This window comes from Micromonospora sp. NPDC049662, from assembly GCF_040675055.1.
In the GTDB taxonomy this organism is placed as follows: domain Bacteria; phylum Actinomycetota; class Actinomycetes; order Mycobacteriales; family Micromonosporaceae; genus Micromonospora.
Genome location: NZ_JBFAOC010000001.1, coordinates 189,744 through 247,414 on the forward strand (window position 1 = coordinate 189,744; position 57,671 = coordinate 247,414).

The window sequence follows — 57,671 nt, forward strand, 5'->3', positions numbered from 1 at the left end:
GTGGCCACCACCTGGGTTTCGCTGCGCTGACCCACCGTCCACCTGGGACGGCGGCGCGCACCCGGGACGCCCAGAGCGTCCTGGCGAGCGCGCGGCGACGGGGGTCGCGGGCTGCCCAGGCCCACGACCCCCGCTGGTGGCCGGGGCTACTGCTTCCCGACGCTCATCAGGTACTCCACACCACCGAGGTCGGTCCGCTCCGCACCGCTCGTGTCCGGACCGAACTGGGTCACATCGAGCGCGAACTCCTTGTCCGAGGCGACCGCGGCCGCGAAGGTGAGGGAGAACTCGACCCGCTCACCCGGTTCCAGCAGCAGGTTGCCGAGGCGGGCCTTCGCCGGTTCGACGACCTCCAGCTGGTTCCTGCCGACCTCGCGTATGCCGGTGCCGACCTTGCCGCCGGCCTGCCACCGCTCGAACAGGGTCGGCCCGAGGTCGACGACGACCCGGCCGCCCACGGCCTGAATCGGCTCCCCCGGCTGCGTGAAGACCAGGTCGTTCTTGGTCGCCACCCGGAGCGAGTTGCCGATGGCGAACGGCCGCACGACCGGCGTCCCGCCCGCGACGAGCCGCACCGAGTCGACGTTGCGCCAGGCGATGTTGTTGTTGTTGCGGGTGTTGGTGCTGATGTCCGGACCCTCGAAGGTCATCGGATCGGTGGACGACACCCACCTGGCCAGCAGGCAGAAGTGGCCCGGTCCGGGCACCCCGGTCCACGGGATCGTCACGGTCGTGGTGCCGGCGAAGACGGTCACGTTCATCGCGCCGATCTGGGTCCAGTGCGTCGGCCAGACGGCACCGCCACCCGGCGTCGTCCGGTAAATCCGCAGCACGCCGCTGCCGGTGCCGGAACCGTACGGGCCGGGGTTACGCAGCTTGATGAAGATGTAGTTGGTGACGCCGACGATCGGGTTCTGGCTGACGGCACACTCGACGGCGGTCGGGCAGACCTTGATGTCGGGGCTGGCCCACAGCGGGTTGAGCGAGTGGGGTTGGACGCCGACGTCGGCGGTGACGTCCCGGATGTAGACGTCGGTGCGGGCCGCCGCGGCCTTGTCCTGCCGCGCGTCGACCGGCGCGGCGGCGGCCGTGGTGACCGCCAGCAGCGCGGCCAGCGCCGTGCCGGTAAGCACGGCCAGCGCCGAGCGGCGGACGTATCTTCCTACGTTGCCCATGACAGGCTTCTCCCATCGTCGAGGGACCGCCGACCCGCGTTGTCTCCTACCGGGCCGACGCGATGACGTTGTTCAGGAGCGCGGCGCGGCGCGGTTGATACGCCCGGCGGGACCCGTCACCGTCAGATGGAGCGAGGAACGACCAATTAGACGAGTATCGATATTTTCCCCGGCCGGCCCGATGCTGTCGGAGGGTGTCGGTACGCTTCGCCGGCACGTCGATGTGGATCGCCTCGACCACAGTGGTGCCGATAGCGCACATCGGGTCGAGCACCAAGTCCGCTGGTTGCGTGTAGGCGGTGACGGCGTGCGCGGCGATCGCCGGGAGCATCCGCGCCGGGCGCCGCACGGACTCGCGGACGTACCGGCCGCGGCGCTGGACCGGGCCGGTGGACTGGGCGGTCGCCCACACCGACAGGCCTTGGGGGCCGGGAGCAGCCCGACGACGTCCGATCGTGGGGGCAGTCGTCGTGCTCTGCTCGTCGGGGTTGCCGACACTGTCTGCGCGGTGCTTAGCCACGGCGACCACCGCCCTCGCGCCCGCCCTGCTGGGCTTGGCTCAACACCATGGGCTGGTGCTGCGGCGTGTGCTCACTAAAGTGGTGTCGGCTCCGCGCCGCGCCGTGGTGCGCTGACACCCTCAACCGGTGTTTGTGAGACCCCCAGGCAACCAACACGGATCGGTGACTTGCTGTTTCAACTGCGCTGAGCTGTCGGATGGGTCCCACGGTGTCCATGCTCGTCCGTCGGCGTCTAACCCGATCGTCACCCGTTAGTCACTCACGCCTCGCGCCTGCGGCTCTGCTCCCTCACCTCTGCCGCGCAACTGAGCAACGACCTAGCCAGCGACTCGGCCCGGTCCGCCGACAACCACAGCGAGCCGTGCGGCACGTCGTCATCGGGACCGGCCAACCCTTCGGTCAGAGTCTCCGCTGGCACTTCGACGTCTAACCGAACGAAATGATGCCCCCTGCTGTAGTCGACGAAGGCATCCAGGTACCGGTCATCATCGAAGGTCACCGCCGCATGCTGCCACGACAGCGATCCCCACTTCACCTTCTACCGCTTCGTCCCGAAGGAACCATTAGCCGTTGGTGATCTGCGCCAACAGCAGACGGGAGCAGTCGAGCAGTACGTAGGAGTCCACAGACGTCCGTGCCTTGCTCGCGCTCGTCGTCACTCAGTTGGTCACCCAGGTACGACAAAGGGGCCGTCTCGATCTTCCGAGATGGCCCCTTACCTGCGTCGGGACGGCCGGATTCGAACCGACGACCCCTTGACCCCCAGTTTACAACGATTCTGTCACGGGATGCCAGAACCGATTGATACATCCGCAGATACGAGCAAATGGGCATCCCTTTTTGACGCCCTCTGCCGCCTCATGCCGGCCGCTCCTCGGGTGCCAGTCCCGAGCCGTTACCGAGCTCGTTACGGCAACCGGTCAAGAACCCGCCCTGACATCGGGTCCAGGTAGCTCTGGTGCCCGCCCTTCATACCTGGCCCGCGCACGCGCCTCGTCAGCAGCCGATCGCTCGCCAGTTGCTCGAGCGCCGACAGGTGGGGATCTGTCTTCAGGCACCGTAGCTGGCGGGCACCGCTACACGGAGGTACCACAACCAGAAATCGCGACGAAGAGCAGAGTTACTGGGCGTCTCCCAGATGGCTCCGCCAGCTAAGGCGATGGAGGCGAAGTAGGAAGGTTCCCAATCCTCAGAGTCGACCTCCGCCTCATCGGCGCCTGCGGGCAGCACTAGCCCGCCCCATAGCACGTCCCGGTTGGTAGCCCAGCACGCCAAACCCGCGGCGACCGCAGGAAACGTCTCGGGACCGGTACGCATCCGATTGTCGAGGAACGTCGCAAGACGGTTGAGCTGGACCGAGTTGTAGACCAAGCCCAGTTGAGGCTGTTCGGGCGTGGCGCCTGGTGTGGGACCGCAAAAGGGAAGCGGTTCGACGAAGCGTTCCTGCCAGACTGGCCATGCCTTCACCGCACACGATGCTGATAGCCGCAGGTACGAACGCCAACTGCCGCCGCCCGTAACCTGCTCGAGCGCATGGTGCAGCTCCATCCGAAGCGGCCACTTCAGCTCACCCTCTGACGAAACACGGTCGATGTACCCGTCGGCTAGGCGGACAACGGTCTCTTCGGTCACTCCGCGACTACTCCTGTTCCCGAGTGCCGCTCGGGCGGAACACGGTTACAGCAGCCGGATCGGTGACCCACTGTGCGAAGATAAATACTGGTTATTGACGCTGTGGTCACCGAATCGTCCTCAGACGATCGACTCCCTATTCATATCCATCAGATCAGGATCACGCTGGAGCAATATCTGCTCAAACCGCTCCCATCCATGATCCGCAACGAATTGCGCTTCACCAGAAGTGACGGGGATTAGCCACACGATAGCAACCGCATCACCATTCTCAAGGATGACCGACTTAAAATCGGGGTCGTAGTAAACGGGCAGCGCCGCATAAAGCGAGGCGAAACCGGAATCACCGACGATGTCTTTGGGTAGAGGTATGACATTGCCTCGAAGGACCGCTTCACGGGCATCAAGGCACCTCGACACGACAAATTCCAACGCCCGAGGGAACATACTGTGTGTCACATCCGCAGGGCCATGCTCGGCGGCGATGAACTCCAGGAAGAGGTGCGCGTCGTGACCTGGACGGTGCAGCGGCACACGACTGAGCCCCACGGTGGCGTAGCCGGTGGTAGCCGCGAAGATGCCACCGGTAAGGTACGCCACGTTGACCGTTGGAAGTCCGTTGCGCGCAGTACCCTTCCAGCCACCGGTCAGCTGCCCCAGGCGGCGCTCGAGATGATCGATCAGTATAGGCACCTCGACACCCTACCCGTCCTGGCGGTTACCGGCACCTCGGTTACATGGAATGCATTCTATTCGCACATCTTTCTGATATTCATCTAAGAAATCCGCGCGACTCATGCTCTCTGGATATAGACGATTCGTATGTGCCGTGGGGTAGTGACCCATGTCGCCGGAGGGCTGGCCGGCCGCCGGATTACGGAAGACTTCGCCCGCGCAATTCGGACCCTGGCGTGGACAGATCACGCCCCCGCTGGGTCCCGGGGTACCGTTCGCCCAGGCGTCATTCGTCGTATCTGCCCGCCAACCGCCCCGGCTCGTCGTGTAACCGGGCGCGTTCGTACCGCGCACCATACCGTTGGCGTCCACCGCACCTGGGACGGGCGTATTGGGATTTGCCAGGAACCGCCCATCGGCCCCGATCGGTCGGCCGCCAGTGGCGCATTGACACGCCGCATTGTGGCCGTCTTCGCCTCCGCCGCAATTATGGACTAGTACCGGGTCGTCGCCGGCCATCACATAGTAGGTGTGGATGTCGGCGACGGTGAGGTCGCGCATCTCGGCGTCGCCGTCGAGGTTCTCAACCTCGACCACGGTCACCTGCACTCCAGGTCCCCCACCACCCATGCCAGCGCCGGTGCCGTCACCCTCCAGCCGCTTGTCGTCGTGCACGAGCAAGCGGTGGCCGACCTTCAGCTCAGCCGCGTCCACCCACTTGCGGTCGGTCGCGTCCCAGAACGGATGGTGTTGCGTGGTCTTCAGCACCGTCGACTTACCCGAGTTGGCATCACGCACTGTGACGTTGGTGAGGTCTCGGTCCTGGTTGACGTGCAGGGCGGTCACGCTCTTGGCCGCAGTCTTCTCAGCCTCGGGGTCGGTCGCCGCCACCTTGTCGCCCAGTGCAATGTCTTTGATCGCCTTGGTGCTGCCGTCGGCCATCAGAACGCGGGTGGCCGGATCGAAGCTGTGCCGCGGGGTGTTGCAACCCGAGACGCCCTGTCGTCCCTCGCCGCGCTGCGGCCGGCTCGGCGTCGCGCTTCTGCCACTCTTGCCGCCGAGCGCCCGACTGGCTCCACCACCAGCGAGCTTCGTCGCACCTCCGGTCAGCCTGCTCACGCCGGCCGATAGACCGCCGTCCAGGCCGCCCTCAATCATCGTGCTGGCTAGGTTGCCCAATGAGAACTTCTCGTCACCCCGAGCCACGTCGACCATGTATCCGGCACCAGCGGACATCGCTCCGGCGGCGGCGCCGGCCAGGATCAGGCACCCGACGCCGGTGGCGCAGAGAGCGCCCACTGCGACTGTCGCCGCGATACCCACGGCCACCGTCGCCGCGAACTTCCACGGATCCTTCTTGATCGCCTCCACTGTCGATTTGAGGTTAGTGACAGCGGATTTTGCCGCCTTCTTCGCAGTCTCTTTCACGCATTTCCTGACGCCGCCAGAGGCACACTTTTTGGCGTCGTGATACGCGTCCTTAACTTTTTGGATCTTTTTCTTCGCCCAACGGACCGTGGTGTCCTTGACGGCATGGGCGGCCTTCTTCAGGTTGTTCTTGACGTTGCGCGCTGTCTTCTTGACGTCCTGCCACGCCTTACCGGATCGGACGTAGTTGAACGCCTGGTAGGAGCTCTTTGCCAGGGTCGTCGTCGCCCGATAGGTGCTCTGGATCGCCGCCACAGGGTTGGTGACCACAGACACGGTGCTACGGAAGGCCGACTTGAGGCTCGAAAGGCCCCAGTGTCCAGTCGGGTCCGTCGTCGTCAACGGGTTCGCGTCGCCGTACTGGAAGCGGTTGGCGTTGACCGAGTCGGGCACCGGATTGTTGGACGCAGTGTCTCGGGTGTCGAACTGACCGGTATCCGGGTTGTACCAGCGGGCGAGCATGTTGACCCGCCCTGTCAGGTTGTCAGTCCACTCGGACTGGTAGCCCAAGCTGCCGACTAGACCGGACGAAGCGACGACGGTGCCAACGGGGTCATAGGTGGTCGACCCGGAAAGAGTGGTGCCGGTGGCGGTGAATTGGCCCACGACATCGTCATGCTGGTCTGTCCAGACGTACCGAGAACCCGTGCCGGTGCCGGTGCCGGCCGCGAGCAGCGAACCGTCAGGGCCACGGGTGTAGGTCGCCCCGCTGTCCTGGGCTAGATCATTGTCGAGACCTGTGTATCGAAATCCCGGTACGACGGCGCGACCAAGCCCGTCGTAGGAGTAGGTGCGGGTGCCTCCGGCCGACTGTTGGGAAACCACCTGGCCGAAGGCGTCGGTGGTGGTGGTGAACGCTCCTGCCGCTGAGCTGGTCTGGCGCAAGGTCCCGCGTGCGGTGTACGCGTACGAGATCCCACCGCTCTGCGTCGAGAGCTGGTTCCGCGCGTCGTAGGTGAAGATCTTCCCGCCGGCTTGGGTCCTGTTGCCTGCTCCATCGTATGTGTAGCCGATGGTGGTACTGCCGTTGTTCCATGTCGACAGCCGGTCGGCGAGGTCGTACGTATAGGTGTTGGCGCTGGACCCGGCGAAGCCGGTGGTGACCTTCGAGGTTTCGTTGTTGTTGTTGTCGTAGCCGTAGGTGATCGAGCCGAGGGTGGTGGTGCCGGCGGCGTTTTTCAGAGTGTCGGACTTGAGGCGGTGCATCGCGTCATATCCAAAGCTCCGCACGTTGCCGGAGTTGTAACTGATCGACGACATCTGCGACATGTTGTTGTAGCCGACCACGAGGTTGACGCCGGTGGCGGTGTTGGTCGCCGTCCGGAACCGGCCAGCGGTGTCGTAGGTGTAGCTGCTGCTCCCGGCGGCGTCGGTGCGCGAGGCCGTCTTTCCGTCCTTGTTGTAGGTGAACGAGGACGAGTCGCCGGGACCGGTGATGGACAACGGTAGGCCGCGGTCGTCGTACGAGACGTCTGCCGTGCCGGCCGGGACCGCGAATCCGGTGAGCCGGCCGGCGTCGTCGTAGTCGAAGGTCCGGTCGGCCGTGGTGGCCTCAGCACCAGTGCCGGACTGTCGGGTCAGTCGGCCAGCGTCGTCGTAGCTGTTGCTGGTTCTTACCCCGCCGGGAGCGATTTGGTCGACGACCCGAGCGGCCTTGTCATAGGTCGTGGTGAAGGTGCGGTCGGCCAGGTTTGGGTAGGCAGGGGTCGATGGTTCGATTCGCGATTCGGGCAGGCCCCAGGTGTTGTAGGTGGTCCAGAACTGGTTGCCCCGGCCGTCGGTAAAGCGAGTCTGGTTACCTGCGGCGTCGTATCCGAAGCTGGTCGTGATCGCGGTGGTGGCGGTGACCGGCTGGCTCTCGCTCGTCAGTCGGTTCATCGCGTCGTATTCGAAGGTGGTGGTGGTCGTGCGCCCGTCCGTCGACGACGTCAGGTTGCCGTTGTCGTCGTAACCCTTTGATCGGGTGACGAGTACGGTTCCTGCGGCATCCAGGTCCTGCTGCTGCCTGAGTCGGCCGAGGGGGTCGTAGCTGGCGGTCTGCGCGGTGCCATCCGGCATGGTGATCCTGGTGGCGCGGCCAAGTCCGTCATACTCGTACTTGGTCTGATTGTTCGCACCGTCGGTGGTGGTCAGTGGCGCGCCGGTGAAGTCGTAGGTGCTCGATGTCTTCACGCCTGCGGCGGTGGTCACCGACTGGGGCCACGGGCCCTGACCGAGCGCGCCGGTGCCGTAGTCATAGTTGGTGGTGTTGGTCTCGCCGGTCTGGCGGACCACCTGGCTCGTGGTGAGCGGGCGGTCCATCAGGTCGTACGTCGACGACTGCTTGGCACCGGTCGGGTCGATCGAGTCCAGAACGCGGCCGAGCTTGTCGTAGCTCGCTCGGGACACCTTGCCCCGCGGATCGGTGACTGCGACCCGATTGCCGAGGGCGTCGTATTCATAGCTCGTCGTCTTACCGTCGGCGTTGGTCACCGAGCGCACCCGATCGAGCTTGTCGTAGTTGGTGATCACCGAGGCCCCCACGATTGGCGTACCGCCGGGCGGTGTGTAGTCCGGTGCGATCACCTCGGTGGGCCGGCCGAGAGGGTCGACTCGGGTACGGGTGACATTCGAGAGTGGGTCCTGTGTCTCGACTATCTCGCCGAAGGTGTTGTAGCCGATACGGGAGACCGGGACGACGGTTACACCTGCCGTGCCGAACACCTCGGCAGTCACGGACGGCTCCACCGTCTTTACCAACTGGCCGGCCTCGTCGTACTCGTAGCTGGTGGTCTTGCCTTTCGGGTCGGTGGTGGCGGTCGTGTTGCCCAGCTTGTCGATCGTGTAGTTGGTCGTCAGGCCGGTGGTCGACGCGAGTGCCTCACCGGTGCGGCCGTTGCCTCCGGCGTAGAGCGTGTTGATCTCGGCGGCGGACAGGGCTCGTTGGTAAAGCTGCACGTTGTCGATGGAGCCGCTGTAGCTGGCGTAGGCACCCATGCCGAGGTAGCCGCCGCCGATGGTCGGCGACTGCGATGCGAACGGGGTCGGGTTGGTGGCCCCGGTACCGGCGACGTTGTTGACGTAGAGGCTGAGCGCCTTACTGGTGGCGTTGTAGACACCAACCAGATGAACCCAACTGTTTGCGACCAACGCGTTGCTGGAGGTGGCCGAGTAGATGGCCGACGGCGTGGCCGAGTCTGACGACGGCACGCGGAAGGCCCACTTGTTCAGGGTCTTGTTGTACTCAAGGTAGTACGCGGTCCCGTAGAAGCCGAGCTGAGTCAGCGCGGTCTGGTCCTTGAGGAAGTCCTTTGGCTTCACCCAGGCAGAGATCGAATACGATCTGGCAGTGTCGATGGCATGATCGCCGATTCGGAGACCTCGGCCACCACTGAACGTGGCGACGCCCCCGGACATGGTCACGTCGGCTCCGCCGGTCGCCTTGCTGGCCGATGCTGTCGAGTCGTAGGCGACGTTGTATCCGTCGCTGAAGCTGGTTTCGTCAAGCTTGAACCAGGCGTTAGGCGAGACTGAGGGGTCGGTGGCGATCCGTTCCGACTTCATTCGGCCGAGTGGATCGTAAGTACGGTTGGTCGTCTGCAGAACTGACGCGCCGCCGCGGTCGCTTGTTCGAGTGGCCAGCACATGGTCATCGGCGTCGAAGCTGAAGCTGGTGACACGTTCAGTGTTGTTGTAGACGTCCGCCGGCGCCGTCGCGCTGATCTGCACAACCCGGTTGGCAGGGTCGCGGGTGTATGAGGTGATGGTCGCGCCGTTGTTGGTCTCCTGGCTCTCCAATTCCCCGTCTGGCCGGTGGATGTTCTCCTCGAGCACGTACGTTCGGGTGCCGTCGGTGCGGGTGACCCGGCGCAGCGTGCCGTTGCCGTTATAGGTGTAGTTCGTCGTGTAATTCATGGCGTCCGTGTCGGAGGCGAGATTGCCGTCCGGGAAGTACGCCTTGAAGCTGACCTGGGTGGTGGTGCCGTCGGCGCCGGTGATCGTGGTGGTGAGGTCGTTGCCCTCGCCGTCGAAGGTCTTCCGTACCGCGTGCAGCACGTCCCCGGAGGGGCAGGGATCGCCAGGTGATGGTGAACTGTCGCAGGTGACCTCGGCCGTGGTGTTGCCGTAGACGTCGTATTCGAGCAGGGTGACCACCCCCGCAGGATTGACCGTTTTGATCATCCTGCCGTGGTCGTCGTAGAAACTCTGGACCGCACGTTCCGCGTCGCCGCCGGTCAGGTCTTGCACCCGGCGTCCCGTGACGTTGCCGTCGGGGTCGTAGTCGGTCGACGTTCGGCCGGTGTGCACGGCACCGGTGACCTGGTTCAGCACGGGGGGCTCGGTCTGTTCGACGACCTGGCCCTCCGCGTCGTACCTCATGGAGGTGGTCAGGTCCCCCAGGGTCTCGGTCTTGACGGTCTTGGCGGTGATCCGACCCAGGCCGTCGTAAGCGAATTCGGTCACCAGTCCCGCTCCGTCAGTGATCCGTGCCAAATCACCCGCGGAGTTGTACTCGTTGGTCTGGGTGGCGCCGCCAGCGGACCTGGTCGTCACCGGCAGTCCGGGCGGCGTCGTTCCGCCTCCAACCGCTGCGGTGGTCGCGCTGGTGTAGGTGACGGTAGTGGTCTTGCCATCGGGAAAGCCCGCGACGGGCGGCGTCGTGGTGCTCGTTCGGTTGCCGGCGGTGTCGTATCCGAACCGGGTGAGGAACATCGGATCGGTCGGGCTGTACGAGTTGGCCGTGCGGTATTCAATCAGTTGATCGTTACGTGGATCCGGTGCAAGGTTAATGCTTGTCGCATCCGGATAGTAGTTGTAATAGGCCGATTTACATGTTGTCGACGTGAGGCACGCGCTCGTACGGACCGTGTTTCCCCGTACGTCGCGGCCGGTCTCGGTCTTGTTCCGCAGCGGATCGTAGGTCACGGAACCGAAGCCGCCGATGTCGTACCCGTAAGTGGTGGTGTTGCCCAATACGTCGGTGGACGCGATCAGCCGGTTACCGTTGACCAGGTCGAAGACCTGCGTAGAGGTCTTGCCCTTCGGGTCGGTGACCGTCGTCGTGGTAATCGAGGTCAGCGTCGACCCGGTGGTGCCGGAGCCAGGCTGTGTGGTGCTCTTCGACGCCTTCCAGTGCCGGTCGACCTCCGCGGCACTCAGCGGCGTTTTGTAGAAGGCCACCTCGGCGATGTTCCCGGTGAAGTAGGAGACATCCTGCGTGGATCCGGGCCAGCCCTTGGTGATGCCCGTACCGAGGTATGCGGCCACCCTGGCCAGGTCTTGAACAGTGCCGGCATGGCCTCCGACCATGTCTCCATCAAGGTAGAGCAACTGCTGGCTCGGAGTCTGGGTGACGGCGATGTGGTGCCACTTACCGTCATTGACCTTCGACGGGGACTGGACGACGGGTGATGACGGGGCCCAGAACTCGCCGCGCAGATAGCCGTCCCCACCGACATAGAGAGCTGGCGTCCAGGTGGTCGCCCCCGTCGTCGACGGCGGCAAGTCCATCTGGCCGTTGGTGTAGCCCAGCAGCACGCCGCTCTTGGCGCTGCCTGCCGGGGTCTTGAACCACATCTCGACCGACTTGGTGGCGTCGTACGGACCGCCGCCGAGGTCCGCCATGGTGTTCAGCTCGACATAAGCGTTGGTGCCGTTGAACACTGCCCCGTACGAATCGGCGAACGGGCTCGTCGTGTTGGGTTGGGTCGTGTTGAACGTGACGTTTCGATACCGCGCCTCGTCGAACTCGCCGCGCACCTCGTTCACCGGCTGGGTGGGTGCCTGAATGTCGGCAAGCCGGAAATAGTGCTCCGGTTGCGACCCGAGCACCGACGACACGTACACCAGGCTGGACCCACCGACGGTCGGTGTTCCGATCTTCCACGTTCCGCCGATTTCGTCGGTGACCTGCTTGACCCGGCCCGTCACCGCGTCGTACTCGACGACGGCCTGGACCCGACCACCGGGCGTCGTGATCCGCGTCAGCAAGGGGTCAGCCGCAACACCACTGCTGTGCAGGGAGGTCGCCGTGGGCGTTGTGATGGCCCGATTGTGGAAGACCACATCGGCGATCGACCCGTTGAAGAACGTGGCGGTGGCCGCGGTGTTCGGTTGCGCAGGCCAAGCGCCGCCGAGGAAGCCGGCACCCACATAGCCGTTCGTCATGCCAAGGTCAAGATTGATCGTGGCGGTCAGCGTGGCGACGCGGGCACCGTCGACGTAGAGGGCCTGGTTGCCGCCATTGCCGGCCAAGGCAACGTGGTGCCACTGACCGTCGACTACCGTGTTGGGCGAGGCCATGGTGTTCGCGGTGCTGCCCGTCCAGAACTGTCCGTGCAACTTACCGTCCGACCCCACGTAGAGAGTCGGGGTGTAGGTCTTGGTCGTCGTGGCACCCGCACTGACCGGGTCGACCTGATGGCTGAAAAGCACGCCGGTGGGGCTGCTCGTGCGGAACCACATGCTGATCGATTGGTACGACGCCTCGGTCACCAGCTTCGCCGGCAGTTTCACCGACGACGACGTGCCGTTGAAGCTTGCTGCCGTGGAGGTCGAACTAGCCACCGGGCCGGAACTCCCGAGGGTGACGTTGGCGTAGGTGGCGTTGTCCACGCCGTCGTTGCTCAGCACCGCGCTCTGTGCGACCGTCGCACCAGGGCTCTCGTTGAGCCGCCAGAACGAATACGGGTCGGTGTTGAGCACAGTGGTGGCGTGCTGCGGCGTCAGCGTGTACTGGTAGCTGGAACAGTTCGCGGCCCCAGAAGGCGGACAAACGTTCGTCAGCAGGTCGCCGTCGTAGTTGTAGGTCCACGTCACCGCGCTGGCCGCGTCGCCCTTGACGACCGGGTCCGTGGTAATTGCCGAGACGTGTGGATACGTCGAGTTCGGTGGACGCGACCACGATATGCGGAGTGCGCGACTTGAGGCCACGGATCGCACCTCGTCGACCAACCCAGCAGCGTCGTAGTGCACGGTCAGCGAACGGCCCGCAGCGTCGGTGATCCGGGTCAGGCCGTAGACTCCACCGGTCGCCGCCTGGGTGAACTCGTACGTAGTGGTGTCCTTGTCGGTCAATGTGTAACCGCCGGTGACCGCCTTGAAGACGGAGTATCGCCCCAAGGGCGGTGTCCAACTGCCGTCGGGGTTGCGACCGAACGAGATATCCTCACCGCTCGGGTAGCGCACCGCCACCGTTTGCAGGGCACCACTCGCGTCGGCCGACTCACGGGCCTGCATGTCGAGCAGCGACGACCAGCCTCGACCAAACGCCCCAAATACGCGGGTGTCGAGGCTGTTGTAGTCCCTCGTGATGCTGAGCGCCGGACCGACCGTCGTCACCTCCACATCCGTGTCGGAGGTGGTGTAATTACCCGTACTCGGCTCGTAACCCTTTCCGCCGTTCTGCGCCAGGTCGGAGGTCACCATCTGCTGTGGCACCTGGGTGGTGAACGCATACTTCACCGGGGCGACGGCCGAGGTGGACGAGTAGTCATTGACTTGCACCGCGTACTGGTAGGTCTTGCCCCAGACGAGGACGCCAGCAGGCACCTTCCAAACGCCGGCGGTCACCCAACCGGAGGTGCTGAGCTGCGCACCTGCCTCGTCATAGACGAAGTAGTTGTACCGCAAGCCCTTGTTGGGCCAGCTGTCCGGGTCGCTCCCGGCGGCGGCGAGCTCCGGGGTCAGCGTATTGACGGCGTAGTTGTTGGCCGGGTAGCGGACGTCGAGCTGTGGCGGGACATTGTCCGTGTAGGTGACGTCGAGGAAGGCATCACACTTGATCGAGCCGTAGGTCGCATGGGCACAGCGCATCGTTGAGTTATCGAGGCCGGCATCGACTGAGGTGAACCGCTTCCACGCCTTGACGTTGGTCTCGCTCTCGGCTTTCAGCGCGAGGCCGTAGTTGGCACCGCCGGTGACCCAGTTATTGACCTCCGACACGTTGAGCGTGACCGGCACCCAGATGCCTACGTTCCGGATTTTCGCCTGGTTACCACAGGCCGCAGTGCTGGTGGGTGATGCGTTACCGATGGAACTCGACAATGTCGGGAAATTCGTGGATCGAACGCCGGTTGAAGACCAGTCCGACTTGACGGCGAAGACGTCGAAACGGTGGACCTCGCAGCCGGTGTTGAGGCCCTGGTAGCTCATGAAGAGGTTGAGCTTGGCCGTGCTGATCTTCTTGCCCGCGTAGGCAGTGGAGAAGCTCGGGAACGGTAGCAGTCCCTGCGCCTTGGCCACACCGTTGTTGAATGTGCCGATCCCGATACTGTCCTCGGTCGACCGGTCAGACTCGGTGCTGCCAGATTGGACGTAGGTATCGCCTTGTGTGGTGGCGATGGTCGGGTCGAGCACAACCGGGAACGCCCGCTTCGGGTCATGTAGCCAGGCGCCGTCGACCGTCATCTTCAGCGCAGGGCCGTCAGCGGTGTCGACAAGGGAGTAGCGGATGTCGCGGGACATCGCACCGGCGCCAGAAGCGTCACCGGCGGCGTCCTAGTTGAACGCTGCGGGCATCCGGGCGACCTCCTGACCCCCCGCCGCTCGGAACACCACCGACCCGTCGCCATCGACTGCGGCTGTAAGCCCGATCAGTGCGAGGGGATAGGTGTACTCCGTGGGAACGTCCGCTGAGTGGAAGACCAGACTTTCTTTGACCTCGCGTCCTGCGGTAGCAAGTCTCAGGTCGACGTTCGGGAAGACCTGGCGGTACGTCGCCAGTTCGCCGCTCACCTCGGGGAGGCCAATGTCTGCGCCCGCGATCCGGTAAGCAAGGCTTCGACCTGCGTCGAAGGTCATGCTGACCAATGGCGTCGTGCCTGTCGTGCGCGCTGCGGGATCACCGCCCGAGGCGTCGAACTCGATCTTCTGCCCGTTGGCCCGCGGCCGGAGCCGACCGTCGGCACCCCGCACCAGCTTGCCGTCGATTGGCTGCCACGACCCGTCCGCCGCCCGGAAGTTGACCGGCTGCTGGTAGACCCTCCGGGTGTACGAGCCGTCCGCGTTACGGAACATCTCGGTCTGCTCGGTGGCGCCTGCCGCTTGCCGCTTGCTGGTCTTGAGCTCGAATCCGCGCGACGGCTCGCCGGCTTTGCGCACCGTGCTTTCGGGCCGGTGGGGCTCAGAGCGCGCCAGCTCGCCCTTCGCCCGCACGGGCTTGCTGCGATCCTCGGTGAGCGGAGCCTCTGCATAGTGACTGCGCGGCGGGTTCTTTCCCACCTGCTGCTTCGGGGTGGGCGGATTGCTTGAAGCCCAGGACGGTCGGGCCTCCAGCAGTGACCAGAACCAACTGAGCGGGAAGCCAGAGCCCGCCACGATGGGCAGCGGCTCTCGTGGAGCACCAACACCGAGAACCAGGACGATCACCAGAACGGTTGCGACCCGTCGATACACAGGCCTCCGCGAGATACGGGCACGCCGCCGTGCCAACGCCCCGCGAACAGCATCATGCCGACCGCCCATGGCAGCCCTCCCCGTAGCTTGATCATGCAACGGGAAGCTTCCTGGACGTTCGCTGAGAAAACAATGGCCATCAGTGGCCTAGTTTTTACATGTTAGGTCGTAGCGGGCAAGGTGCGGACGGCCGCGGCAACACCATTGACGATCTCATCTGGAGAGCCGGCCTCCACTATGGTCACGCCCACGTTCGGCGCGCCATCCACGACCACATACCGAATAGCCGGAAAGCGGTCCTTACCGGCGATTAACGCATCCACCGGAGCAGCCCCGACCGCGATGACCATCTCGCACCCCTGAGCAGCCAACGTGTTGAAGTAGGCAGCCACATTGGACTCATCTTGGACGCCGTCCGCGGCTAGGTACTGCACCTGCACCAGCGACTCGACCGAAGCGCGTTGCATCCCAGTCCAGGCGGCTCTCGCGTCTCGGCTGGCCAGCCCCCTGTTGTCGGTCAGCAAGCAGGCGGTGACATCGCGGTATTGTCGCTCCCGAGGCGCAGTGGTCGGGTTGGGCCATACGATCCACGCCACCACGATCGCGACGGCCAGAGCGACGAGCCCGACCAACACCCATCGCCGCCGTAAATACCTGTACACCTGCCGACCTCCTCGCGACGGCGGTGGGTCCCCCGCACCGGCTGAGGATACGGGCGAGCAGAAGCCTCGTCGATCATGCCTTGATCGTGGAGCCATACCGTGCGCGCCTCCGTGATCCTGCGGGGAGGACAAGGGCCGTCCTGGACCAGCCCGGTAGTCGCGGAGCGCACTCGGATATCAAAGCGGGGCCGGCCGGCGTCCTCGTAGTCCAGCGTTCCGAGAAGCCACGCCTCGTCGGCGTCGTGCGGTGGAAGATCGGCTCGATCCGGCTCGGATCGTCGTGAGCTGGAGCCACCGACGATCCTCTGTACATCGGTGTCGCAGCATCGGAGGTAGCGACAGCTAGCAACATCTGCAGCACTTGACGCGCAATAAAGAGCAGACCTGCCGCTCCGTCCAGGACGCAGACGAAGCGGCAGGTCAGAGCGTTGTGCAACAGGCACGTCAACGGCAAACCATCCACGCCGTTACCGCCAACAAAGATCATCCGTTACCGGATGTTACCGCCGTTACCTGGGATGATCTTCATCTCCCCAGGTCAACCGGTCGGGACGGCCGGATTCGAACCGACGACCCCTTGACCCCCAGTAGTCCGGTGGTCCAGCGGCATGCTCAGGCATGTTTGCCCAGGTCGGTGAAAGCATATACCGGCCGAGTAAAGGAGTCCTCGCACCACTCCGGACCGGATGCAACGGCTGTTGAATGCCGCCAACTGGCTCACCGAGGCTGTCCACGACGCCCTGCGTGGCTATCCGACGATGCACAAAGGTCAACCAGCCACCTCGGCCGTCGTCGCGTCGAAGCCAACCCGCCAGTAGATCTCGGCAGCCGAAACCGGGTTCTCGTCCGTCCCGGGCACCGCGCGAATCGCGAGTCGAGTCGATCGGCGCGCGTCCACCGAGCTTAGAACCAATCCGTGGCCGTTCCGCCATCCGGCTCCAGCCCAAACCGGCGAATTCGCTGCCAGCGGGGGTCGTCGGGGTACGCATCGGCCACAATCATCAGGCAATTTCTGGCGCCGGCATCCGTCGCGCGCCGCGCCAATCTTTCCGCCTCTTGATCCTGACCGCTGTTGCCACGAACCACGACGAGGTTCCCAAAAGCGGACGCGTCTCCGGCGCACGCTGCACGCTCAGCAAAAGCCTCTGCCTCGTAGTGGCTGCCCTTGTCCTCGCACACTTCGGCCAACAACACGAGGTCATGCGGGTCGGCTCCGTGCCACGCAGATTCTGCTTCGGACACAGCCCGCCGAAGACTCTGCTCCAGTTTGTCCGCACCACCACTTCGCTGTTGGATGTCCCACAACGGCCGACGAGTGAAAACCTGGACACCCTTCGTAGCACGCGCACAAAGCTCTGCTGCCTCACGCGCGTCACCGGCTTCGGAGCGAAGGCGCGCTAGCTGCCTGAGCGGTCGCGCCCCCTCGAAACCGGCCGTTTCGACCGCTTCTCGTAGCCACTGCTCCGCACGGCCATTGTCTCCTTGCGATTCAGCAAGCTGGGCCAGCAATTGCTGAGCCTTAGCGTCGTTCTTACCTGCCGCCACCATCAGCCATCGTTCGGCTTCATCGACCTCTCCCCGAGCGCCGAGAAGACGGGCAAGCTCAATCTGCGCGTCCGTACCGCCACCGGCCGCCGCTCGCCGGTAGTGCAGTTCGGCTTGTTCGAGGTTTCGGGATCGAGCGTGCATGTCACCAAGCAGAACGAGTGCCCGGACGTTGCCGAGCTCCGCAGCCCGCTCGAACAACATGGCTGCGTGCCGGAGGCGCCACCTGGCCGCCGCCGCGGACCCAAGCGACACGAGGACTCCGGCGTCGGCGAAGTGATCACAGGCCGCCTGCCAGAACTCCACCGGCGGGACCTGGAAACACCTGCTAATTCTGCCCCACTGCGCCAGGTAGTCACTCACGGTGAAACCCGCTTCGCCCTGCTCCCTCTGCCCCGGCTTCTGCCTCCGCCGCGTCACTAGTCCGGATGCACCACGGCACCTGGCGCCTGCGAAAGCCAGTGCCTGGTCCAACCAGTCGTCGCTGGTTGACTGCCATTCGGAGTCCGACAGATACCCGGGAGCAGCGTGCTCCAAAAAGGATCGGGGCGAGTCCAGGTCAGCGACGAGCCGGCGAAGGTCGATCGTGGCATCGATAACCGCTCGAGCCGTGGAGGGAGCAGTCTCATACCGCTCGACTATGGCCGGCCCAGCCGCTAGGTATTGCGTGATCTCGCCAGACCTGGAGAAGGCAAGGGCTTGCCGCAAGCGCGGGTCGTCGCCTCCCGCGGCGCCGACGGCGGCCAACTCCTCTGGGCTGAACCGCCCGGGAATCGGCAACTCGTTACCGGTAACGAGGATACGAGCCTGCGCGTACAGATCCGCCTCGTCCGCAGGAGGGAGCTTTTTGATCCTGTTGAGGTAGTCCGGCCAGATCGTTCCCACGATGAGCACCGGTGCACGCTCGTGATCACGAAGGAGTTCGCGCAAGTTTGCGGCCACCACCTCGCTCACACTGGGATCGGGTGAAACCAGGTAATGCTGGAGTTCGTTCAACCAGACAACCGTGAACGGCGGTATCCGCGCCAACCCATCAAGCACGGCCTGCGACGGCGACGGCGAGATAGGGTGCCACACCGTCCACCGCGCGGGCAATTGCTGAATCGCCTCCCAGCACGCCCGTGTCTTGCCCGACGAAGACCCACCCACGAGAACGATGAACTCGCTCGTACCGTCGCAAGCATGCTGCACGCTCTGACGGAGCGTTTCGTCGTGCGGTCGTAAGAAGTATCGAGGGAGCTCGGGAAGCGCTGCTCCGGCTTCGCCTGGAGGGCTGATAGCTCGGTGAACCTCGAGATCGAAAGGGTCGAGTTCGGTGACCGGCACCAACCGCAGCTCAAGCGTCTCTGACGCAGGCGGAAAGGAATCAACGACAACGGTGTGGTGATAGCTCACCGGACCGGAGTGTCCAATGCTGAGTCCGCCCGTCCCAGTGGCCACTCCGCCATTAATGACGGTCGTGGGCTCGTCAGCTGGGGCGTCGCCTCTCTCCGGCAAGGACTGTCCCACGTCCTCGCCGGGCCGGCGCGGGTACTGTGTGGCTTTTCCCGTCGCGACCTGGCCGCCTGTCACAACACCGACAGTCTGCCCCGACCCATGACCGTGAACACCCTTGTTGATGGTGATCCTTGGCTGCGGTGACGCGCTGGTGGACGCCGATTCACGCCGCCCGGCCCGCACCTGGAGCACGAGCGCAGCGACCACGAGGGGGAACGAGAGGATCGCCACCACCCAGCTCAAGCCCTCAATAACAGGCCGTAATGGATCACTCTCACTCGGCAGCCACAACAGAAGGCCGTATCGGAGCAGCGCCCACATCCCCGCTGCCGCAACAACTATCACCAGAGCCGCGACGAGACCTCGACGCCACTGCCTCAAAGTCAACTCCTTCCGCCCTCCCCCGGGCTGGCGGGTTATGGAGCGCAGCCTAACGCAACCTGCGAGTTGAACTCCGTTCGAGGCAAAGCCGACCTACCCGTCGGCTATTCACTGTCTGCGCCGGCTGCTCTGCCCGCGGCAATAGCTCGCCCGCACGTTGGGTTGAGCCTCAAGGTTTCCGGACCGCTCGGCTGGCGATGCCCGGCCGTTCGAATGACCAGAGTCGCCTGATCGGCATCCCTGGCTGTGGAACAGTTTCCGCCGCGGGTGTTCGAGTTCAAGTCGGTCCACCCAAGCCGTAGAATGCGCCGATGCAGATTCGGCGGGTCATCGCTCGCAACTTCCGCGGCATTCGGCACGCCGACTGGTCACTGCCTCGCCAGCGATTTGTGTGCCTGGTCGGTCCCGGCGACAGCACTAAGACGACCCTGCTCGACGCCATTGCGCTCGTCCTGAGCCCGCGATGGACGGTCCAGTTCACCGACGCTGACTTCCACCGGTGTGACGTCTCCCAGCCTATCGTGCTCCAACTCCTGATCGGCGATCTCGACGACACGATGCTGGCCGACAGCGCTTTCGGCCTCGACCTCTGCGGACTTGCCGAGAGTGGGCAGCTGCTGCACGACCCGGTTGACGGCGCGGAAGAGTGCGTCCTGCTGCAGCTGCGCGTGGATGAAGACCTTGAAGCTGAGTGGACTGTCATGCGGCCCGGTTCGACCGAGACCAACCAGCCTCTCACCGCTTCCAAGCGCAAGGCGCTTGGCCTGTTCCGCATCGACGAGCGAGTCGACACCCACCTGCGCTGGGGCCGTGGCTCCGCGCTCACTCGGCTCACGGAGACCTCTGGTGCGAGCCAAGCCGTCACCCTGGCGGGGCGGGCTGCGCGCAACGCCGTCTTCGACGCGTCTCATACCTCCCTGCAGGCAGCGGCCGACACGGTCGCTTTGGCCGCTAGCAGTATCGGCGGTGCCGCTTACACGGGCTTGCGGCCGGGGTGGGACCCGCTGGCGGTCGCGTCGACGGGCGCCCTGCTGCTGCATGAAGGATCCGTGCCTCTCACGCACGCAGGCCTGGGCACTCGCCGACTGACCAGCATCGCCGTTCAGGAAGGCGCTGCACTCAATGGGCACATCATGCTGGTCGACGAGATCGAGCAGGGCCTTGAGCCGCATCGGCTGCTGCACGTATTGCACCGGGTGAAGCAGCGTGCGACTGGCAGCCGTGGACAGGTCATCGTCACCACCCACTCACCCTCCGCTGTACAGGCCCTCGAAACGGCCGACATCTGCGTAGTGCGGAGCACCGCAGGCGAGACCATCGTGCGCCAGGTCCCCGACGTCGTCCATGACGCCCAGTCGTCCCTGCGAGCCTGCCCCAGCGCGATACTGGCCCGCAAAGTCATCGTGGGCGAAGGTAAGACCGAGGTCGGCATAGTCCGCCACCTCATGCGGACCTGGGACACCGAACAGATCGACGCCGACCAGCCGACACACGCTGCGCTCGGCGTCGCCCTGGCCGACGGAGGCGGCAAGACCGCACCCGTGCGGGCCAAGGTCTTCCAGGACCTCGGCTTCAGCACGCTGCTGCTCGTGGACAACGACGACCCGAACTTCGACACAGACATCGCCACCGCCACTCACGCAGGCGTCGCCGTGATCCGCTGGCAGGCCGGGCACTCCACGGAGGCCGAGATCACCTCGGCACTCGACATCAACGGACTTTCGGACCTGTTGCAACTGGCCGCCGAGCTCAGCGGTGAGGACCCGGTCCGCGACGCGGTCGTCGCCAAGCTAGATCGGGTCCCCGCACCGGGCCAGCTGAGCCCTGCCTCATGGCTGGAGGCCGGCCATGCCCTACCGGAGCTGCAGCGAGCCGTCGCCGCAGCGGCCGGGAAGAAGGCATGGTTCAAGCGCGAAGACGCCGGTGAACGGCTGGGTGCGTTCGTCCTTGAGCACTGGGACCAGTTCAAGGGCGCCGTCCTGGGACACCGCCTCGCAGAGCTGCACAGTTTCATTTACGGAGACAGCCATTACCCCCAATGACGACCTGCTCGCCGCCGCCCGCAAGGTCCGCCAGGCGATGCCATGCTCTGTGCAACTGCCTGCAGGTACCGGCAAAACCCACGTCATCGCCGCCGTCGGCTCCCTAGCAGCCAACGCCGGCGACAGAACCCTGGTCCTTACTCACACCAACGCCGGAGTTGACGCACTTCGACGAAGAATGACCGCCTTCGGGGTCACGCAGAGGCATGTACGCGTGGAAACAATTGCGAGCTGGTCTCACTCCCTGGTGAACCGCTACCCGCAGCTCGCCCAGTTCTCGGCACCGCAACTGCCGAACTGGTCCGACTCGCTGCGCTACTACACCGGCGCCGAGCTTGTCGTATCCAGCCGCGCTATCCGCCGCGTACTGGCAGCCAGCTACGACCTGGCGGTCGTTGACGAGTACCAGGACTGCGGAGCCGACCAGCATGCCCTCATCCGTGCCCTGGGCGAGATCCTGCCGGTGGCTGTCTTCGGCGACCCACTGCAGAGCATCTTCAACTTCGGCGGCAACGTGCCAATCACCTGGGGGACCGACGTCGCGGGACGATGGCCGAACACCGAGCTCCCGGCGCGGCCGTGGCGCTGGCTTGGCCACAACGAGGTCCTTGGGGAGTGGCTGATCAAGGTACGTAACGACATCATCACCGGTGCCCCCATCGTCCTCGACGAGTCCGCACCGGTGACCTGGATCGCCGCTGACCCCGCCAACCGGGCACGTGCCTGCTTCGGCCACCGAACCGCAGTCGGGTCTGTGGTGGCCATCGGCGACCTGCCCCACGATGTCGCATCCCAGGCCCGAAACCTTGGTGGTCTCTACACCGTGATGGAGGAAATCGAGGGCAAGGAGATGATGAAGTTCGCCGCCTTCGTTGACAAAGGAGATCCTGCGACCGTCGCCTCCGAGACCGCCAAATTCGCCAAGACCTGCGCCGCCAAGCTCGCGGACGTCCTCGACACCGCTGTGCTGAAGAAGCTTGCAGCCGGCCAAAGCGTTGCCCACCTGAAACGTCAAGGTGCCCAAGACGCCCTCGTCCGATTGTCTGTGCTGCTCGATGATCCGTCACCCGCACGAGTGCACGACGCCCTCAACGCCCTCGGCTCCGTGCCGACCACGAAGATCTTTCGTCACGACGCCTGGTACACGATCCTGAGCGCCCTGCGAATCGCCACTTCGGGCACCGACGTGGCGGCAGCCGTGACGCAGCTCCGCAACCGCGCACGCGTCACAGGCCGCCGGACGACGCAACATGTCATCTCACGCCCTGTCCTAATCAAGGGTCTCGAGTACGACCATGCGATCATCCTTGATGCCGATGCCCATCACCCGACCAGCCTCTACGTGGCCCTGACAAGGGCCCGCCGGAGCCTCACCATCATCAGCCGCGAGCCCGTCCTCCGGCCAGACGCCAAGTAATAGACCTGGTGTTGTGGACTGCAACCGGGCCAAGCCACCGGATATTTCTTCGCGATCAGCCAGGGTCGCCATTGCACGCACGGCGAAACAACCTGTCCCACCGAGCCAGCATGATCAGGAGCTACGACGGGCTGTACCTGCCCAGCGCTACCTCCGAGCGGATTTGGGTCAGCACGCTGGAGGGCCAGAGCGTCGCGTCGGAGGTCCCCATCAAGGGTGAGACTGGAGAGCGCGTCACGCAGCAGACTGACACGCTGCCCGGCTACGTCTGAACGAACCGCGTCGGCTCCTGCAGGACAGCGGTTGCGCCATCGAGGTCGGCGAGGCGAGACGCCAGCGTCGCCAGCGCGAGCCGCTCCGGCAGCGCTTCACTGAACTTGAGGCCGTCGAGAGCCTTCTTGTTGACCTCGGGCAAGCACAGACGCTGTTCTGCGTCGGCGAGGAGTTTCCGCCATTCTTCCCGAGTGAGATTCGTCCGCAGGCGGACCTGGCAGTCATCGAAGCGTTGGACAGGGTCGACCACCTCGGTCAACGTGGCCGCCAACGTTGCGTTCGCGCGGAAACCGGCCCAGGTCCACCAGCGCAGGTCATCGCCGTGCCGATCGCGAAGGATGACGTTGCCACCCGGATGCACCAGCGCGGATCGCTCTTCCCGCTCTTGGGCGAGGCGCTTGGCCGCTCGCTGTGTGAGCTTTACCGGGGGGTCGGTGCCGAGAAGCACCTCGCGCATGGCGCGGCTCAGCTCGAATCCGAGGCCTGCCCAGCCCCCGGTCGTCCAGCGAGCCTTTCCGCCGCTCTCGGCGGGTTCGACGAAGCAGCGTCGGCGCCGCCAGTCGATGTAGGTGACCCGCCAACTTCGCCCGTTGAGTAGCAATCGACGGTCGCCCTGCACCTCCTCCGTGAGCAGCGCGGGGTCGACGCGGCCCAGCTCATCGCGCCCCACCAGGACGGTGAACTCGGGTGCTCCGACGAATACTGCTGTCATGCCCATGAAGTGTCGGTGCCCGAAGCGCCGCTCAGCTTCGGGACCGATGTAAAGCATGTCGCTGTCGCTGTCGAGGTAGCCCTGATCGACCAGATGGCGAATAATCGGGGTGGCGCCGCGGCCGAACGGGTCGAGACCGTTCCACCACTGCGGCCAGTTCTGATCTCCCACTCGGTGTTCTTGCAGACAGAGAGCGAGCATCTGCTGGGCGACGATGTGCCGTGGCTCGGGCGGGGCGACGACTGGCTCGACCCATCCGCGGCCCCAGAGCACCAGCAGAGCCGCTGCCTCCAGCAGGGCGTCGCCGCTGCGGGTGAGAAAGAGGCAGTTGCGGATGCCGCCGGGCCGCCGACCTGTACGCCCGAGTCGTTGCAGGAATGACGCCACGGTCGAGGGGGCGTCGATCTGAATGACGCGATCGAGGTCACCGACGTCAATTCCCAGTTCGAGTGTGCTGGTCGAAACGATGACGCAGTCACGCGCCTCGGCGAACGCCTCTTCCGAGCGTCTTCTCTCGTCGGCGGACAGCGAGGCGTGTGACAGGAAGGTGGTGATGCCGCGCTCCCGCAGGAGGCTGCCAAGCTGTTCTACGGCTTGGCGGGATTCGCAGAAGACCAGCCGTTTCTCACCGGAGTGCAGCCCGGCGAGCACGGTTGCAGCATTTTGCAGGGATCCGACGAAGTCGAGTTCGATTTCGCCCGGCGGAGGTGTTGCCGCGGTCGCTGTCACGGCGACCGGCAGGTCAGGAGCGATGACGCGTCCGGCCCGAACACCCGCGCCGGAGCCCTGCAGCCAGGTCAGCAGGCGATCCGGATTGCCCACGGTTGCCGAGAGCCCGATCCGCTGAATGGGCCGGCCGATCAGGTGGGTCAGACGTTCCAGGACAGCGAGGAGATGCCAGCCACGGTCGTCGCCGGCAAAGGCGTGCACCTCGTCGACGACCACGGTCCGCAGGCCAGCGAAGAACGCCCGATGGTCGACGTTTCGGCTGACCAGCATCGATTCCAGGGATTCCGGCGTGGTCAGAAGCACGTCCGGGCGGGCAGCCAGAATGGCCCGCCGTCGCGACGCGGTGACGTCGCCATGCCAGAGCGCGGCTCGCCGTCCCAACCAGTCGGCGTAGCGTTCCCAGCGCGGCAGCAGATTGTTGAGTAGGGCTTTGAGCGGGCAGAGGTAAAGCACTGAGGTTCCGGACCAGCCCTCGGCTGCCATCCGAGACAACAGCGGAAACGCTGCCGCTTCGGTTTTACCGCCAGCGGTCGGGGCGAGGAGGAGCGTGTCCTCGCCAGCCAGAAGCGGCTCCACAGCAGCATCCTGCAGTGGTCGCAGACCCTGCCATTGCAGGGAGTTGACGACGTGGTGCAGCAGGACGGGATGTAGCAGGTCGGCGGTGGTCACACGTCTAGTGTGATGTCGTCGGCGCTTGCGGCGTTGCGTTCCACGTCGGTCATCTCCGCTGCCGACATGGTCGGCGCGTAGTGCTGCCTGGGGTCGAAGTCCGGGAACTGGTCGACGCGGTCGAGGACATCGCCCACCAGCTTCTTCAGGTACAAGCGCGGCACAATGCCGACCTTCCCACCCAGGCCCCCGGCAACGGCACGAGCCAGCTGGTCAAGATACGCGTCGTCGACCAGAGTCCGTACCCGGTCGGGAGCAGTTGATCCGTCGGCGTAGAGGTCCCGAACGCGGGCGCCCAGCTCGACCAGGGACTCGATAGTGAAGCCCGGCAGGCGGATCTGCACGGCCCTGGGGTTGTCGAATCTCGGGTCCGTGGCGAAGTCGACGGCAAGCCGTTGCGCCAGCGGGGCGAGCCGCTGCACTCCCTGCTGCCCTTCGTAGAACGCCGGCGTGCCGGTGATGACGAGATGCAGCCCGGGGAAGCGGCCGGAGTAAACCTCGTCGATCAGCTGCCGCAGTGCGTTGAGTGCCTTGTCCCGGACGTCGCCACGGACCCGTTGCAGCGTCTCGACCTCATCGAGAACAAGGACCAGACCCGGATGACCAGCGTCCCGCAGGACGGTGAGTAGCCCCTGAAGGAAGGCCATGGCGCCGAAATGGTCGAGCTCGCCGCGGATCCCGGCGGCTCGTTTCGCCGACGCCGAGACCTGTGGCTGTCCGGCCATCCATGCGGCCAGGCCGTCGGCGACGACGGTGTCGCCCGAGCTCAACGCCGCCCGGTAGCCGCGCAACGCCAGCGCGAAGAGCGGGGAGTGCTTGCTGACCTGGGCGAGCCGCTGTTCGAGGAGCCGATCCACCGCCGCGCCCACGTCCGCCTCCGCGGCGGGATCAGCTTCGAGCGCATCGGCTTCCAGTGTGAACAGCCAGGAGTCAAGAACAGCGCGGAAGGCGCTGGGTGGTATCGACGCCGTCCGCATGGACTCGGTGATGCGCCGGTACACGGTTTCCAGCCGGTGCAACGGTGTCTGGGTTTCGGAGATCTGCACCTCGGCCGCGGCAAAGCCGCGGCGAAGAGCCCGTTCGGCCAGGTGTCGCGTGAAGAATGTCTTGCCAGCGCCGTATTCGCCCCGCACCGCCTTGAACACGGCGCCACCGGACCTGACCGTGTCGAGTTCACCGGCAAGGGCGGCGGAGAATCGGTCGAGGCCGACCGCGAGCAGGTCGAGTCCGCTCTCAGGGACGGTCCCACGGCGAAGCGCGTCGATCACCTCGCGTCGGCGGCGCTGGGAGACGTCCGGCGTCACGTGGGCACCTCGAACTGCTCGGTGAGGAGTGTGACGTCGAGCGTGACCGTGCCGGTGGCTGGTTCGGCGGCCAGGACGGCGTACCCCTCGATGTTGAGCAGTTGCTGAACCTGCGTCAGCGCACCCCGAAGCCGGGTCTGTGCCACTCCTAGGGCTTGGGCTGCGAGGGTGGGTGCCAGCCGGTTGGCAGCTGCCCCCACCAGGGCGTCGATGATGCTCGCGATCTGATCGTCGGTGACGATGAGCCGGCCGGTGATCCTCCGCTGTGCCTTGTAGACGGAACTAGTCACGATGGCGCGGCCGAGTGTCACCGCCGGCTGCTCGGTGGCCTGTGGGCCCAGGTCGAACAGGGTCGGGCTGTCCTGTCGGACTCCGCGACTCTTAGTGGTCGCGGCCTTCTGGGCAGGCGGCTCGGCAGGCAGCCGCGGAGCGGGGGCGGAGGTTAGCCACCAGGCAGGTTCCTGCGGCAGCAGCAACTCCAGGCCGGCCCGGTTGCGGGTCTCATCAGGTACGAGCACAGCGACCGGGACGACGACCTCCGCTGCGCTCGCTCCCCCGTGGTAGCCAGCCTTCAGGGGTCCGTACCTGAGGGTCTCGTCAACAGCCAAGATGGCTCGCTGGCTGTCAGTGAGGACGCGAGGGCCGCTGACTTCAATCTCGTCGTCCCGGACGGGAGCGGTCGCCGGGCGAGAACGAGCACTGGAAATATTCGGGTACGAGCGCTGCGCGCCTTGGCGGCGCTCGACGATGTGACCGTGGTCAGAGGTCACGACGACCGTCCGCCCTGCGGCGGCAGCCCGCGCTAGCAGCGGCTCAAGATGTTTGACAGCGTCAGCGGTCCAAACCGTTCCCGCGGGGTCGCTGCGGTCGAGTGCGTCGTCGATCGTATTCAAGACGACGGTCACCAGCGCCAGCTCAATATCGTCGATGGCGCCGCCGACATCCGGGCTGACCGACCAGCCCGCTGCCGTCGTATCCACTGCCTTTTTGTGGAAGAGCCGTGCAGTGATCTTTCCGCCTTTGGCGGTGAGTTCGGCGTACCCGTGCTGTTCTTCGGACTGCTGCCCGCGGGTTAGGCGGCCGGTGAGCAAAGAGGCTCGGCTTGCCTCGGTGACCGACGGCAATGCCGCTAGCGCTGCGGACCTTCCTCGGTTGCCGGCTCCCGGCAAGGCAGCCTCGAGCCAGCCGAGGCGTGTGGTCGCGTCGGACAGGATCTCCGTCGCGACGGCGGCGCTCATGCCGTCGAGGACGAGCAGCAACACGGGGGCCTTGCGGGCGAGCGGGATGACGCTGCCCGGCAGCAAATGCTCCAGGTACCAGATGGTTCCCCAGTCAGCGGGCACGCCCCGGCCGGTGGAGCGCGGCGCTGAGGCGAGCGCCTGGGCGAAGCGACGTTCCTGTGCGCGGCGTCGCTTCTGCGCGACCGTGACGACGGCGTGGAGTGCACTTGACAAGCTCGGATCGTCAACGCCGCCGAACGCGTCGTTGATCGCCGCGTCAGCCCACGCCGCGCTGTCGAGGTACTGGCGCACGAGAGCGCCGAGCGCAGCGGCATCCGAGGCAGCGCCGGACGACGGATCAACCTCGGCGAGCCACCGGACAAGTCGCACCGCGGCCTCGAAGGGAACGCGCAGTGGCGTTGTCGCTTTGAGCCGGTGCGTCTGAACTGCCGCCCAGGCGGTCTCGACGGTGTTGGTATTGCCGACATGGCCAGGTGAAGCGATTGCCCGGCCCAGGGCGTCGGCAAGCGCGACAAACCGCGCTCGTAATCCACCGCCGAGAAGTTCCGAGTAGCGGGCCAGCGGCTCCGCTTGGAGCTGCGTGAGAATTACGTCGGCCCGGTCGAGGGCGCGCGCGACATCGTCGTCGGCACGCCGATCGTGAATCAGGTCGGACAACAGTGTGTCCGCTGCCTGTCCGAGTGCCGCCAACGCGACCGGCGAAGGGCGGGGATCGCCCCACCGCGGTTCGAGCCGGACCAGAGCAAGTTGCGCCTGATGCGCTGTCGGTGGGTCATATCGGTCAGCGGTCAGCAACCGAAGAACCAGACCGAGCGGGACGACATCGGCGAGTTCGCCACGAGACAGCAGCGCACGAATCGGGCCTGCCGCCGAGCCCGCCCGCTGAGCGATCCAGTCAAGCGTGGTGTCGGCAAGCAGATCTCCGACGCTTCGTCGCAAAGCACCGAGGGAGGCGACGCTCTGCGCAGCGATCGACCAGCGGAGGACGCCAAGGACGTCGGCCGTGTCCGTATCGAAGCCGAGGTGCGTTGCGGCGACGGCACCGAGCGCGTGGGTGCGGGTGAGCACCCCGGCCGGGGCTGCAGGCCAGCCCGCCTGCGGGGTTGCAGCGACCAACGCGGTGGCCAGCTCCCGATTGTCCGGTCGGCTGGTCAGGGCAGGGTCGATCCCGGTCGCAGCGAATCGAGTCCGCACTGCCTCCCACGGGTCAGGACTACGCAACCGCTGCCAGATGAAGTGGGCGAGGATACCGGCGCCGAGGTCGCCGTCGTCACGGTCGGTGACGACGACGAGCCAGTCGCCGTCGCGGTGGTCGCCGAGCAGCTCGCGGGCGGCCAGCGCCGACTCGGCCGCTCGGATTCGTACAGTCTGGCCTTGGTGTTGGAGGTCGGCGGTGATAGCTCGGTCGGGTAGACCGCGAATGCCGATGACGCCGCTGCCGTAGTTCTTGGCGCGGGCTTCGTCAACGATGGCGAGCACCATCGATGCGCTCACCCGCGTTGTGGCGACGGCGACGGTCACGGCAGCACTCGCCACGTCACCTCGACGGTGACGTCGGGGTTGTCGTTCAAGAAGGTTTGCAGCCGTTCCATGATGTCTGTGTTCCCCGCTCCGCCTGACCGGCTGGAACTCCCGGCCTTGAAGCCCGACACCACTGGCGGCTTCGGCTTGGGCTCCGGACCCGGCGGGGGCGCGGTGCTTGCCGCCAACCACCTGAAGATCCCGTCCTCGCAGGAGGCAAGCGCCCGTACGATCGGGACCGGCAACTCGTCCTGCTCCAGCGCGGCACGCAGTCCGTTGACGACGGCAGCAGCATCCGCGGCGCGGCTTCCCTCGCCGTCCATCGCTTCGCGAAGCGGGTCGAGCCGGTGCCACGGAAACGCAATGAGCGCCTTCTCAACAGCATCCGCCGAAGCCAGCGATTTACCTGCGGCGACGGGAGTCGCACCGCCGAGATCCGCCTTCGCCAACACCTGGACGAGCTTGACACCGTCCAGATGACGCAGCTGCTGCATCAGCGCGGAAGACGCTTTAGCGGTCCTCAGCCGGCTACCATCTGCAATCGCGAGACGTCGGTACGCCGCCTCGACCGCCCCCACCAACCCGGGCGCTATCTTCGACAGTTCCGCTGCCTTCGTGGCGACCTGCCCGACGAAATCAGCCACAGCGGGCGCGGTGAGATATGCGCTAGCCGTGATGCCGAGCATCGCGCCGGCCACGGTTCGCGCCGTCTCCCAATCACCGGCCGACGGCAGCTCCTGGGTGCGCAACTCCATCACCGGGGTGAGCGAGCCAGGCTCCGGGACGACCGGTAGCGCCCTCTCCTGTTGGAACCAGGCCCGCTGCCGCAGCGCCGCCCACGCGACGACAACCAGGTCGGCGACCTCGTCCCGCAGGCCATGGGCGGGCGAGACGTCCCGGATCCAGCGTCGCAGCTCCGCGACGGTCACCGAACCGTCGGCGGGCTTGCCCTGTTCCTGCGCTCGTCGGCCGAGTGCCCGCTCGATCTCCTGGCCCCACGGGGTGAACCGATCGTCGCCGAAGAGGTAATGCATCTCCGTGGCCTTGCCAACGCCGAGCGGCTCCGCGATCCGTCGTACCACGGCGGCGTCGGCCTGAAGCTCGACGCGTTTCTCGCTGTCCGCGGCGGTCTGTGCGACGTACCGAGCAACGGCTTTGAGGTCGCGGACCTTGACCTCCACATCACCTGGCTCGAACAGCGGATGCGCGGGGTAAAGTGCCTTGAACGCCTGGTCGAGCAGGTTGTTGAAGGCCTGACCGAGCGTGGCGCCGACCGGATTGGCGGGGGCGAAGCGCCGCTCGAAGGAGAACAGCGTCCGCTCGTGCGACGCGTCCTCGAGAAGGACGCCCGGGCGCGGTGACGCGGCGCCGTATGCCTGCTGCACCGCGTCCTCAAGGCTGCGCCGCAGCGTGTTGCGCTGGGACTCCAGGATCGACCGCGCCAAGGCACGATCAGCTTCGTTGAGGTGGTCTGCGTGGCCTTGCCAACGTTCGGTGCTGCCATCGAGCAGCCAGTTGAGGATGACCAGACGCCGCAGCTCGCGGATCTTGTCATCAGACAGGAACCGCGGCAGCCACACAACGGTGCGCTCCTGCACGCCCCGAGCCACCATCTCGTCCAGCCGCTGCAAATCCTCGACCGTAGAGTGGCCCGGGTCGTCGAACGGATGGTCGATGACGATCCGCCAGGTGTCCGGCGCAGCGCGGAAGTGGTCGTCGGACAGCCAGCTACGGTCGCGGACGTTACCGAAGAGCACATCGACCTTGCGCTTCGAACCACGCCAGACGAAGTCGTACGGATAGGCACCCTGCAGGTCCTGGGACACCAGAGTGACGCCGAGACTGTCGCTGACAAGGTCCTTCAACAACTCACGGCGTCGGCCCTCGTTGTCCTCAGCCTTGGCCCGCTCCACGATCGACTCGTAGTCGACGTCGGACAGCTGCACCCGAATCGTCGGGTTGCGGTCGTCGCCGTCGAGGTGAATCTCCGGGATGTCCCGGGCCCAGGTACGCACCTTGGACAACACTACCGCCGCCTCACCGCCCGGCAGCGGCGACACGATCGACCCGTGGTTGAGCGACGCGAGCCGGGCCGCGGTCAGCGCCATCAGGGCCGGCACCCGCGGGGCCACAGCCGACAGCAGGAGAGTCTTCGCCAGACGGTCATCGGTACGGAAGCCGGGCGGAATTTTCTCCGGCTCCTCCCGCAGCGTCCGCTCGTCGATGCCGTGGATACCGAGCAGCAGCGGTCGCAGTTTGTCCGTGTACAACTTGTTGGCCGACCGGAAAAGCGCGGCCGCCTCAGCGTCCAACGCCTGCCCGGTCTGCCCCTGAACGACGAGGTCGAACGAGTCTCCGACCGGAATGATCTGGTCGATGGTCAGGGTCTCGCGCCGGTCGACGAGCATCTGCTGCATCACCTTGAGCGCGGTCCGCTCGCGCTGCATGACGCTGGCCAGGCTACGCAGCGTGGACACCAGGGCCGGCGAGAACGGGTAGGTGAGGCGGAATGCTTTCTCGTCGGAGCCGCGATGCCGCTCGTCGGTATTCACGCCATCGAGAAGCACATCCCACACGGCAGGGCGGCGGTCGATTGTCCCGAAAGCGCTCTCGAGGACCGCGGCAGCCTCAGCGTTCCGGGGCTGCAGGAGACGCCGATTCGCGACGTACGGGAGGTTGTCGTCGCCCAGCGGAATGACGCCGAACCGACCCTCCTGATGGCGGAACGCACGATCCAACGCGTCCTGCTCCGCACCGCTGGCGCCGGAATCGGCGAACCAGCGCCGCAGGTCCATCTGCCGGGCCACGAAAGAGATGAGCGGGATCGGCCGCCCACCGATGGAAGACTCGACCAGCTTGGTGAGCTTCTGCGACTCCCGGCGGAAGAACTCCCGGTCCTGCACCGAGAACGCCAACCACAGAACCAGCTCGTCGAGGAACAGGACCACAGCGTCGTAGTCGAGGCTTTTGGCGTGTACCGAGATCGCCGCCAACCCGGTGTCCAGGTCGACGTACTCCGCCTGCTGTGTATACGAGCGGAAGTACGTGTCGACCAGGGCCGACACCAGCTTCTGTCGGCTGGGACTCGCAGCCGAAGCCGCGCGCGCCTCGGCGTAACGAACCGCGTCCCACTGTCCCTTACCCAGCACGGCGGCCCAGGGGTCGGCCGCGCCACCGCCCTCGCCATCTGCCTCACCGTTGAGAACGGCGAAGAACTGCTGGTCACCGAGCTGGGCTCGGTAACGCTCGGCGTCTTCGAGAAGAGCATCAGACTTGTGTACGGCGGGCAGCGGCGCACCCGGATGCCGCTCGGCGATCTGGCGGATGTACCCCTGGAAGAGGGCTTCCTCCATCGTCCGCGCGCCGAGCAGGTGGAAGGCGAGCGGCAGGATCTTCCGGTCGGCCAGAACGGGATCGTGGCGTGCCACCACGGGCTGAAGCTCAGGCTTGGAGCGGGCGGCAGGCTCGTGTTGGAGAAGGGCATGCAGCACAGCCATGAAGTGCGACTTACCTGAACCGAACGAGCCGGTGAGGAACGAACCACGGCTCGTCCCGGAGGCGATGCCCTCGGCCACCAGCCCCACCGCCGTGTCGAATGCCTCGACCAACGCATCGGTGACGACATATTCATCGAGCGTGCGCTGGACCGCGCTGTGCCCCACCGAGTCAGTCAGGCGCAGAACGTAGTCCTCCGCGCCCGCGCGCTCGGGAATGGTGATGACGTCGCGCAGCGGGGTATTCACGCCTTCTCCTCAACCTGCATCGTCATGGCTGTCACGCGTTCGGCCGCCGTCCGAGACCGGTAGCCGACGGTCTCCAGGTGCCAAGCTGCTCGACCGTCATGCCCACTTGGTAAGCGCGACCGCGTAGCTGCTCTTCCAGGTAGTCCGCCAGATTGAGCTGATAGGTGTGGTCGGTCTCGTCGTGCCACTGCCGTACCCAGGGCTGGAGTTCCGCGAGCCCGGCGACCAGCGGAACAAGCTGTTCGTCAGCCCATCCTTCGGCCTCCCGCTCAGCGATGACCGCGTTCAGGGCTAGAGCCTGCTGAGCGTGATCCCAACCGACCCAGCCGAGCAACTGGGTGGAGTCGGTCTCGCGGCCGGCGTTTGGGTAAAGAATAAACCGCTCCTTGAGCACATCGAGCTTGCCCCGGTGCTGCCACCACGACTGCTTCCGGAAGTCCGCAGACGTGTACTTCGGCGGCACCGGAATCTCGCCGACCTTCTCGCCCTTGTCCTCACGGCGCTGCAAATCCCAGGTGTACTCCCAGGCTTCACGCTTACGCAGCCCAGAATCCTTGAGGCGGTACGCGGCCAGGAAAGGCACGCTCTCGGTATCCAGCAGCGTGGAGAGCTGCTCGGTGACCGACCGGTCCTTGCGGCCGTCCCACAGCTGCAGAACAGAGACCAGGTCAGCGTCACGGGTCACGGAGTCGGCGAGCTGAGCGACCGATCGCGCCGTTGGCCGCCCCTGAGCATCGAACCAGTACGAGCGGGCCTCCAGACGGTCGAGAAGCCACGCCCGCAGCGCCTTCCCAACACGCTTCTCCCACGGTTCGGCCGACCAGCGGCGCTTGTACTCGGGCCGTTCCAGGAGCCCGATGAACCGGTTAGAGGCGATGAGATCGAGCCTACGTTGAACGAGGTCCTGGTACGCGGGTGGCCAGTGCGAGGGGATCTCCGTGACCGGCGTGGACCCATGCCGGACGAACCACGCCGTGGTCTCCTCGCCCGCCGCGACCTTACGCGCCAGGGCAATCTCGAAGGCACGTTCGCCGAGCCGGATCCCAGGCTGATCATACTCCGGGCAGGTCAGATCCTCGTCGATCAGCCCATACGACCGGTACACCTCCCAGTCGATTTCTTCCTGCTCGGCTATCATCCGCGCCTTGGTCGCGTCCACATCGGCCCGGACATCATCAAGACATTGCGTGGTCGGGTGTCGTGCCCCGTCCACGGTCAAAGAGTCGAACCGCGTCGCCGCATGCCGGGCCGCCGCATCGAGTCGCCGGGCCCGTTCCGTCGGCAGCACCGCCGGAAGCGGGAAATCCTTCAACGTCGTCCCGGTGAACTCGTAGCGCTCCTCCCATGCCTCGTCCTTGATTCCACAGCCGATTCCGCTGCCACCCTTGGCGTGGCTGTTCTGCTTGAGCCAGAAGCAGGCCGTCGACGAGTTCAGTACTTCGAGCAGTGCGACGTGATCGTCCTCCGTGGCCCCCTCCGGCAACTTAATCACCGGCGCCGACTGCTTGAAGACTCTCCCGCCGCGATCCAACACAAAATGGTTGTGCGTCGCCACGAAGGCAAACGTGATTGAGAGCGGCGTCCTCAGCTTTGAGGTGTAGCACTCAAGATGATCGAACCATGGGCGCTTCCGTTCGGTCATCGTCTGCCCGAAGATAACCCGTTGAGCCAATAATTCCCTGAATGGCCATAGAACCTGCGACACCAAACGGTGCTCTGGCGTGAGCCATGAGGGCTCTAGAACGTCGACGTAGGGCCACCATATAAGCGTGGGGTTCTCAACTCGAAAGTCACGGACTGCCTCGCCGATTACAAGCCATCGCGTCTGCGAATCAAGTCCCAGTGAGCTTGCGCGGCTCCGAGTCGTGAACCATGCATCATCTTCACCGACAACCGTGCTTCGTCCGATACTGACCACTCGTTGCCCAAGCGGCACACGAGACGAACCTACGAGATGCTCGCTGAGCCTGGAGGCCCCTCCGCCGCTGAGGCTCCATGGATGGGTGGATAGAGCCGAGCGCGATAAGTCAGTGACAGTGACATACTCGTTGTCGAACGCGTCACGGTCGATGTTGTCGACGATCGACGTCCACACCAGGCCCTTCGAGGGCTCGTCCGGCTGCCCTGGCTCACCGCGAATGCCGAGAGCCGCCTTGACCGTATCGGTGGCTGGCGGCTGGCGCTTGCCAACCAAGATGACCGTCGGCGTTCCGTGACCGGGGATGTAGGCACCCGAGGTGTCAACAACAAGCCGGATGTCCTGGCGGCTAAGGAATTCTTCAATCAGGCGGGAACCGAACTCGCGCTTCATGAAAGAGTTCGATGTAATCTGACCGGTCCACCCCGTAGGGCGGTCGCCTACTGCCGACCTGGCCAGCTGAAAAAACCGCTCCATGAACGGAACCGTCAGTGCATACGTTCCCTTACACGTCGGGTAGCGCTCGCGATAAGCCGCGTTGAGCTTCCGATCCTTGACGGTGATGTACGGCGGATTGCCCACCACGACGTCGTACTTGCCGGGCGTGAGGATTGAACGCAGCAACGTGAGGTCCTCCGACGCATAAGCGAAACCGCTCAGCCCGGCGTCGTAGTCCTCCACGCCGGGCAGCTCCAGCGCCAGCTGCGATCGCCCATGCAGCAAGGAATCGCCTGCCACAAGGTGGAATTGGAACGCAGGTGCCTGTTCCAAAGATTTCAGCTCCGCCGCCCGAAGTGCTGCGAGCATGAGACGGAAGCGGGCGATGGCAATGGCGAAGGGATTGAGGTCGACGCCGTGGATGGCATCGAGTGCTTCCTGTACCCGTGCCTGCACCTCCATGCCCGGCGCGTGCGCAGCCCAGCGGTCGTTGAGCCGGGCGAAGGCCCCGAGGAGGAAGTGTCCCGATCCGCAGGTGGGGTCGATGAGCTTGAAACCCTCGAGCGGCCGTTCGGCGAGCGCTGGCTCCATCGTCTGGTCGAGGATGAATTCCTCGACAAACTCCGGTGTCTGGAGCAGCGCGAACGTCTTCTTGGCGTAGTCGGAGAGGTCTTGGTAGAGGTCGCCGAGGAACCGAGTCGACAAATCGGGATCGGCGAGGTCCCAGACGAGATCGCCGTCGGCGGTGCGTTCGCGCCAGAAGGCGATGAGCCGCTTGACGGCCCGACCTGACGGAGAGACCGTCCACAGCGGTGAATGCGATTCGACCAGATCCCGGGTCGCCTTCGTGTTGCGCAAGTAGTCGACCGCCTGTAGCACCCACTCGCGGTCGGTGTTTTCAGGGTTGGCACGGAAGTAGGCGAGTTCCGCGTCCAATGCCTCCTGCCGACGTTCGGCGGGTCCGGCGATCCAGACCGGCTTGAGTAGGCGGTTGTCCTCGCAGAACCGTACGAAGACCATGGTCAGCACCCAGGCGACGGCCGCCTGCGTCACCCGATCGTCGCGCCATTCCTGCCACGACATGGCCGTCCGCTCGCGGCTCTCCGCGGCCCTGTGTTCCTGCTTCCACGTTGCCAGCACGTCCGGCTGCGAGGCGACACGATCGCGGAGGTCGTCCTCTAGATCGAGGACCACCTTCTTGAGCGCTGCCGTCAACCCCGTTGAGACCGCCATTGCTACTGCTCCCTCTGGCTGGCTGCGCTCAGGGCAGCTGTGCTGTCGATCCACTCGTTGTCGAGGTTGACGAACTGGTTGGGTGCGGCAAGCGGGACCGGCCGGCCGTCGACCACAGGACCGTGGTTGCCGTTGAGTTGCGGCACGAGCAGCCAGACCGCACGGCGGCGTGGGGCGGCTAGGTCGGTCCAGCGGGTGAGCAGCGCCATGTTGTCGTAGCGGGCGAGCGGCGAGGCATCGGTGAGCAGCACGGGCGAGTCCTCACGTCCTGCAGCGAGCGCCCGCTCGACGGCGGCCTCGACCTCGGGCCAGGATCGGCGAACCAGCTCTTCCAAACCGCGTCGGGGACGACTCGACTCCCGTTCGGCGTCGGCGGCACGCACCAGATCCCAAGGCATGTTGGCGGCCTCGGACACTGAGCGCAGCGCGTCCAGCAACGCTCCGGTCAGGTCGACCGTCGTCGCCCCGTATCTGGCCTGGGCCGCATCGATCAGCCGACCAAGACGATCGGCGCGGGTGCCGAGCGCGAGGAACGAGCGGCTGCTGATCGAGGTTTCCAGCCTGGCGCCCAGCGCGCCCGTGGCGCCTACCGGGGATGTGGTCGTCGCGAGACTGGTCGCCGACCGGGAATCCAGCCCTGTTGTGGCAGCGCCCGTGTGGAGGGCCCGGTAGACCCGCAGCCGGTCGTCGAAGGTCAAGCCGAGCCCGGCGTCTGTGATCAGGCTGTCGAGCGCTGGCCTCCGCGGCAGTTCCGGGGCTGCGGGGAACCGGACCCGTACTCGTTCGCGAATCTCGTCCGGGGTGAGCTGCTGTCCGCCGAAGTCCGCGAATGTCTGGGCCAAGGCCGCGACGGCGGTGAGATCGCGGTGGTGTAGGTCGCCAGCGCCTGAGGCAGCAGCGTGGGTCGATGCTGCGGCGGCCAGAGTCACCCGGCGCAGCGGGTCGGCGAGGGCCGTCGGCCATCCGCTTTCGGTGGGGACGGCTGCTTCGAGGCGTGCTTGCGCGCGTTGAGCCGGAATGACCGCGTTCGCGGGGTCGCCGGTTGCCTTAACCAGTTGGTCCGCTTCCGTTGCGAGTGACTCAGCGACATCGCACAGCGCCTGGTCCTCAGCCAGCAGCGTGACCACTCCCCCGCGCCGGCGTACCCAGATGGGGGGCTGCGAGCCGTCGGCCTTGTTCATCGCCTTACGACGTTCCAACGCGAAGCGGAGCAGGCCGCGAGCCAGCCGCTCGTCCGGATGCGTTCCGGGCCGGAGCTTTTCGACCACCGTCCGAGTCAACTCGGCGACCGTTGCGACCGAGCCGAGCTCGGTGAGGCGGACCGAGACGGCCTCAGCCAAGCGGTCGAGGAGCGCCCGCGCATCACGGTCCCCGGCCCACCGCTCTTGCAGGGTTCCGAGCAGCGTCGTGATGCGCGACTGTTGCACCGGCTCATCGAGGTTCGCTCCGAGCTGAGCGTGCGTCGCAAAGGCATCGAGTGCCGTGTCGAATCCCAAGATCAGGCGGACGACTCCGCCGCGTGACGGTGAGCGAGGTGTGGCGACAACGCGGAGCAACAGATCGGCGGCGTCGGTGGGAGTCAGCTCCGGGCCACCACGTTCGGTCGTGCGGATCTCAGCCCCGAGCCGGGCGCGCCACTCCTTGATACGCGAGGTGATCTGCAAACGAGTCGCATTCGCTACGCCCTGTAGGCGGGACAGCTGCACTGGGTCAACGGTCAGCAGTTCGCCGACCGTCTGGACGCCATAGGGTTCCAGCGCCGACAAGGCGCGAGCAGTCAGCCCGGAGTCACGCAGCGGGGTGGTCAGTGCGGCTTGAGCTGCCAGCTCGTCGTAGGACTCGTCCGGCTCGGTCGTGGCGTCCTGCGCGAAGATCGTCAGCCATGCGGCCCGCATTCCTTCCGCGGTGTGGTGCCGGGCGCTGGCATCGCTGGCCAGTGCCTTGCGGAAGAAGTCGACCAGGTCGCCAGCCAGCGTGGTGTCGAACATCTCCGGCCGGATGGTCGCCTCGTCCTGGATGCTCCCCGGATCACCTTCGCCGTCCCCGTACACGGGCGTGCTGCCGGTCGCCATCTCGAAGAGAACCACGGCCGCGGCATATCGTTCCGCTGCCGAGTCGTACCGGTCCCGTGTGCCGGTGAGGAACGGGTCGAGGTACGGCGGGGTGCCGGCCTGGAGAGCAGAGGCCGCGGCCCGGGTCAGCGAGAAGTCGAAGAGGATCAGATGCTTGGTGCGGTCGCTGCGGCTTTCCCGTACACCCAGGTTGGAAGGTTTGATGTCTCGGTGGTCGATCCCGGCCTTGTCCAGCGTGACCAGGCTATCGAGCAAGTCCGTTCCGTATCGTTCAAGTAGGTCGATTGACAGGCGGGTACGCGCCCGCAGCGCGGTCGTGAGAGTTTCCGGACCGGCACTTTCGAGTAGAAGGGCACGCCGGCCGCCGACGACGATCGGTCCTTCGAGAACTTTCACGATGCGGGGGGCGTCGAGGCGACGCAGCACCTCCGCCTCATCGTCGAGCCGGGTCGCGGCGGTGTCGTCGAGGGCCACTTTCAGGACACACTCGCCGTTTCCGTCGATGTGCAGATCCTGTACGAGCAGACCCACAGCAGTCGAGCCCTGCCCGAGCCGCCGGATCAGCCGGAAGCGTCCATCGAGGACCGTACCGGGTGTCGCCTCGAGCGGATCGGTCTCCTCGCTTGAGGTCGCGGAGTCGCGCTCGGCTGCGGCGAGCTGCGACAGGAAAGTCGCGACGTCGGCCGTCCGCCGGCTGGGCGCCGGATCGGTTGCTTTGAGGACGAGCGATCGCAACGTCGACGGGACCTGCGGCAGCTCGATCGCCAGGTCGAGGCCGTGCTGGTCACGCAGTCGTTGCTTGAGAGCGCTCCGAGTGGGTGCCGGCGCTCTCCCGGTGATCAGGTAGAAGGCGAGTGTCCCCAGGCCGAAAACATCGAGCCGGATACGGTCGGCGTCTGCGCTCCACGCCCCTTCAGGGGCGGTGAACACCTCGGCCGCTCCCGGTCCGTGATTCGCGAGGGCGGCGTCGACCAGCGAGGTCACCCCGTGGAGGGAAGAGTTGCCGGCCGAGCCGTTCTGGACGCTGCCGGCGCCCTGCCAGTCACCGACCCGCACCTTGACGTCGCTCTGGGTGCCGGGAACCGGACGCACCCAGACCGCGGGCGGCATCAGCCCACGGTGTACGACTCGGTTGTTGTGGGCGTACTGCAGTGCCTCGCCGATCTGGCGAATCATCGACAACTGCGTTGCCAGCGGCACACCCTGATCCTGGCCGGCCAGCCATAGGTCGAGGCGCTGCCACTGCTGGTCATAGGGGTAGACGAGCCCGATGCCGAGTTCGGATTCGACCAAGTCACGCGGGCGCAGCAGCCCGTCGTGCTGCAACCTCGACATGATGCGGAACTCATGCTCCGCGATCTGCCGGGCCGACGCCCGCTCCTGCTGGCCGGCGGCCGGTGGTAGGACTCGGAACCGGATCCGGGCACGGTCCTGCTGGACCACCCGGTGGTAGGCGAGCCAGTCCTGCCAGCCCTCGTCGGAGTCGATGGCCTGGTCCTCAATGACCCAGGACCCCGCCTCACGCTCCCGACGTTGTACGAGGCCGATGCGTTCAAGCAGCTTAACCAGGATGTGTTCCTGGTTTGGGCCGATCGCCCGCCGCCCCGCGGGTTCGAGCACCAGTTCAGATATACCGGCCAGGTTGCTTCGGTCGCTTTGGTCATCCGGGCCGTAGAGGTTGATAGCGCTGGATGAGCTGAGGGCGCAGCGCAGGTCGGGGTGGTGCAGGAACACCGCCTCCTGCACGAACGGGATGACGTCTCGCTCGTCGGGAATCTGAACGTTCTGCTCCTGCGCCCACAGACGCAGCTCGTCCTTCAGCTTGCTCGCGAAAAACTGCGCTTTGCGCCGGGTCAGCTTGAGCGGCGAATCTTCGGGGCGCCGACCGTCGCGAGCCCAACGCTGATCATCGCCGCGGAGGGTGCCAGAGTAGTACTTGAGCTCGATGAGGTGGAGCTGTTTGCGACCGAGCAGAAGTAGGTCGACCTCGTGCCATCGACCCCGCGAATCACGGAACTCGAAGTTCGACCAGGCGCGAAACGGCGTCTCGTCGGGCATGATCGCGCGGACCAGTGCCAACCCTTCGGCTTCGTGCGGAAACTGCGAGGGCGAGACCTCGATCCAGCGGTCCTGCCCAGCCTCTGCCACCGTTCACCCTCCGCACCGCGCCTGGTTCGTCCCCGAACCTACTGCCCCGGGCCGCAGGAGCATACCCGGTCAGTAGCGGGTGGCTATCGTCTCCGCTCCGCAAGTTGCCGCCCTACGAGGGAGATGTACATCTGCGGGAATCGCGTTGGCTGATTGGCCAGAGGGCTTCAGACGGATGGTTGAAACAACGGTGCTGACGGCCGTGCTGGCCGGCTCAGGCCGCTCTTTCAAAGACGTAGAGCCTGTTCGGGCGGCGGAGCCGGGCACTCGAATTCGGATGGTGTTGGCGGGTACGGGCGATTTACAGACGCCGACTGCGGAGCGGGGCGTTTCCGAATTCTGTGCCGAGCGCCTCAGCACATCCGCGAAGGGCCTACCGCGCGAGCGCGGCTGGACCGGCATGGTCCAGCGGCTCGCGGACGACTCGGGCTGCGGATCCGAAACCTCAGGACCGGTCGGACGAAGGAGTGAGGAACGCCGCCATCGCCAGCAGGAGGAGCACGGTGCCGGTGAAGCCGGCGGCCCCGGTGAAGATCCCGGCGACCGGATCTCGCGAGCTCATCCCCGTCAGCAGTCCGGCGGCCGCGCCCACCATGAGGCTGAAGACGATGATCACCGCGAGCCAGAGGGGGCGCGTCGGAGGAGTCATTGCCGATCCGTCCTTTCGTGGTCTCCGGCTGTTCCCGGATGCTTGTCGGGCACCGGTGCACGTCCGTGCCTGTCGAAGGCGAGTGGCGTGCGACGGAGGGGAAGCTGTGGGGGTAGAGTAGCAGTGTTCTAACACGATGCGAATATTCAGGAGGCGGGTCTCAGCGTGTCGACCGCGGAGCTATCCACCCAACTGCGCCGGCTCGTGCGGCTTGTCCAGGAGGACCTACGCACGTCCGGGGCCAGCGACGTCTCGGACGAGCAGGTCGACCAAGCAGCGGTCGGGTGGGTGCTCGCCACTCTGTTCGTGCGGTTCGCGGAGGACAACCGCCTGATCGATCGACAGTCGGCACCTGCGGCGCCGGACCAGCAGCTGCCGTGGCTCCTCTCCCGGTTCGAGTCCTTCGCGGCGGTCGATCCGGGGACCGGGCTGTTCGACCGCAGTCAGAACCCGATCTTCGACCTGCCGGTCTCGGACCAGATGGCCGGCGACCTGGTCGCCTTCTGGAACCGCCCCGACGCGAACGGCGGAATGGCCCAAGACCTCGCCACCACGGACTTGAACACCCGCTTCCTAGGCGACCTCTACCAGGTCATCGACGAGAGCGCCAGCAAGCAGTACGCCCTACTGCAGACGCCTGCCTTCGTCACCGAGTTCATCTTGGATCTCACGCTTGAACCTGCCCTTCAGGAACGTGGGCATGAGGCCCTCCGCCTGATGGATCCGGTCTGCGGGTCGGGGCATTTTGTCCTGGAGGCATTCACGCGGCTGCTCTCCGTCTGGCAGCGGGCCGCTCCTACGGTTGCTGTCGAGGATCTGGTCGGTCGTGCGCTGCGCTCCGTGCACGGGGTAGATCTCAACCCCTTCGCCGTGGCTATCACCCGGTTCCGCCTGCTCATGGCCGCGGTGCGCGCATGTGGCGCCACGAGGCTCAGCGAGGTCGCCCGGTTCGACTGGCGATTCTCGGTAGCCGTCGCCGATTCGCTGGTCGAGGACCCCTTCGGTGGCGACTACGACGTGGTGGTTGGCAATCCGCCCTACACCACCGTGCGGGACAAGATCCTTGACGAGGTCTACCGCGCCCGGTACGACACATGCGTCGGCAGATACGCCCTCACGATCCCCTTCTCGCAGAGGCTTTTCCAGTTGGCTCGGCCCGGCGGCCATGTCGGTCAACTGACGTCCAACTCGTTCATGAAGCGCGAGTTCGGTCGGAGGCTTGTCGAGGAGTTCTTCGGGCACCGGGTCGCGCTCACGCACATCATCGACACTTCGGGCGCGTTCATCCCAGGCCATGGCACGCCCACAGTGATATTGATCGGCCGCAACGAGTCGCCACGTGACGCGGTGCCGGTGCTCACCGTGACCGGACTGCGCGGCGAGCCGGCCGTCCCGTCCGATCCCGCTCGGGCTCCGGTCTGGCGATCGTTGCTGCGACAAACGGCGCATCCCGGTCGCGCCGACACGTGGTCGGCGTCTCGCTACGTCAGCCGAGAGCAGCTCCGTTCGTTTCCGCTGACGATTGCGACAAGCGAGGCGGCCGAGGTCCTCGCGGAGGTTGCCGCTGCGCCACGTCGACTGAACGACTATGTGGCGCGAATTGGATACTTCGCTAACACCGGATCGGACGACATCTTCACCGCACCACGTCACACGTTCGCGACGCTCGGAATTCCTGCTGACGACGCCCTCGTGGGCGTCATCTCCGGCTCCGAGGTCCGGGACTGGAACGCCCAGGCCGACCGCTACGCTTTCTGCCCGTACGATTCATCGGGCGACACCATCTCGATCGAGCAGCACCCCGCGCATCTACGACGGCTATGGCCGTACGGTCTGGTGCTACGGAACCGACCACTTGGTTTCGCTGGATCTTCCGACAAGGGCGGAAGGCCTTGGTACGACTGGCATCAGTTCGTCGGTCGGAGGGGCACCCACGACCGACTGATCACGTACTCCTGGGTTGCCACACACAACCACTTCGCTGCCCTGCACAGGGATGAGGTGCCACTGCACTCCGCGCCGATCATCGAGCTCCCTCCCGACACGGCACAGCGCCGCAGCGACCTGACCGCATGGCTCAACAGTTCCTCAGTCTGCTTCTGGCTTAAGCAGGGCAGCAACAGCAAGGGCAGGCCGGGCCTCGACCAGACGGGCACCGGCGAACCCTGGGACGCCTTCTACGAGATCGCCGCAACCCGGCTGCGCGAGCTCCCATTGCCGGAAAATCTGCGCACCACGTACGCCGATGAGTTGGACCGGCTCGCCCGGGAGCTGTCTGAGGCCACTCCCGCAGCGGTCCTCAGCCACCAGTCCCCGAGCCGCGAAGGCTTTTCCACGGCCCGTTCCCGCTGGGAAGCTATCCGCGCCCGCATGGTGGCCCTGCAGGAGGAACTGGACTGGAAGGTCTATCTCCGGTATGGCGTAACCGAGGAAGAGGGCCTAGTGGCCCCTGCCTCCGCCGTTCCGCCGCTGGCCTTCGGCGAGCGAGCATTCGAGATCGTCATGGCCCGGCAGATGGTCGCCGGCGAGCTGGACACTGCTTGGTTTGTGCGGCACGGCGCTCTTCCGACCACCGATCTGCCCGCCCACTGGCCAGCGTCCTACCGCGAGGTGGTCGAGCGGCGCATCGACGCGATGCAGCGGGACAGTCGGCTGCGGACTCTGGAGCGGCCGGAGTTCAAACGACGATGGGCCTCCCCCGGCTGGGACGCCATGGCGGCCGGAGCGGTGCGGACCTGGTTGCTCGACAGGTGCGAGACGGCCGAGCTCTGGTACGAGAACGCAGACGGCGCAAGGCGTGCACGACCGCGAACAATCGTGGCGCTAACCGAGCTGTTGGGCAAGGACCCCGCGTTCATCCAGGCCGCTGAACTGTACGCACCAGGCCAACCGCTGGTCGACGTCGTGAGAGACCTGTTCGCGGACGAGGTCGTCCCCCACCTCGCCGCCCTACGTTATCGAGACTCGGGCATCGCCAAGCGCGCTCAGTGGGAGGAGACGTGGCGGCTACAACGGGAACAGGACTTGGGTCTTACTGGGCCGGCCCCGATGCCACCGAAATACAGCAGCGCCGACTTCCTGAAGGTGAGCTACTGGCGACACCGTGGCAAGTACGACGTGCCTGGCGAACGGTTCGTGTCCTATGCGCGCTCGGGAGGCGCCATCAAGGACGCCATGGTGGGGTGGGCCGGCTGGCCCGTCGAGGATCGAGCAATGGTGCTGTCCAGCCTCGCATCAGCCGCGCCGACCCGCGAGGACGGCCTTCCGCTGCTCGCCGGGCTGCTCGAGTTGCTGCCGTGGGTAAAGCAATGGTGTAGCGACCAGCAGTACGAGAGCCACCGCACACTGCTAGACGACTTGATGGTCCGGTGGGACGTCACTGAGGAGGATCTACGCGCTTGGCGTCCCGTGAAATCGAAGCGCGGGCGTCCCCGCAAGCACAGCTGATCGATGTAGCCCAGTCAGGCCATCTGACCATCAGAACCACCCACATGATGATTCTTCCGGCTCCACGCTACCGGGCTCTTCACTGACGGACTGGCCCTCGGTACCGATCTACCCGATCCTGCGGGCGCAGTCGAGCGGGTCAGGAAAATCGTCGTTTCAACGGTCAGCCTGCCTGAGGGGGTCTACCGGTTCGGGGACAGCCCTGCGCCAGTTCCGGCAGGTGCTGACGCACGTACGCGCCTCCGGCGACATCTCCCCCACGGCTCTCGACCTACGTTTCAACATCGGCATACTGCTGGTCTCTGAAGACAAGGCCGCCGAGGCCGCGGACGAGCTGCAACCGCTGCACGACGACCTCTGCGTGGTCTACGGCCCAGACCATGAGCTGACCCGGGAAGTCGCGGAACTGCTTGCCCGGCTCCGACTCGCCACCGACGGATAAATCCGCCATCGCCGTCGGCTCTGGTCTCCTCCGCGTGTTGGCCGGGGTTGCTCCCGGCCTCGATGATCTCTATGCTTCCTGGGCGTCAAGAGTGGTCAGCGTCAAGCCTCCCGGCTTGCTGACCCGGCAACCGCGCCACCCGCGCACGGTGCCTCCGGGAGAAGACCAGGCCGACCGCAAGCTGCGGTACGGCAAGAGCGGGTGCCTCGTGGCACCGGAGAGCGAGTTCACCGTGCCATTCGAAGAGCTGAACCTGGCCGCTTTCGCGGTCTGCCTGACCTGTGGGCACCTCCGCGACGGTGCCCCGCACGAGCAGCGGTGCCGCTGCCAGCCCCGTACGCCGGAGTGGGAGCAGCAGTGGCAGGGCCAGGACATCGCCGGTGACCTCGACCTGTGTGTGTTGTGCGTGCGGAACACTGCGGCTGGGCCACGTCGCCGTTCATGATCGAGTGTCGGCCCAGCGGCAGTGCGGCGCGGTGGCCGTACCGTTCTCCGACGACCTGCGAGACGTGTCGGCAGGTCCCGCAGGCCAGCCACGACCACCGGGTTCGGGTGGTCACCGAGACGGCCACGACCACCGAGGTCGCCGCCTCGCTGGTGGATTCCGCGCGGCGTGGCAACGAGCTACGCGAGTGGCAGCAAGTGGAGTTCGCCCGGCTCGCCGAGCCACTACGCCTGACTGCTTCGAGCGTGCCGCTGGCCGAGTGGCAGCGGCAGTCGCCGCCGTCGCTTGGAGCGAGCGTTGACGCCTTCGACCGCTACGGCGTCATGCCCGTCCCCAACGACCTCAGCAGCCTCCGGCAGGCGCAGAACGAATTCATGGCCGCCGCTCGTTGATCGCCAGCCCAGCCGGCTGCTGTTGGTGGTAACCGATCTCGCCTACAGCAGCCGGCTGGTCGTCGCCCATCGACGGTCCGGTGATAACGGGCAGCTCGGATGCCGCGCTGTTCGATAGCATCCGGCCATGATGGACAGTGACGGGCAGCGACGACGGCTCCCGGTGGTCCAAGCATGACCATCATCAGTGGTTGGCCGGCGCTGACCGTGGCTTTGAGCAACAGAGCCTCGCCAGCGAGATTGTTCATTCAGGAGCGGTTCGGCCGCTGGCAGGACCTGCAGGCACGGTATCGGGAATCCGTGGGCTCCCTTGTCGTGCCTGGGAGCCAGGCGAACCCCGGCACCATCGGTTCGGCCTTCGACTGGATGGTGCGCTTCATGGTGCACCCCCGTCCGGATCTGCGCCTGGCACTGCTCGGCGCGCGCACTCCCCCGCTCCGGCACGCGGTCCACGAACTGGCGCGCACGCTGAATTACTCCCAAAGCGGAGACGTGGGGACCGTCCGGTTCACGGGGCCGGCCGCAGGCAGCGAAGCCGACCATCAAGTCGTTGCCCGGGCCTGCTGGGCGCTGGCGCTCCTCACCGACCTATACCGGGTCGGTCCCACACCCGGATCCCCGTTGATGGCCCTGGCCCCAAGGTCGATCACCGCCGAGAAGCTACTTGAGCTCGCCCCACCCGCGGCCCTCGACGAGCTCCAGGCTCTACGCTCCTTCGCCGAGCGGAGCCTCCTGCCGTCCCCTGTCAGCGCGGCATGGCGCTTGGGCCCTCGGGCCGACCTTCGCCGGGTCATCATTGATGAACGCCGACGCCGACCTGATCGCCGCAGGCCTGCTGCTCGAACTCAAGACGAGCCTCGGCAGCAAGCGCCGCGACGGGACACGGCGGTCATCACTGGAAGCGCCGACCATCATGCAGTTGCTCGGCTACGTACTGCTGGACTTTCCTGACGAGGTCGCCATCGAAGCCGTCGGCGTCTACAACGCCCGCTACGCACACCTGACGACGTGGCGCCTACCGGAACTCCTGGCTGAGTTGGCGGGCAGGCCCGTTGATCTAAGGGAGGAACGTGTGGCCTTCCATCAACTGCTCGCCACGGGCGATCACTTCAGTCCTCGCGTCGGAGACCATCTATGTAGCCCTGGATGAGGGCGGACGCGTCGCGGAAGTCGAGGTCGAAGAACTCGCGGTCCTTGCGCACCCGGTAGGGTGCCAATCGATCGTGCAGCTCAGCCTCTACTGACGGAGCATCCGCGACCACCCACAAGGCGCGCACGCCATACGGGATAACGACGCCTGTCGCCCGGTTGATCTCCTTCACCCGCTCCTCGACGGTCCGCTCGGTGTAGCCGATCTTGAGCATCCGAGGCTGCTCGCGAGTCGACAGCACGTAGATGTAGCCAGCTCCTGGCGTTTCACGCGGCTGTTCCCCGACGAGTCCGGCCAGATGGACCTGCACGTCCGCGTCAGTCAGGAGCGTGAGCTGCTTCGCAGCGGTGGCATCGTCGCCATCCCTGATCGCGGTCCGTAGGCGACCGAGCGCATCACCAGCTTGTAGGCAGCGCTTACGTCCAGGGCGGCCCAACTGTTGCCACACGGTGAACCAGTCCCACTGGTCCTGCCTGTGACAGCGCGAGTAGAGCCCCTTGACTTCCGACAGGGCCTCCAGCAGTGACGGGCTGGACGCACTCTGAGCGTTCTGCAGGTAGTCCAGCACGGCCGCTACCGACTGACGTCGTTTCTGCTGAACATCGGGCTTGACGGGAGCCATCCCGAAGCCCCACTTTTGCACGACCTGCACGCGATGGTCTCGAACTGGAGATGCCACGACCGCCTCCTCCTCCCGTAGCTTCATGCGCCGTCGGATGCGGCGAATCCGGCCACCTCAGCAGCGGCCGGAATGAGCGGGAAGAGTATCCAACACGACTCGCTGGCCGCCGAGCCGGAGCCCGTGCGGAAGACCGGCCGTCCGTGCGCGGCGGGGGCCCAGGAGCCCGCAGGGCCGGATGTCGGGCTACCAACCGATGGGGTCAAGGGCATCGGGAAGCTTGGCGACGATGTCGCCGTGCCCCTCAGATCAGTCGCGCGGGCCAGTGACCGTGAGAGCTTGGATTGCGGCTGCAGCGTTATTGGCCGCGAGCCAGCCGGCGGGGTTGCCGCAGTCGTGGTACTGGCCGGTAATGGGTTGGATCAGTACGTCGTGATCGCGTGCGAAGGCAGCGACGGCGTCGGTGGCCTGGTACTCGCCGTTAGAGGCCGGGGTTAGCTTCTGGAAATAGGCCACCGCGTGGGCGGGTAGCAGGGTGCGGCTGATGTTGATGTACGCGGTCGGTTCGCCGTAGCTGTCGGGCTTCTCCAGGAGCTCGTCGAGCAGGTGATGGCCTGCTGCGGCGGTGCGTGGGTGGAGGATGCCGTACCGATGGGCCTCAGCGCCCGGCACCGTAGCGGCGGCGAGCGCAGCCGGCGTGCCGGCGGCAGCCCGGGCGGCCGCGAGGTCGGCGAGGTCGAATCCACCGTCGGCGCGGAGTAGAAGATCGTCGCCGGCGACAAGGAGGAAGTCTTCGTTGCCGATGAACTCGGCGGCGATGATGGCAGGCAGCGCGGTGCCGTACCGGTCGTCGCGGGGCTGCTCGAGGAACGTGAAGTCGGCCTGGTGGTGTAGATCGGCGAGAGGCGCGTACTTGTCCTGCCAGCCTCGTGCGTTGAAGTATGCCTTGAGGTCGTGGTCCTCGCTGAGGTAATGGCGCACCTGGCGGCCGGCTTCGCCGGGGGCCGTGACGATCGCGATCTCGCGGGCACCGGCTGCGATGCAGTCGGCGACCGCGTAGGCCAGGACCGGATGGTTGAGGATCGGCAGCATGGACTTGTTGATCGTCTTGCCGATCGGGAAGAACCTGCTGCCCATGCCGGCAACAGCGATGACGGCCTTCACTGACTCGCCTTTCGGTCGGAGGTGCACCGGCCGTCAGGGTGTTGCGACGGTGAGCCGGGACGCGTCTGCCCAGTTTACGGTCTGTCGGTCCAGATTCATGGCACATGGAGCACGCGCAACGAGCGGGGACCGCCGGCGTTTCAGTGCCGGCGGTCCGCGGCATCGCATTAACGCGGGGTGGATGGCATGAGCAGGGTGGTGGTAGGACGCTCGGCGGCGGCTGCGGCCAGGGAGCCAGCGTGACGGATCCGATCCCACGTCGGCGTACGGCGAAGGTCGGGATCGAGACCATGGCGCAGTGCCTGCCGGTGGACGGCGTTCAGCATGGCGTCGTAGTCCCGCGGGGTTCCCCGCGGGCCCTCGACGTACTGGTGGAGAGCGGCGATCCCGACCTCGGCCACCGTGTACTCGCTGCGCCCGATGGCGGCGAGCAGATCGCTGTCGAACGCCAGGCTCTGGTCGGTGACGAGAGGCAGTGCGGCGCGTAGGGCGGCGACAGGGAAGGCTTTGAAGCCGGCCTGCGGGTCGGTGGTGTCGAGTTGCAGGAGGTCCCGGACGGCTCGCTGGTAGAGCAGAGATGTCGGGGCCGGGCCAGCGGACGGGTAGTAGCCGTGGGAGTCGGGTCGGCGGCGGGAGCCGATGACGGCGCCAACGGTGGGCTGGTCGAGGGCAGCGATGTGGAGACCGAGTTGGTCGAGCGGGTAGGTGAGGTCAAGGTCGGTGTAGGCCAGGATGGTCCGGCCGGCGCCGATGAGTTCCGCGAGACCCCACAGCACGGCGCCACCCTTGGCGCTGCCGCGGTCGGGGCGGGCGGCGATGGTCACGCGGATCTGCGGGTGATCAGCCTGGATCGCCTCAGCGGCTGCACGTGCGGATGCGCTGTCGGTGCTCTCGTCGACCAGCAGGAGATCGGCGCGGGCGTCGGGGTGCGCTGCCAGGAGCCAGCCCAGTTGGGCGACCTTGGCAGTAAGCGCGTTGTCTCCGTTGAGGACGCGCGTAAGGCGTTGCGTCTCGGCGCGCATCGGCACGACGATGCCGAGGTCGGCGGGAACGGCCCGGGCCAGGAGGGCGGCCTTGGACCGGGCGGCCTTGATGGCGGCGATCAGGCCGGTGACGTGCAGGTCCGCAGGGATGCTGTCGCGGCGGTTCTTGGCAAGGCCGTGCACGAAGGCGATGAGGAGTCGGTCGTCGTAGTGCGGGAGAGGGCTGTGTGTCTGGTGGCCGGTGAGGTGGTCCGCGACAATGTGCAGCAGCATGCGACCGGTCAGGTCGGCGGCCCAGCATTCGTCAGGGGTGGGTGGGACGTCAGCTCTCGGCCAGGTAGTACGGACGTGTTCGACGAGCAGGTCGTAGCCGGTCACCAGGGCACGCTGGGTGTCGTCCCAGCGGGCACCGTCGTCGGTGGCTTCGGCTGCCTGCCACGCCTCTTCCCAGCCGCTCGGGTGGGTGCGGGTGGTGCGGGCGGCAGTGACCTGCTGCCAGCGGCTCCGTACGGCGGGCCAAGCGCAGCCGAAGTCTCCGCCGGAGGCGAGAGTGTCGGCAGCATCCTCGGTCATGGCGAGGGCCTGACTAGCCTGGGCGGGGGTGTCGGCGGCCGTTGTAATCGCATCGAACCAAAGCTCGGCGGCCAGCGTCAGTCCGGCGGTGTGGTGGGCCAGGTCGCGGACCGTCTGCTCGCGCCGCGCGATCAGCCCGGCGCGTACCCGGTGGCGGCGGGCACGGGTAAGAGCGGCAGTGGCAGCTAGGTCGACCTGGGCTGTCGGAGCGCGGCTGGCGCGGGCATCGAGCAACGCGATCAGCCCCGTCTCGGCCGGATCGCTGAGCGTGTCTGCGTCCAGCAACGGGGCAAGAAGCTCGCCAAGTACGGCTGGATCCGCAGCTGCGGCGGACTCGCGGAAGCGTTCGCCACTCAGGTAGGCGTCGTCGACCGATGCGGGCTGGTGGGCCAGGGCGGCGACAGTGCGAGCGAAGGTGTGACACGTGCCGGGCGCGGCAGCGTCGGGGAAGAGCCTGCCTCGTAGGGCGCCGGTTGCCCGCTTGACGTCGGGCCGGTGCGCAACCAGCAACGCGAGCGAGGTTAGTGGCAGGTCCGTGCGGTCGTCGAGTGCTCTGGCGACCCGATCCGCGGCTGGCATTGCGGTGATCGACAGCAGCGCGCGTACGGTGGCCGGCTCCGGGTCGGCAGTCGCGGCCAGGAGCACGGCGAGGTCGCTGTCCTCGGCGTCGAGGCGGTGCAACAACGGGGACTTACCCAAGGGCTCGAAGACCCGGACTGGGGTGGGCCGGGCGGCGGTCATCGCGCGAGCCTTCCGGCGACGAGTTCGGCGGCCTGCCGGGCGGTGTGGACCGGGAAGAGCAGGTTCTGGCGCAGGAATGTCCGCTCGAACTGGCTCAGTGGTGCGTGGATCACGGTGGTAGTAGAGGTGATGTCCAGGCGGGCATCGGGGCGGCCAATGCGAGCGAGCAACTGTCGTACCGTCTCTTCCTCCGGCGGCTGTGCTGCGGCGCATATCTGATGCTGGGCGGTGGGACAGCGCAGGCGGCAGTTGGTAGTGGGCAGGTCGTAGTGGCCGTTGTAGTCGGGGATGTAACTGCCGCGTTCCACCGCTCGACCACACGAGGACCTCTTCAGTACGGCGGGACGGCAGTCTGCGGGCACATCTGCGTACACCTCAGCGAAAGCGCCCATGATCCGCGCCTCAGTGTCGGCGGTGAGCAGCTTCTTGCCTGGCTTGAACGAGCCGGTGGGCAGGGGCAGGCCGTAGCTCATGAAGCTGTGGACGTGGTCGTCGGCGAACTTGAGCCCACCGAGGACCACGGTGCGGGCGCCGGCGTCTTTGAAGGTCTGCCAGACGTGACGCAGGTGCGCATCAGTGGTGTTGAGCCCTTCGGCGATCGGTCGGTAGTACGCCAGCACGTTGATCTTGTCGGATTGCAGAATGCGGCGCAGGAAGCGCAGCCGGCGTTCGCGGTTGGGTGGCTCGATCGACTCGGGCATGGCGGCATAGCAGACGTTGACGTCGAGGTCGACGTGGACGAGGGATTCGAGGCATTCGATCTGCTCATCGGACAGGGCGTACTTGGTGATGCACGAGACCCGGTTGGTCAGGCCGAGCTCGTCGAGTAGCTGCAGTGCGCGCCAGGTCCGGGGCCAGAGCTTCGGCAGGAACGCCTCGGACGTGGACATGTGAAGGCCGATGGGCGTGTGGTGTGGGGTGAACCACGGGTGGGAGAGCAGCCGCGCGACGACGTCCTCCGGTTCGAGGAAACCGGTCGGCTCCCAGGAGCCGAGGTAGCCGTCGACGGTGTCCCCTTCGCGCCGGTAGCAGTAGGCGCACATCAGGGGGCAGCCGATGCCAAAGTCAGCCGACATGCCGCCCTTCATTTGCGAGATCATGTAGCTGGTGTTCAACCCGTCGGGACCGGCTGCGGCCTGGGTTGCCGCGATCTCCTCCACGGTGGCGATCGGCGCGAACCCGGCCGGCAGCACCGACTTGAGCGCATGTGGAGCGTCCGGGGAGCCGACGACGCCGGGCCACGCGAACGTGCAGCGCAGCGCGAAACCCAAGGCGTCGCTTTGGCCGGCGTCGAGACCGTGGGTACGGGTGAGGGGCGTCACCGTGCGGGTGAGTAGTTCCTGCAGTGGGACCCGGCGGCCGGTCGGCTCATGCAGCAACCGCCCGGTGAGGACCTCGGTCAGGGCGCGCTGCAGCGGCCCGTCGGCGAACTGCCGCGCCGCGTCGACAACCGGATAGGGGTCGGCGATGTCGAGTATCGCTTGCAGGGCGCGGGCGACCTCTGAACGGGCCTCGCCGCGAAGTAACGATAGAGGGTCGGTGACGGTGAGTGCGCTGGATAAGCTGCTCACAGCTACTCCTCTGCTGATCCGATGATGGAGCGGGAAGGGTCGGGCTGGATCCATCCGTGGGGAGCACGGACATGCGCGCGCCGGCCGGCGTCGATGAGCGCTTTGAGATCGCCGGGGTCGAGGGGAATACCGCTTTGGCGGGTCCGGTCGCGGTGAGACCAGGCGCGGTCCCCGGGCATCCGGGCGCCCTGGTCACGTACCGCGCGGGCAACGGTGGCAACTCCGGCGGCGAGCGAATCGCCGGTGCCGAGGCAGCGGGGGTCAACAGCTACGACCAGCAAGCCGCGACCGTCATCCCCAGACGGCAACGGGGCGCTACCGGTCAGCGCGCCAACCAGCAGCTCCAAAACGATCGCCAGAGCCTGGCCGCGCTCACCCGCGGGCAGCAGGACCGCAGCGAGGGTCGGGGCGTGGGCCGCGAGTCCATCCGCGTCGAGGGCAAACCCGTCCGGCAATACTTGTCGATCGCGAGCCAGCTGCTGGACTCGGCCCCAGGAACTCGCGGCTGCGGCCAGGTCCACCAGTACGGGGCGTTGCGGGTCCGGGCCCGGGACGGCAACCGCGATTGCGCTACTGCCGAGTACCGGCATGCTGGTGCCGCCGTGCAGGGCCACGCTTTGCGCCGACGCCTGAGCGGCGGCCACGCCCACCAGTCCGCGCCGGGCCAACTGCGCGGCAGGGATGCCGAGCGCGCCGACATGACCGGTCCGGCGAACGGTCACGGCGGCGACGCCGCAACGCCGAGCGCGGAGCATCGCCGCGGTGACCGCCAAGCGGGCCGCTACCGGTCCCGGGGCCAGGTCTGCGTCCACCACCAGGATTGCCTCCCCGCCGGGCACGGTTCGGATCAAGGGACGCGGATTCAGGCGCCCGGTGCGGAGTTTGTCCAGGTAGTTAGGGGCCAGTCGGCTGCCGTGGCCGGGGATGCCACGAAGGTCAGCCTCCACGTGGGCGTCGGCCATCACCCTCGCCCCCGGTCGGTTCATCCCCGCTGCCTCGTACAGGCACTGCAGGAAACCGGCGAGCTGGCCCGCTGGCACCCGAGTCACCATGGCGAACCGCACACCGGCAAAACGCCGTGGGAGCGGCCGTCGCTGAGCAAGATCTGGACCACTGCCGCGACAGAGGGCCGGTGCGGGCTGAACGCGGCCACCAGCACCGGCGCGGGTGAACCGGCCAGGTCGTCAACGTCGCCTAGCGCCACCTGAACAACCGCCCGCCCGCACTCGGTCAACCGGATGGCCTCCCGGGCTGCCCCACTCAGACCCGCTGTGGTGGTCCGGGTGTCGTAGCCATAGACGATTACGGGGCCCGCTGCAGGCACCGGGGCACCGACCGGGACCTGCAGAACACGGTGATGCGCGGCGAGTAGCGCCGGAAGATAGTCCGGCGTGTGGCGGGCGCTGTCGGCCCGCCGCTGCCCCGCGTCGGGCACCCGCACCAGTGCCAGCACCTTGCCGGGCGGAACGTGCAGCGGAAGGAGAGAGGCCCCGCGCACCACCGTTACCGACCGCGCGGCGATCCGGTCCGCCGTCCGCAAGGCAGACGCATTCGCCTGCGGCCAATCCGGTCGGGCGGAGTCGGGCACCAGGCCGTAGCGGTGGTGCAGCACCTTCACACGGGCCGCGGCCTCGCCGACCCGTTGACGGTCGATCACGCCCTGTTCGACAGCGACAGTGAGCGCCTGCACGACCTCCGCCCGACGCCGAACTACGGCGGCCCGCTCTGTCGGCGGGTTCCCTCCTTGGGAGACCTCCGAGTCCAGCATCACGATGTCAACGCCAGCCGCCACCGCCGCGACCGCCGCGCGGGTCAGGCCACCGAGCGGCTCGTGCACCGCCGGGATCGACAAGTTCTCGCTCACCGCCACACCGTCAAAACCCAGCTCGTCGCGCAGCAGGCCGAGCACGCGCGGCGATGCCAACGCCGGCCGATTGTCAAGCGCAAGGACGGTATGACTGCCGATCATCACGCATGCCACTTGCGCGTCAATCGCCGCACGGAACGGCTGCAACGCCCCTGGGCCGAGCAGGTCAACGACCGGCGCGACGTGATGGGGATCTGCGCCGACTCCGCCCAGACCCGGGAAATGCTTGGCGGTCGCCGCCACGCCGGCGGCCTGCAGTCCGCGTACGAAGGCTGCAGCCAGCAGCCCTGCCTGCTCAGGATCCGACCCGAAAGCGCGGGTACCGACCGCAGCAAACGCCGGCCACGACGCGGTGTCACAGACCGGAGCCAAATTCCAGGTCAACCCGACCGCCCGCAGCTGCTCACCGATCGCCACGCCGGCCGACTCGGCCAAGCCTTCCTCCCCCGCCGCACCGAGCGCCAGGTTCCCGGGCAACTGAGTGACGCCCGGCCAGTCCAACGCGTTCAACCGGCCACCCTCCTGATTGACGCTCAGCAGCAGCGGAAGGGAAGCTGCTGAGCCGCCGCTGGCCGACTGAGTGACCTGGCGCATCTGAGCTGGGCTGGTGATGATGCGCTTACTGATCCGGCCCGGCTCAGGAATGGCCTCCTTGTGGGGCAGGTGGGCGGAATTGTTGAGACCTAGGGACATCCGGCCAGGGCGGACCAGCAGGTCGATCTGAGCGGCGAGGGCGGAATCGGCTCCGCCCGATCGTCCGGGTGCTCCGGGTGGCATAGCGGCTCTCCCTTGCGGCTGCAATCGGCAAGCGGGCGTGAAGCCGATACGACCGGCATGGCGACCCGAGGTCCGGCGGCTTCTATTTGCATGGGCTGATGTCGCGCTCGGCACCCGTCCCCGTCGCGGCCGATGCCAACTGGCGCAGCCCTCCGACGATCAGGGGTACGCCCGCTCCGCGCTCCACCGCATCTTCAAGGGGACGTATGAACCAGGGTGGAGCTGACGGGAGGTCAGCGCCCCGTTCTCAACGCTCCCCCTTGGAGTCGTAAGAGTGAATCCCCGGCATGCGGACGAAGCGGATGTCCGCATGCCCCGCGCTGACAATGCGGATCACTCACCGACGACGTTTGGGCGTGCTTGGTTGCGTCTTGCCGGACCGTGAGTGACCCTATGTGCGCGATGTCCATGCTGCTCGATGCCGTTTGGCATGGAGTGGCCTGAGGAGGCGGTGTCATGGGTCAGGCCCCGCGGACGCTGGAACCGTCCCTATCCGAGCGCCACTTTTTCGGTGCCGAATTACGCCGGCTGCGGGAGCGGGCCGACCTCTCCCAGGCGCGGTTAGGCGCCATGATCCGATTCAGTGCTGACCTGGTTCGTCGGGTCGAGACAGCGGAGCGATTCCCCTCCCGGGAGTTCGTCGAAGCATGCGACAAGGCGCTGGCGGCCGACGGTGCCTTGAACCGGCTGCTACCGCTGCTTGAGAAGAGGCCGAATAGCGAGGGCGAGCCCTCGGCCTTCTCGCCGGCTGGCCATGCCGGCGTCGCCAATCTGCTGCCTACCTCCTCGGCGCAGCCGTCGGGGGCGTCTGAGATGGTCATCCGGGTTCCGTTCCAACCAGGGGTCCTTGATCGCGCCGCCCTGGACTGGCTGAACGCCTCAGCCGGTCCCTTCCTGTCCATGACCGGAGGGCCCGGCTCGCCTGATCAGGTCCGCGAAGAGGACCTCTTCTCCGCCGAGACGGCCCTGGCGATGTTCCGACAGTTGGACCACACGCACGGTGCTGGACGAGTCCACGCTCAGGTGCAGCGATACGTCGAGGGTGAGCTAAACCGGTTGCTGGCAAACACCCCCACCTCGGAGGCGATCGGTCGGCGCCTGTACACGCTGGCGGCTGGCTTCTTCGAGCTGTGTGGCTACCAGGCGGTCGATACCGGTGCCCATGGTCTCGCGCAGCGCCGCTACTTACGTGCTTTGCGGTTGACGCAGGCCGCCGACGACCGCGTCTACGGCAGCTACCTGCTGGCTGTGAACATCGGCCACCTCGCGCTGCACTGCGGTCACCCCGAGCCGGCCCTGCGGATGGCGCTCACAGCGGTGCGAGGCGGTGAGGATCTGGCGACGCCAGCCGTCAAGGCAGGGCTGCACGCCGTGGTGGCACGCTCGCACGCCCGACTCGGACGCGAAGGCGAATGCCTCAGCCACCTCGACATCGCGGAAAGGCAGCTGGCCCGCAGCCGGCCTCAGGACGAGCCGATGTGGATTCGGTACTTCACGCCGGCGTATCTGGCTGACGAGATCGCCCACTGCTTCCATGACCTGGGCAGACCGCAGCAGACCCAACGGCACTTGGGCGACGCTCTCGCCGCGCTGAGCCCAACACACGTCCGTCGTCTTGCCATCGACACCGCGCTACTGGCCTCGTCGTTGGCCGCCGCCGGCCGCATTGATGAAGCATGCGTTGCCGCCCGGGAGGCGGTAGATCATGCGGCGAAGACCGCCTCGCACCGTTGCTTGCAGCGCGTCGTCGAGATCCAAGCGGACCTTGAGCCCTACCGATGCGAGCTGGAGGTTCGTGAGTTCGGCGAATACGTTCGCCATCAGCTGCCGCTCGCGGCAGTGTGACCGCCTCGACTGGCCGCAGCAGCTGCTATCGCTGCGCGGTAGTGAGCCAATTCCGCCTCCAGTGCCGCACCCGCCCGCTTGGATGTTGCCACGTAGTGGCCGATGTCGGGGAGGAGTAGCAGCTCGTGAGGGACCACGCGAGCCTCCAGTTGATCGGCAAGCTCCCGTACGTCCTCGGCCACGGCCACCTCATCGGCAGTGCCGTGAATGAACAGCACAGGTCGCTGAACGGCAGCGGCATCGACTCGCCCGGCACCGCCGCGAAGCCGCATGGCATGCGCACGCTGGAATCGGGGCACAGTCTTGGTCCACCGGTCAGGATCCACGATCGCTGAAACGGCGGTGGCAGCAGCGAACGGACCATCCTGCGCCACCGCGTGCAGCGCGGTGTATCCGCCAGCGCTGGCACCGCGGATGAAGACCTGTCCGGGAATGGCTTGTCCTGCCGTCAGGATCTGGTTCGCCACTGCTGCGCAGTCGTCGACGTCGTCCAAGCCCCACCGGCCATACAGAGATTCCCGGAAGGCTCGGCCGTACCCCGTGCTGCCGAGGTAGTCCACGTCTACGACAGCGAATCCGCGACTGGTGAAGAACTGCGCCTGCCAGTCCAGGCGCAGCAGGCAGGATGCGGTTGGCCCAGGGTGCGCCCGAACGA

The 57,671-nt window shown here is 66.3% G+C and carries 33 protein-coding genes, 1 pseudogene and 1 riboswitch (2 of these 35 cut by a window edge); of the genes and pseudogenes, 10 read left to right on the plus strand and 24 right to left on the minus strand.

Features of this window, described 5'->3' with window-relative positions; all coding sequences use genetic code 11:
- Positions 1-30, plus strand: the 3' portion of a protein-coding gene (locus AB0J36_RS00810; RefSeq protein WP_357120897.1) for a hypothetical protein. Its footprint begins 432 nt before the window's first position; the window shows 30 of its 462 coding nt (coding positions 433-462); the start codon falls outside the window, past its left edge; the stop codon is at positions 28-30.
- A gap of 116 nt (positions 31-146) precedes the next feature.
- Here AB0J36_RS00810 and AB0J36_RS00815 read toward each other — a convergent pair whose 3' ends face one another.
- The 9 genes and pseudogenes from AB0J36_RS00815 to AB0J36_RS00855 all read right to left on the minus strand — a co-directional run bounded on the left by AB0J36_RS00815 (position 147) and on the right by AB0J36_RS00855 (position 18,753).
- A complete protein-coding gene (locus AB0J36_RS00815; RefSeq protein ID WP_357120894.1) occupies positions 147-1,175 on the minus strand; it encodes a hypothetical protein in 1,029 nt (342 codons plus the stop codon).
- Between the two features lie 223 nt (positions 1,176-1,398).
- A pseudogene (locus AB0J36_RS00820) lies at positions 1,399-1,629 on the minus strand (site-specific DNA-methyltransferase); the annotation flags it as partial.
- A 326-nt stretch (positions 1,630-1,955) separates the two neighbouring features.
- Entirely contained in the window at positions 1,956-2,195 is a 240-nt protein-coding gene (locus AB0J36_RS00825; RefSeq protein WP_357120891.1) for a hypothetical protein, read from the minus strand.
- Positions 2,196-2,746: 551 nt separating this feature from the next.
- The gene (locus AB0J36_RS00830; protein WP_357396550.1) at positions 2,747-3,328 is read right to left on the minus strand and encodes an Imm5 family immunity protein; all 582 of its coding nucleotides are present in this window, start codon (positions 3,326-3,328) and stop codon (positions 2,747-2,749) included.
- Between the two features lie 120 nt (positions 3,329-3,448).
- The gene (locus tag AB0J36_RS00835; RefSeq protein ID WP_357172048.1) at positions 3,449-4,021 is read right to left on the minus strand and encodes a suppressor of fused domain protein; all 573 of its coding nucleotides are present in this window, start codon (positions 4,019-4,021) and stop codon (positions 3,449-3,451) included.
- 9 nt (positions 4,022-4,030) lie between these two features.
- Positions 4,031-13,876: a LamG-like jellyroll fold domain-containing protein gene (locus tag AB0J36_RS00840; protein ID WP_363659842.1), complete on the minus strand. Its 9,846-nt coding sequence runs from the start codon at positions 13,874-13,876 to the stop codon at positions 4,031-4,033.
- Between the two features lie 33 nt (positions 13,877-13,909).
- Positions 13,910-14,806 carry a hypothetical protein gene (locus AB0J36_RS00845; RefSeq protein WP_363659843.1) on the minus strand — a complete coding sequence of 299 codons (897 nt, stop codon included), beginning with the start codon at positions 14,804-14,806 and terminating at the stop codon, positions 13,910-13,912.
- A 161-nt stretch (positions 14,807-14,967) separates the two neighbouring features.
- Positions 14,968-15,441 carry a hypothetical protein gene (locus AB0J36_RS00850; RefSeq protein WP_357172046.1) on the minus strand — a complete coding sequence of 158 codons (474 nt, stop codon included), beginning with the start codon at positions 15,439-15,441 and terminating at the stop codon, positions 14,968-14,970.
- Between the two features lie 930 nt (positions 15,442-16,371).
- A complete protein-coding gene (locus AB0J36_RS00855; RefSeq protein ID WP_363659844.1) occupies positions 16,372-18,753 on the minus strand; it encodes a tetratricopeptide repeat protein in 2,382 nt (793 codons plus the stop codon).
- A gap of 449 nt (positions 18,754-19,202) precedes the next feature.
- On the opposite strand from AB0J36_RS00855, the gene AB0J36_RS00860 reads away from it, so the two are divergent.
- The 3 genes from AB0J36_RS00860 to AB0J36_RS00870 all read left to right on the plus strand — a co-directional run bounded on the left by AB0J36_RS00860 (position 19,203) and on the right by AB0J36_RS00870 (position 22,622).
- Positions 19,203-20,933 carry an AAA family ATPase gene (locus AB0J36_RS00860; RefSeq protein ID WP_363659845.1) on the plus strand — a complete coding sequence of 577 codons (1,731 nt, stop codon included), beginning with the start codon at positions 19,203-19,205 and terminating at the stop codon, positions 20,931-20,933.
- Entirely contained in the window at positions 20,827-22,350 is a 1,524-nt protein-coding gene (locus tag AB0J36_RS00865) for a UvrD-helicase domain-containing protein (protein WP_363660024.1), read from the plus strand. Before AB0J36_RS00860 ends, AB0J36_RS00865 begins: the two co-directional genes overlap by 107 nt.
- A 110-nt stretch (positions 22,351-22,460) precedes the next feature.
- Complete coding sequence (locus tag AB0J36_RS00870; protein ID WP_363659846.1) at positions 22,461-22,622, plus strand: hypothetical protein; 162 nt, start codon at positions 22,461-22,463, stop codon at positions 22,620-22,622.
- Here the strand turns inward: AB0J36_RS00870 and AB0J36_RS00875 are convergent.
- The 7 genes from AB0J36_RS00875 to AB0J36_RS00905 form a co-directional block, all read right to left on the minus strand.
- Positions 22,613-24,733 (minus strand): DEAD/DEAH box helicase, encoded by a 2,121-nt coding sequence (locus AB0J36_RS00875; RefSeq protein ID WP_363659847.1) that lies wholly within the window; start codon positions 24,731-24,733, stop codon positions 22,613-22,615. The genes AB0J36_RS00870 and AB0J36_RS00875 overlap by 10 nt on opposite strands.
- Complete coding sequence (gene brxD, locus AB0J36_RS00880; protein ID WP_363659848.1) at positions 24,730-26,037, minus strand: BREX system ATP-binding protein BrxD; 1,308 nt, start codon at positions 26,035-26,037, stop codon at positions 24,730-24,732. Before brxD ends, AB0J36_RS00875 begins: the two co-directional genes overlap by 4 nt.
- Positions 26,034-28,799 carry a BREX-2 system phosphatase PglZ gene (pglZ, locus tag AB0J36_RS00885; protein ID WP_363659849.1) on the minus strand — a complete coding sequence of 922 codons (2,766 nt, stop codon included), beginning with the start codon at positions 28,797-28,799 and terminating at the stop codon, positions 26,034-26,036. Before pglZ ends, brxD begins: the two co-directional genes overlap by 4 nt.
- Positions 28,796-32,542: a hypothetical protein gene (locus AB0J36_RS00890; RefSeq protein WP_363659850.1), complete on the minus strand. Its 3,747-nt coding sequence runs from the start codon at positions 32,540-32,542 to the stop codon at positions 28,796-28,798. The genes pglZ and AB0J36_RS00890 overlap by 4 nt, the downstream gene beginning before the upstream one ends.
- Before the next feature lie 31 nt (positions 32,543-32,573).
- The gene (pglX, locus tag AB0J36_RS00895; RefSeq protein ID WP_363659851.1) at positions 32,574-36,131 is read right to left on the minus strand and encodes a BREX-2 system adenine-specific DNA-methyltransferase PglX; all 3,558 of its coding nucleotides are present in this window, start codon (positions 36,129-36,131) and stop codon (positions 32,574-32,576) included.
- A 2-nt stretch (positions 36,132-36,133) separates the two neighbouring features.
- Positions 36,134-40,351, minus strand: a complete 4,218-nt coding sequence (gene pglW, locus AB0J36_RS00900) for a BREX system serine/threonine kinase PglW (protein WP_363659852.1) — start codon at positions 40,349-40,351, stop codon at positions 36,134-36,136.
- Between the two features lie 445 nt (positions 40,352-40,796).
- Positions 40,797-41,000: a hypothetical protein gene (locus tag AB0J36_RS00905; RefSeq protein WP_363659853.1), complete on the minus strand. Its 204-nt coding sequence runs from the start codon at positions 40,998-41,000 to the stop codon at positions 40,797-40,799.
- Between the two features lie 165 nt (positions 41,001-41,165).
- On the opposite strand from AB0J36_RS00905, the gene pglX (AB0J36_RS00910) reads away from it, so the two are divergent.
- The 4 genes from pglX (AB0J36_RS00910) to AB0J36_RS00925 all read left to right on the plus strand — a co-directional run bounded on the left by pglX (AB0J36_RS00910) (position 41,166) and on the right by AB0J36_RS00925 (position 45,726).
- Entirely contained in the window at positions 41,166-44,447 is a 3,282-nt protein-coding gene (pglX, locus tag AB0J36_RS00910; RefSeq protein ID WP_363659854.1) for a BREX-2 system adenine-specific DNA-methyltransferase PglX, read from the plus strand.
- A gap of 220 nt (positions 44,448-44,667) precedes the next feature.
- Positions 44,668-44,889: a hypothetical protein gene (locus AB0J36_RS00915; RefSeq protein WP_363659855.1), complete on the plus strand. Its 222-nt coding sequence runs from the start codon at positions 44,668-44,670 to the stop codon at positions 44,887-44,889.
- A gap of 83 nt (positions 44,890-44,972) precedes the next feature.
- A riboswitch (SAM riboswitch) is annotated at positions 44,973-45,093 on the plus strand.
- A 28-nt stretch (positions 45,094-45,121) separates the two neighbouring features.
- Complete coding sequence (locus tag AB0J36_RS00920) at positions 45,122-45,334, plus strand: hypothetical protein (protein WP_363659856.1); 213 nt, start codon at positions 45,122-45,124, stop codon at positions 45,332-45,334.
- Positions 45,331-45,726, plus strand: coding sequence for a hypothetical protein (locus AB0J36_RS00925; protein ID WP_363659857.1), 396 nt, complete (start codon positions 45,331-45,333; stop codon positions 45,724-45,726). Before AB0J36_RS00920 ends, AB0J36_RS00925 begins: the two co-directional genes overlap by 4 nt.
- Here the strand turns inward: AB0J36_RS00925 and AB0J36_RS00930 are convergent.
- On the minus strand, positions 45,707-45,847 hold the full coding sequence (locus tag AB0J36_RS00930; RefSeq protein WP_363659858.1) for a hypothetical protein: 141 nt from the start codon (positions 45,845-45,847) through the stop codon (positions 45,707-45,709). The genes AB0J36_RS00925 and AB0J36_RS00930 overlap by 20 nt on opposite strands.
- Before the next feature lie 678 nt (positions 45,848-46,525).
- Here AB0J36_RS00930 and AB0J36_RS00935 point away from each other — a divergent pair.
- Positions 46,526-46,876 carry a hypothetical protein gene (locus AB0J36_RS00935; RefSeq protein WP_363659859.1) on the plus strand — a complete coding sequence of 117 codons (351 nt, stop codon included), beginning with the start codon at positions 46,526-46,528 and terminating at the stop codon, positions 46,874-46,876.
- On the opposite strand, the gene AB0J36_RS00940 is transcribed toward AB0J36_RS00935, so the two are convergent.
- From AB0J36_RS00940 to AB0J36_RS00965, 6 genes are all read right to left on the minus strand, one after another.
- Positions 46,836-47,582 (minus strand): GIY-YIG nuclease family protein, encoded by a 747-nt coding sequence (locus AB0J36_RS00940; RefSeq protein WP_363659860.1) that lies wholly within the window; start codon positions 47,580-47,582, stop codon positions 46,836-46,838. The genes AB0J36_RS00935 and AB0J36_RS00940 overlap by 41 nt on opposite strands.
- A gap of 222 nt (positions 47,583-47,804) precedes the next feature.
- Positions 47,805-48,659 (minus strand): sugar phosphate nucleotidyltransferase, encoded by an 855-nt coding sequence (locus AB0J36_RS00945; RefSeq protein WP_363659861.1) that lies wholly within the window; start codon positions 48,657-48,659, stop codon positions 47,805-47,807.
- 167 nt (positions 48,660-48,826) lie between these two features.
- Positions 48,827-50,956, minus strand: coding sequence for a glycosyltransferase (locus AB0J36_RS00950; protein ID WP_363659862.1), 2,130 nt, complete (start codon positions 50,954-50,956; stop codon positions 48,827-48,829).
- Positions 50,953-52,527 carry a hypothetical protein gene (locus tag AB0J36_RS00955; protein WP_363659863.1) on the minus strand — a complete coding sequence of 525 codons (1,575 nt, stop codon included), beginning with the start codon at positions 52,525-52,527 and terminating at the stop codon, positions 50,953-50,955. The genes AB0J36_RS00950 and AB0J36_RS00955 overlap by 4 nt, the downstream gene beginning before the upstream one ends.
- Before the next feature lie 2 nt (positions 52,528-52,529).
- Positions 52,530-53,567: an Ldh family oxidoreductase gene (locus AB0J36_RS00960; RefSeq protein WP_363659864.1), complete on the minus strand. Its 1,038-nt coding sequence runs from the start codon at positions 53,565-53,567 to the stop codon at positions 52,530-52,532.
- Between the two features lie 5 nt (positions 53,568-53,572).
- Positions 53,573-55,171, minus strand: coding sequence for a glycoside hydrolase family 3 N-terminal domain-containing protein (locus tag AB0J36_RS00965; protein WP_363659865.1), 1,599 nt, complete (start codon positions 55,169-55,171; stop codon positions 53,573-53,575).
- Between the two features lie 456 nt (positions 55,172-55,627).
- On the opposite strand from AB0J36_RS00965, the gene AB0J36_RS00970 reads away from it, so the two are divergent.
- Positions 55,628-57,016 carry a helix-turn-helix transcriptional regulator gene (locus AB0J36_RS00970; RefSeq protein ID WP_363659867.1) on the plus strand — a complete coding sequence of 463 codons (1,389 nt, stop codon included), beginning with the start codon at positions 55,628-55,630 and terminating at the stop codon, positions 57,014-57,016.
- On the opposite strand, the gene AB0J36_RS00975 is transcribed toward AB0J36_RS00970, so the two are convergent.
- On the minus strand, positions 56,992-57,671 hold the final stretch of the coding sequence (locus tag AB0J36_RS00975; RefSeq protein ID WP_363659868.1) for a prolyl oligopeptidase family serine peptidase. It continues 1,144 nt past the right edge of the window; only the last 680 of its 1,824 coding nucleotides appear in the window; its start codon lies beyond the right edge, outside the window; the stop codon is at positions 56,992-56,994. The two genes, AB0J36_RS00970 and AB0J36_RS00975, sit on opposite strands and share 25 nt — an antisense overlap.

What these genes read in the sequence shown, in the direction of transcription:
- AB0J36_RS00815 (WP_357120894.1), bottom strand. Translation starts at nt 1,175, where the DNA reads ATGGGCAACGTAGGAAGATACGTCCGCCGCTCGGCGCTGGCCGTGCTT.
- AB0J36_RS00840 (WP_363659842.1), bottom strand. Translation starts at nt 13,876, where the DNA reads ATGTCCCGCGACATCCGCTACTCCCTTGTCGACACCGCTGACGGCCCT.
- AB0J36_RS00860 (WP_363659845.1), top strand. Translation starts at nt 19,203, where the DNA reads ATGCAGATTCGGCGGGTCATCGCTCGCAACTTCCGCGGCATTCGGCAC.
- AB0J36_RS00870 (WP_363659846.1), top strand. Translation starts at nt 22,461, where the DNA reads ATGATCAGGAGCTACGACGGGCTGTACCTGCCCAGCGCTACCTCCGAG.
- pglX (WP_363659851.1), bottom strand. Translation starts at nt 36,131, where the DNA reads ATGGCGGTCTCAACGGGGTTGACGGCAGCGCTCAAGAAGGTGGTCCTC.
- AB0J36_RS00905 (WP_363659853.1), bottom strand. Translation starts at nt 41,000, where the DNA reads ATGACTCCTCCGACGCGCCCCCTCTGGCTCGCGGTGATCATCGTCTTC.
- AB0J36_RS00925 (WP_363659857.1), top strand. Translation starts at nt 45,331, where the DNA reads ATGATCGAGTGTCGGCCCAGCGGCAGTGCGGCGCGGTGGCCGTACCGT.
- AB0J36_RS00930 (WP_363659858.1), bottom strand. Translation starts at nt 45,847, where the DNA reads ATGCTATCGAACAGCGCGGCATCCGAGCTGCCCGTTATCACCGGACCG.
- AB0J36_RS00935 (WP_363659859.1), top strand. Translation starts at nt 46,526, where the DNA reads ATGAACGCCGACGCCGACCTGATCGCCGCAGGCCTGCTGCTCGAACTC.
- AB0J36_RS00940 (WP_363659860.1), bottom strand. Translation starts at nt 47,582, where the DNA reads ATGAAGCTACGGGAGGAGGAGGCGGTCGTGGCATCTCCAGTTCGAGAC.
- AB0J36_RS00950 (WP_363659862.1), bottom strand. Translation starts at nt 50,956, where the DNA reads ATGACCGCCGCCCGGCCCACCCCAGTCCGGGTCTTCGAGCCCTTGGGT.
- AB0J36_RS00965 (WP_363659865.1), bottom strand. Translation starts at nt 55,171, where the DNA reads ATGCCACCCGGAGCACCCGGACGATCGGGCGGAGCCGATTCCGCCCTC.
- AB0J36_RS00970 (WP_363659867.1), top strand. Translation starts at nt 55,628, where the DNA reads ATGGGTCAGGCCCCGCGGACGCTGGAACCGTCCCTATCCGAGCGCCAC.